Annotated in this window: 52 protein-coding genes, 1 tRNA gene and 3 pseudogenes; 25 read left to right on the top strand and 31 right to left on the bottom strand. The window is 36.1% G+C overall.

Annotated features, from left to right (window positions below; all coding sequences use genetic code 11):
- Nucleotides 1-299 precede the first annotated feature (299 nt).
- From LQV35_RS08095 to LQV35_RS08080, 4 genes are all read left to right on the top strand, one after another.
- Nucleotides 300-2105, top strand: a complete 1806-nt coding sequence (locus LQV35_RS08095) for an aryl-sulfate sulfotransferase (protein ID WP_230057374.1) — start codon at nt 300-302, stop codon at nt 2103-2105.
- Between the two features lie 369 nt (nt 2106-2474).
- Entirely contained in the window at nt 2475-4022 is a 1548-nt protein-coding gene (locus tag LQV35_RS08090) for a TonB-dependent receptor domain-containing protein (RefSeq protein ID WP_230057373.1), read from the top strand.
- 123 nt (nt 4023-4145) lie between these two features.
- Entirely contained in the window at nt 4146-4391 is a 246-nt protein-coding gene (locus LQV35_RS08085; protein ID WP_230057372.1) for a hypothetical protein, read from the top strand.
- Complete coding sequence (locus tag LQV35_RS08080; RefSeq protein ID WP_230057371.1) at nt 4388-4669, top strand: type II toxin-antitoxin system RelE/ParE family toxin; 282 nt, start codon at nt 4388-4390, stop codon at nt 4667-4669. Before LQV35_RS08085 ends, LQV35_RS08080 begins: the two co-directional genes overlap by 4 nt.
- 411 nt (nt 4670-5080) lie before the next feature.
- Here LQV35_RS08080 and LQV35_RS08075 read toward each other — a convergent pair whose 3' ends face one another.
- Complete coding sequence (locus LQV35_RS08075) at nt 5081-5359, bottom strand: type II toxin-antitoxin system RelE/ParE family toxin (protein WP_230057370.1); 279 nt, start codon at nt 5357-5359, stop codon at nt 5081-5083.
- Nucleotides 5356-5571, bottom strand: a complete 216-nt coding sequence (locus tag LQV35_RS08070) for a hypothetical protein (RefSeq protein WP_230057369.1) — start codon at nt 5569-5571, stop codon at nt 5356-5358. The genes LQV35_RS08075 and LQV35_RS08070 overlap by 4 nt, the downstream gene beginning before the upstream one ends.
- A gap of 688 nt (nt 5572-6259) precedes the next feature.
- Here LQV35_RS08070 and LQV35_RS08065 point away from each other — a divergent pair.
- Nucleotides 6260-6889 (top strand): DUF417 family protein, encoded by a 630-nt coding sequence (locus LQV35_RS08065; protein WP_230057368.1) that lies wholly within the window; start codon nt 6260-6262, stop codon nt 6887-6889.
- A gap of 185 nt (nt 6890-7074) precedes the next feature.
- Here the strand turns inward: LQV35_RS08065 and LQV35_RS08060 are convergent, their stop codons facing one another.
- Nucleotides 7075-10314 (bottom strand): DEAD/DEAH box helicase, encoded by a 3240-nt coding sequence (locus LQV35_RS08060; protein WP_230057367.1) that lies wholly within the window; start codon nt 10312-10314, stop codon nt 7075-7077.
- A 110-nt stretch (nt 10315-10424) separates the two neighbouring features.
- Between LQV35_RS08060 and LQV35_RS08055 the strand changes: the two genes are divergently transcribed.
- From LQV35_RS08055 to LQV35_RS08045, 3 genes are read left to right on the top strand one after another with little or no spacing between them, the layout of a single operon-like run.
- Entirely contained in the window at nt 10425-10649 is a 225-nt protein-coding gene (locus LQV35_RS08055; protein WP_230057366.1) for a type II toxin-antitoxin system Phd/YefM family antitoxin, read from the top strand.
- A gap of 6 nt (nt 10650-10655) precedes the next feature.
- Nucleotides 10656-11312: a metallophosphoesterase gene (locus tag LQV35_RS08050; protein WP_230057365.1), complete on the top strand. Its 657-nt coding sequence runs from the start codon at nt 10656-10658 to the stop codon at nt 11310-11312.
- Nucleotides 11313-11337: 25 nt separating this feature from the next.
- Nucleotides 11338-11580: a hypothetical protein gene (locus LQV35_RS08045; protein WP_230057364.1), complete on the top strand. Its 243-nt coding sequence runs from the start codon at nt 11338-11340 to the stop codon at nt 11578-11580.
- A 64-nt stretch (nt 11581-11644) separates the two neighbouring features.
- Here LQV35_RS08045 and LQV35_RS08040 read toward each other — a convergent pair whose 3' ends face one another.
- The 8 genes and pseudogenes from LQV35_RS08040 to nhaA all read right to left on the bottom strand — a co-directional run bounded on the left by LQV35_RS08040 (nt 11645) and on the right by nhaA (nt 21127).
- Nucleotides 11645-12241 carry a metallophosphoesterase family protein gene (locus tag LQV35_RS08040; protein ID WP_230057363.1) on the bottom strand — a complete coding sequence of 199 codons (597 nt, stop codon included), beginning with the start codon at nt 12239-12241 and terminating at the stop codon, nt 11645-11647.
- A gap of 95 nt (nt 12242-12336) precedes the next feature.
- The gene (locus LQV35_RS08035) at nt 12337-13851 is read right to left on the bottom strand and encodes a type IV secretory system conjugative DNA transfer family protein (protein WP_230057362.1); all 1515 of its coding nucleotides are present in this window, start codon (nt 13849-13851) and stop codon (nt 12337-12339) included.
- A 3-nt stretch (nt 13852-13854) separates the two neighbouring features.
- Nucleotides 13855-14406, bottom strand: coding sequence for a ClpP family protease (locus LQV35_RS08030; RefSeq protein WP_230057361.1), 552 nt, complete (start codon nt 14404-14406; stop codon nt 13855-13857).
- 131 nt (nt 14407-14537) lie between these two features.
- The gene (locus LQV35_RS08025; protein ID WP_230057360.1) at nt 14538-15875 is read right to left on the bottom strand and encodes a hypothetical protein; all 1338 of its coding nucleotides are present in this window, start codon (nt 15873-15875) and stop codon (nt 14538-14540) included.
- A gap of 2 nt (nt 15876-15877) precedes the next feature.
- Entirely contained in the window at nt 15878-17404 is a 1527-nt protein-coding gene (locus LQV35_RS08020) for a hypothetical protein (RefSeq protein WP_230057359.1), read from the bottom strand.
- Between the two features lie 609 nt (nt 17405-18013).
- Nucleotides 18014-19345, bottom strand: coding sequence for an ANL family adenylate-forming protein (locus LQV35_RS08015; protein WP_230057358.1), 1332 nt, complete (start codon nt 19343-19345; stop codon nt 18014-18016).
- A gap of 1 nt (nt 19346) precedes the next feature.
- Nucleotides 19347-19544 (bottom strand): annotated as a pseudogene (locus LQV35_RS08010) (SDR family oxidoreductase); the annotation flags it as partial.
- A 401-nt stretch (nt 19545-19945) separates the two neighbouring features.
- A complete protein-coding gene (nhaA, locus tag LQV35_RS08005; RefSeq protein ID WP_230057357.1) occupies nt 19946-21127 on the bottom strand; it encodes a Na+/H+ antiporter NhaA in 1182 nt (393 codons plus the stop codon).
- A gap of 96 nt (nt 21128-21223) precedes the next feature.
- Between nhaA and proB the strand changes: the two genes are divergently transcribed.
- Genes proB through proC form a run of 4 tightly spaced genes read left to right on the top strand, consistent with a single transcriptional unit; the run spans nt 21224 to nt 25313 of the window.
- The gene (proB, locus tag LQV35_RS08000; protein ID WP_230057356.1) at nt 21224-22348 is read left to right on the top strand and encodes a glutamate 5-kinase; all 1125 of its coding nucleotides are present in this window, start codon (nt 21224-21226) and stop codon (nt 22346-22348) included.
- Nucleotides 22349-22363: 15 nt separating this feature from the next.
- Complete coding sequence (locus tag LQV35_RS07995; protein WP_230057355.1) at nt 22364-23611, top strand: glutamate-5-semialdehyde dehydrogenase; 1248 nt, start codon at nt 22364-22366, stop codon at nt 23609-23611.
- A 4-nt stretch (nt 23612-23615) separates the two neighbouring features.
- Entirely contained in the window at nt 23616-24524 is a 909-nt protein-coding gene (locus tag LQV35_RS07990; protein ID WP_230057354.1) for a restriction endonuclease, read from the top strand.
- Between the two features lie 9 nt (nt 24525-24533).
- Nucleotides 24534-25313 carry a pyrroline-5-carboxylate reductase gene (proC, locus tag LQV35_RS07985; protein ID WP_230057353.1) on the top strand — a complete coding sequence of 260 codons (780 nt, stop codon included), beginning with the start codon at nt 24534-24536 and terminating at the stop codon, nt 25311-25313.
- Nucleotides 25314-25389: 76 nt separating this feature from the next.
- Here proC and LQV35_RS07980 read toward each other — a convergent pair whose 3' ends face one another.
- The 7 genes from LQV35_RS07980 to glmM all read right to left on the bottom strand — a co-directional run bounded on the left by LQV35_RS07980 (nt 25390) and on the right by glmM (nt 29875).
- Complete coding sequence (locus LQV35_RS07980; protein ID WP_230057352.1) at nt 25390-26058, bottom strand: DUF799 domain-containing protein; 669 nt, start codon at nt 26056-26058, stop codon at nt 25390-25392.
- Nucleotides 26055-26423: a DUF4810 domain-containing protein gene (locus LQV35_RS07975; RefSeq protein WP_230057351.1), complete on the bottom strand. Its 369-nt coding sequence runs from the start codon at nt 26421-26423 to the stop codon at nt 26055-26057. The genes LQV35_RS07980 and LQV35_RS07975 overlap by 4 nt, the downstream gene beginning before the upstream one ends.
- Nucleotides 26420-27091, bottom strand: coding sequence for a CsgG/HfaB family protein (locus LQV35_RS07970; protein ID WP_230057350.1), 672 nt, complete (start codon nt 27089-27091; stop codon nt 26420-26422). The genes LQV35_RS07975 and LQV35_RS07970 overlap by 4 nt, the downstream gene beginning before the upstream one ends.
- A gap of 61 nt (nt 27092-27152) precedes the next feature.
- Complete coding sequence (locus tag LQV35_RS07965) at nt 27153-27599, bottom strand: CopD family protein (protein ID WP_230057349.1); 447 nt, start codon at nt 27597-27599, stop codon at nt 27153-27155.
- 10 nt (nt 27600-27609) lie between these two features.
- The gene (locus LQV35_RS07960) at nt 27610-27975 is read right to left on the bottom strand and encodes an NINE protein (RefSeq protein WP_230057348.1); all 366 of its coding nucleotides are present in this window, start codon (nt 27973-27975) and stop codon (nt 27610-27612) included.
- 111 nt (nt 27976-28086) lie between these two features.
- Entirely contained in the window at nt 28087-28542 is a 456-nt protein-coding gene (lspA, locus tag LQV35_RS07955) for a signal peptidase II (RefSeq protein WP_230057347.1), read from the bottom strand.
- Entirely contained in the window at nt 28535-29875 is a 1341-nt protein-coding gene (gene glmM, locus LQV35_RS07950; protein ID WP_230057346.1) for a phosphoglucosamine mutase, read from the bottom strand. Before glmM ends, lspA begins: the two co-directional genes overlap by 8 nt.
- A 208-nt stretch (nt 29876-30083) precedes the next feature.
- Between glmM and rpsT the strand changes: the two genes are divergently transcribed.
- Together rpsT and prfA are read left to right on the top strand one after the other, a co-directional pair.
- On the top strand, nt 30084-30353 hold the full coding sequence (gene rpsT, locus LQV35_RS07945) for a 30S ribosomal protein S20 (protein WP_230057345.1): 270 nt from the start codon (nt 30084-30086) through the stop codon (nt 30351-30353).
- A 9-nt stretch (nt 30354-30362) separates the two neighbouring features.
- Nucleotides 30363-31430, top strand: coding sequence for a peptide chain release factor 1 (gene prfA, locus LQV35_RS07940; protein ID WP_230057344.1), 1068 nt, complete (start codon nt 30363-30365; stop codon nt 31428-31430).
- Between the two features lie 184 nt (nt 31431-31614).
- On the opposite strand, the pseudogene LQV35_RS07935 reads toward prfA, so the two are convergent.
- The 3 genes and pseudogenes from LQV35_RS07935 to LQV35_RS07925 all read right to left on the bottom strand — a co-directional run.
- Nucleotides 31615-33225: pseudogene (locus tag LQV35_RS07935) on the bottom strand (cation:proton antiporter); the annotation flags it as partial.
- Nucleotides 33226-33314: 89 nt separating this feature from the next.
- Complete coding sequence (locus tag LQV35_RS07930; RefSeq protein WP_230057342.1) at nt 33315-33548, bottom strand: replication/maintenance protein RepL; 234 nt, start codon at nt 33546-33548, stop codon at nt 33315-33317.
- Nucleotides 33545-33913, bottom strand: coding sequence for a diacylglycerol kinase (locus LQV35_RS07925; RefSeq protein ID WP_230057341.1), 369 nt, complete (start codon nt 33911-33913; stop codon nt 33545-33547). Before LQV35_RS07925 ends, LQV35_RS07930 begins: the two co-directional genes overlap by 4 nt.
- A 59-nt stretch (nt 33914-33972) precedes the next feature.
- On the opposite strand from LQV35_RS07925, the gene LQV35_RS07920 reads away from it, so the two are divergent.
- The gene (locus LQV35_RS07920; RefSeq protein ID WP_230057340.1) at nt 33973-34731 is read left to right on the top strand and encodes an exodeoxyribonuclease III; all 759 of its coding nucleotides are present in this window, start codon (nt 33973-33975) and stop codon (nt 34729-34731) included.
- Here LQV35_RS07920 and LQV35_RS07915 read toward each other — a convergent pair.
- Nucleotides 34728-35291: a manganese efflux pump MntP gene (locus LQV35_RS07915; protein ID WP_230057339.1), complete on the bottom strand. Its 564-nt coding sequence runs from the start codon at nt 35289-35291 to the stop codon at nt 34728-34730. The two genes, LQV35_RS07920 and LQV35_RS07915, sit on opposite strands and share 4 nt — an antisense overlap.
- Nucleotides 35292-35390: 99 nt before the next feature.
- Here LQV35_RS07915 and LQV35_RS07910 point away from each other — a divergent pair, with 99 nt between their 5' ends.
- Together LQV35_RS07910 and LQV35_RS07905 are read left to right on the top strand one after the other, a co-directional pair.
- Nucleotides 35391-36140 carry a DUF4197 family protein gene (locus LQV35_RS07910; RefSeq protein WP_230057338.1) on the top strand — a complete coding sequence of 250 codons (750 nt, stop codon included), beginning with the start codon at nt 35391-35393 and terminating at the stop codon, nt 36138-36140.
- Nucleotides 36141-37040 (top strand): DMT family transporter, encoded by a 900-nt coding sequence (locus LQV35_RS07905; protein ID WP_230057337.1) that lies wholly within the window; start codon nt 36141-36143, stop codon nt 37038-37040. It abuts the gene before it with no gap.
- On the opposite strand, the gene LQV35_RS07900 is transcribed toward LQV35_RS07905, so the two are convergent.
- Genes LQV35_RS07900 through LQV35_RS07885 form a run of 4 tightly spaced genes read right to left on the bottom strand, consistent with a single transcriptional unit; the run spans nt 36993 to nt 40877 of the window.
- Nucleotides 36993-37787, bottom strand: coding sequence for a metal ABC transporter permease (locus tag LQV35_RS07900; RefSeq protein ID WP_230057336.1), 795 nt, complete (start codon nt 37785-37787; stop codon nt 36993-36995). The two genes, LQV35_RS07905 and LQV35_RS07900, sit on opposite strands and share 48 nt — an antisense overlap.
- 23 nt (nt 37788-37810) lie before the next feature.
- Entirely contained in the window at nt 37811-38563 is a 753-nt protein-coding gene (locus LQV35_RS07895; protein WP_230057335.1) for a metal ABC transporter ATP-binding protein, read from the bottom strand.
- On the bottom strand, nt 38560-40008 hold the full coding sequence (locus tag LQV35_RS07890; RefSeq protein WP_230057334.1) for a HoxN/HupN/NixA family nickel/cobalt transporter: 1449 nt from the start codon (nt 40006-40008) through the stop codon (nt 38560-38562). Before LQV35_RS07890 ends, LQV35_RS07895 begins: the two co-directional genes overlap by 4 nt.
- Nucleotides 40009-40010: 2 nt before the next feature.
- On the bottom strand, nt 40011-40877 hold the full coding sequence (locus LQV35_RS07885) for a metal ABC transporter solute-binding protein, Zn/Mn family (RefSeq protein ID WP_230057333.1): 867 nt from the start codon (nt 40875-40877) through the stop codon (nt 40011-40013).
- A 126-nt stretch (nt 40878-41003) separates the two neighbouring features.
- Between LQV35_RS07885 and LQV35_RS07880 the strand changes: the two genes are divergently transcribed.
- From LQV35_RS07880 to LQV35_RS07865, 4 genes are read left to right on the top strand one after another with little or no spacing between them, the layout of a single operon-like run.
- On the top strand, nt 41004-41357 hold the full coding sequence (locus tag LQV35_RS07880; protein WP_230057332.1) for a Fur family transcriptional regulator: 354 nt from the start codon (nt 41004-41006) through the stop codon (nt 41355-41357).
- Nucleotides 41344-42078, top strand: a complete 735-nt coding sequence (locus tag LQV35_RS07875; protein ID WP_230057331.1) for a class I SAM-dependent methyltransferase — start codon at nt 41344-41346, stop codon at nt 42076-42078. Before LQV35_RS07880 ends, LQV35_RS07875 begins: the two co-directional genes overlap by 14 nt.
- Nucleotides 42079-42106: 28 nt before the next feature.
- A complete protein-coding gene (locus LQV35_RS07870) occupies nt 42107-42982 on the top strand; it encodes a cytochrome-c peroxidase (RefSeq protein ID WP_230057330.1) in 876 nt (291 codons plus the stop codon).
- Nucleotides 42979-45387 (top strand): EAL domain-containing protein, encoded by a 2409-nt coding sequence (locus LQV35_RS07865; protein ID WP_230057329.1) that lies wholly within the window; start codon nt 42979-42981, stop codon nt 45385-45387. Before LQV35_RS07870 ends, LQV35_RS07865 begins: the two co-directional genes overlap by 4 nt.
- A 114-nt stretch (nt 45388-45501) precedes the next feature.
- On the opposite strand, the gene LQV35_RS07860 is transcribed toward LQV35_RS07865, so the two are convergent.
- The 5 genes and pseudogenes from LQV35_RS07860 to LQV35_RS07840 all read right to left on the bottom strand — a co-directional run bounded on the left by LQV35_RS07860 (nt 45502) and on the right by LQV35_RS07840 (nt 51522).
- Nucleotides 45502-47217: an ATP-binding protein gene (locus LQV35_RS07860; protein WP_230057328.1), complete on the bottom strand. Its 1716-nt coding sequence runs from the start codon at nt 47215-47217 to the stop codon at nt 45502-45504.
- A complete protein-coding gene (locus LQV35_RS07855; protein ID WP_230057327.1) occupies nt 47201-48835 on the bottom strand; it encodes a long-chain-fatty-acid--CoA ligase in 1635 nt (544 codons plus the stop codon). The genes LQV35_RS07860 and LQV35_RS07855 overlap by 17 nt, the downstream gene beginning before the upstream one ends.
- A gap of 14 nt (nt 48836-48849) precedes the next feature.
- Nucleotides 48850-50076 (bottom strand): OmpP1/FadL family transporter, encoded by a 1227-nt coding sequence (locus tag LQV35_RS07850; protein WP_230057326.1) that lies wholly within the window; start codon nt 50074-50076, stop codon nt 48850-48852.
- Nucleotides 50077-50215: 139 nt separating this feature from the next.
- Nucleotides 50216-51058 (bottom strand): annotated as a pseudogene (gene nfo / locus LQV35_RS07845) (deoxyribonuclease IV).
- A complete protein-coding gene (locus LQV35_RS07840; RefSeq protein ID WP_230057325.1) occupies nt 51055-51522 on the bottom strand; it encodes a hypothetical protein in 468 nt (155 codons plus the stop codon). Before LQV35_RS07840 ends, nfo begins: the two are co-directional and overlap by 4 nt.
- Nucleotides 51523-51631: 109 nt before the next feature.
- Between LQV35_RS07840 and LQV35_RS07835 the strand changes: the two genes are divergently transcribed.
- From LQV35_RS07835 to LQV35_RS07820, 4 genes are all read left to right on the top strand, one after another.
- Nucleotides 51632-51706: transfer RNA gene (locus tag LQV35_RS07835), tRNA-Glu, on the top strand.
- Between the two features lie 225 nt (nt 51707-51931).
- Nucleotides 51932-56173: a retention module-containing protein gene (locus tag LQV35_RS07830; protein ID WP_230057324.1), complete on the top strand. Its 4242-nt coding sequence runs from the start codon at nt 51932-51934 to the stop codon at nt 56171-56173.
- Between the two features lie 89 nt (nt 56174-56262).
- On the top strand, nt 56263-56766 hold the full coding sequence (locus LQV35_RS07825; RefSeq protein WP_230057323.1) for a pyridoxamine 5'-phosphate oxidase family protein: 504 nt from the start codon (nt 56263-56265) through the stop codon (nt 56764-56766).
- 10 nt (nt 56767-56776) lie between these two features.
- Nucleotides 56777-57247, top strand: coding sequence for a GNAT family N-acetyltransferase (locus LQV35_RS07820; protein WP_230057322.1), 471 nt, complete (start codon nt 56777-56779; stop codon nt 57245-57247).
- Nucleotides 57248-57403 lie beyond the last annotated feature (156 nt).

The following is a 57403-nucleotide window of genomic DNA, read 5'->3' as shown; positions in this document are numbered from 1 at the left end:
CTATATAATCCTCTCCTTCGCTAAAAGCATTAGCACTTAAAGCACCAAATAGTGCAACAGCTGATAAAACCTTTAATGTCTTTGAAAACATTGTCTTCATGTTTGCTCCTTATATAAATTTGGAAGAATTATAAACTATTAAATACTTATATAGGTATCGCTAAACTTACAAATAAATAAATTTTAGATATAAATTTATTTATTTTATATTTAAGCTAAATTTAATCTCTATGTTACCGTTAAAGGGACACACTATAAGATAATTGCAAAGTAACAAATTTCTTAATAGGAGAAAAACAATGAAAAATGGTTTAATTTCAGTAGCAGTTGCTTCTGCTTTGTTGCTTGGTATGGGTACTACAAATGCCTTGGCTGTCGGCGGTGCAAGTGGTCCTGTAAGCTATAAATCAGTCGGTAAGCTTGGCGCGGTAGTTGTAAATCCTTATAAACTAGCCCCATTAACAGCGGTTATAAAAAATGGCGGATATGATATAACCGATGCAAAAATTACCGTAAAAGCAAAAGGCGATAAAGGACTTGATATAAAATATGATGTTAGTGATAAGCAAATTCTGACACATGGTGGCATCCCTGTATGGGGACTTTATCCTGATCATGTAAATAAGGTAGAGGTTAGCTATAAAAGAAATGGCGAAGCTATTAGCGAAACATATGATATATATGCGGCACCTGTTTTTATGAATAGTACAGGAACTTCACAAAAATCACTACTTCCAAAAGCAAATATCGTAAAAATGGATGCAAAATTTAAAGATAGATTATATTTTATAAATCACCTTATTAGGGCTAGTTTGCCAGACTCAGGACAAGCCGTTTGGAATCACCCAGTAGGCGGTGCTATGGAGTGGGATTTAGAGCCATTTAACTATATAGTTGATACAAACGGTGATGTTAGATGGTATATGAAAATGGATGTCGTGCGAAACCCAGATGACATTTACCGCAAGGGCAATACAATGGGCTTTCAGCAGACAAAAGATGGACATCTCATAGTTGGTATGGGACAAAGATATATGAAATTTGACATGATGGGCAAAATGGTATTTGATAGACGCTTGCCGCATGGATATATAGATTTTTCACATCATATCGAAGAAACACCAAAAGGCTACTTGATGCGTGTTGCAAGTGCTGATCAAAAGCGAACAGATGGCAAAAATGTCCGAACTGTTCGCGATGTGCTTCTTGAGGTTGATCATAATGGAAACGTGATAGATGAGTGGAAGCTATATAACATACTTGATCCATATAGAGATGTAAATTTGCTAGCTCTTGATCAGGGTGCGGTTTGTTTAAATGTCGATTCTAGTAAAGCAGGACAAACGGCAAATAAAGAAGATCTAGAAGATGCAAATGCACCTTTTGGAGATGTGGCAGGAGTTGGCATAGGTAGAAACTGGGCTCACGTAAATTCAGTTAATTACGATCCAAGCGATGATAGTATAGTTGTTTCAGTGCGCCATCAAAGTGCCGTTGTAAAGATAGGCCGTGATAAGCAAGTAAAATGGATACTTGCGGCTAGGGCTGGCTGGAATGAGAATTTAGCCAAAAAGCTACTAACGCCGGTTGATAAAAACGGCAAAAAGCTAGACTGCAATGAAAACGGTATATGTGAGAATACAGACTTTGACTTTACTTGGACACAGCATACTGCATATAAGATAGATGAAAAAAGTAGTAAAGGAAAATATGCGCTTAGTGTATTTGATAATGGCGATGCAAGACACAACGAGCAGCCAGCTATTGCTAGCATGAAATACAGCCGTGGTGTTGAGTATCTAATCGATGAGAAAAATATGACTGTTCAGCAAGTTTGGGAGTATGGAAAAGAGCGTGGTTTTGACTGGTATAGCCCTATCACTTCAGTTGTTGAGTATCAGCCTGATCACGATAGTATGTTTATCTACTCAGCAACAGCTGGTCTTGGCAAACAGCTAACTAAAGCTGGCTTAGAAGAGCCTATACTAAATGAGATCGCATACGGAACTAAAGATGTTAAAGTAGAAATAAAATTTACCGACATGGGAGGAACTATCGGATACCGCGCACTTCCTATCAGACTAGACCAAGCATTTAGTAAATAATCATACATTTTCACCCAAGTATTTAAGCGATACTTGGGTGCATTAAATTTATTACAAAGAGGTGATTTTATGAAAATGATAAATTTTAGCCTACTTGCACTTTGTGCGACAAGTTTGTTTGCAAATGGTGCAAACCCTGACATAATAACCTAGATAAAAAGTTTTGGACCACACAAACCAATACATTATAAACAGCATACAAAGTAGATTTCCTCTGCATTTGTATGATCTAACGCCAAGAAATGACTATTTTTTCGTTACAAATAAAATAGACAATTCAAGCAAGTCGTTTCATATATCCAGTGGTTTTTACGGCAAGGATTTTTTGGCTCGGGTTTATTTAAATATAAGACAGATAAATTTTACACTATGATTAATGCCCATATCTCAAAAGGAAATACCTATAAAGATGGGGACGGCGAGAGGATAAATTTTGGCTATAAGCGTAATGGTCAGAATTTAGTTCTTGGTTTTACCCCTGATGAGTTAAGTGAGTATAAATTTAGTTACATACATGATCTAATGCGTGATAATAAAGCCCCGCAACATGTGGCAGATGATATAGAAACTGAGTTTAATATAGCCAAATTTGATGTAAGACTAGGTGAAAAAGATCTATCAAATACCTTAAATTTAGAGTTTAAATATACACAGGTTGACAGAATTAGCAGTAGTGGCAAGCTAAGAAATTCTCCAATCGATACTCGCTTGTATGCAAATCGAAAAATTTTTGATATAAATGCTAAATATGATGTGGATTTGGATAAGTTTCACAATACTTTTGGCATAGGTTATATCCATGATAATCAGGACGCAAAAAGATATGTTAATAGAAATGGTATAGTAACTCAGACTGGATATAGATTCGCAGATATCTTAAACCACAGATATAGAGTTTTTGATACATTAAGCTATAAATTTGATGAGTTTCATAAACTTAGCCTTGGGCTAAATTATGACTGGCTAAGGACAGAACTAAAGGGCATAGATGAGACCTACTCTGGTGCGGCTAATATAAATAGCGTAAGAAGGCTGTTAAAATCTATTTATGGATATGATTTTGATGGTAGATCAAATAAGAGTGGGCTAAGCGGTAGTCTTAGATATGATTTTACTCCAAACTCAAACAGTAAATACTACGCGGCTTTTGAGAGTTTATATAGGATAGGCGGTAATGCCGATAGATTTGACACACTTTATGGCTCAGCTGCTAATGCTAATGCTGGACTTATAGCAAATGCTCTTTTAAAACCTGAAAGACATAACCGCATAAATTTGGGATTTGATCACAAAAGCGATGGATATACAAGGTATTTAAGCTCAAACGGCTATGCCTTTGGAGGGCAGTTTATAGCTGATAGAGTAGATGATCTTAATATATACGATCGTTTGCATAAAGGAAATGCCGGCATAAATCAAAATGCAACCATTACAAGAAATGTGGATGCTAAAATTTATACAGCTAAGTTTTATTCAAACTATACTTTTGCTAATAATTTTGGTCTAAAAGGGGTATTTTACTACGCATACGGACAAAATACTACCGATGATAGACCGCTTTATCAAATCAGGCCTTTTGAGGTAAATGTAAATTTTGACTATACAGATAATGCTTCATTTGGTAGTTATAATATCGGCACAGCGCTTCGATATGTAGCAAAACAAACTCGTGGCGATTGGGATAAAATGACTAGTTTTGGTATAGATAAAAAAGAGGCAGCAAAGGGCTTTACGACTTTGGATATTTATAGCGGGATAGAGTTTAAGAAAAATTTTGGTGTAAGACTTGGTATCAACAATCTCTTTGATAAAAAATATACCGAATTTCTTAGCGCCAGCAATGTGGGAGCACTTGATCCTTTTATCGTAAATGCACCAGGCAGGACATTTTGGCTAAGCTTTCATGCTAATTTTTAATATGCAATAAGCTTTAACTAAAGCCAGATATTTATGATGTCTGGCTTTTAGATATATTATTCTTTGCCCCTTCAACCCCATTTTCAAAACTATGCTATAATACCAAATAAAAAAGGATATAAAATGGCAACCATTAGCATACAAACTACAAATAAAAGCCTGATTGAAGCCATAAGGCATATACTGTCACTAGATCCTAAAGCAACCATGACTTATGAAGATGACATTAGCACCATAAGCAAAGCCGATGCTATGCTACTACAAGATATATCAGACGCTGATGATAAGGGAGAGCTTGAGTATATAAGCCTTAAAGAGCTTAAAGAAAGCACTAATAATATCCTTAGAAAATATGGCGCTAATATATGATTATAAAACCCAATAAAATCTTCTTAAAACAACTTAATGACATAGTAGAATATATAGCAAAAGATAGTGTTAATAATGCACTTAAATTTTCAAATGAACTTTTTAATAAGATAGAACAAATACCATATATGCCATACAGCTATCATAAAAATAAAAAGCTAAATAGAGAAGATACAAGAGAGCTAATATTTAAAGGATATGTTGTAGTTTTTCGTATCAAGCAAGATAATATTGCACTTCTTTCAATTTTTAAGCATAACATTACTCCTTTTAATTAAAATGTAAAATTTCTTTTGCTACTTTTTGATTTAAATATATAGCATACATAGGTCTGCCTAAAAAGATAATTTAGCATAGAAGCTTAGATTTTTGTATAAGCAAATTTACACTGCAAGCAAAAAATATCAACCTGTTTTTTAATAAAAATCCCCCAATTTGACTAGACAAGTTCAAAGGTGATTTTTATCATAGCCGCTAGGCTATTTTGCCCGTCTGGCCAAGACCTTACAGCAAGCTCGTTTCGAGTTTGCTAAGTAAGTATTATCAATGTTTGAATAAATATACTTAAATTTGATTATATTTATGCTTGAAGTAAATATAGATTTTGTATGCCTGTTATCAAAAACACAACTTGCTTAATAAAATTATTTAACATGAAAGATTAGACAAATGGAAGATTTAGCAGATATCTAAATTCCACTCCATTCATTATTCTTATAAATATCTAACACATAATAATCCCCATCTTTTATCAAAAATGGCATAACATAGCCCTTAAATATCAAATCTCTTATATCATCGCGGTTTATTTGTAGGTTTTTGCGAAAGCTTAAAGGCATATATTCTATCTTTGCTATCTTATCAAATAGCTCAGTGCAAAATTTATCTGCTCTGCTTGGACTATCAAGTGATATATAGTTATATATCTTGTTTAGATTATCATCAAATTTGGGTAGAAAATATATCATTTGACGCTAAATTTTTGCTTCATTTCATCAAATGTGTATAGTTTTGCAGTACCATTTTCTATACTTTGCACACCCTCTTCTATCCTAGTTTTTATCTCATCATCACTATACACGCAAGGCTCTTTGATGATTTGTAGGTTTGGAGCAAGGGTTTTTAGATTTTCAAGTATAGATAACATGGTATTATCAACATTATTTAGAACTACTTGCATGTCCATCCTTGTATTTTTTATGTATTATATCATAAACTGAGTTTTAGGTGGGCTCAAATAAAACCACCCAAGCAATTAAAGCATCTTTTTATATTTCCTGACTTAAAAGGTAAAGTCTGATTTTGAGAATTTGTGGCCTTATATTGCTCTTAAAAAAGTCATTATGGTATAAAATTATGCTATAATATCTGACTGTCTAGATTAAGACTCATTATATAAAAAGATGATTCTAAATTGTATCACTTTTTGTATCACTATATAATCTTATGCCTAAAATATGGGATTTTAAATATATTTTTAAATCCCTCTCTATCCGCCACTAACTTTTTCCTTAATTTTCTTTTTAAAAATACGATTTTTAATTTTCAATATAACTTTAAAAATTTTAACCTACTAAAAAATGTCGGTCATGATGATATTGATAACAAAAGCACCAAATCAAAATAAATAGTCCAATGCTTAAATTTTTCAAAAATTTATATCAAAATTTTTTATTTTTACAGAAAAAGTAAAAATGCAAATTTAGCATAATAGTCCCAAAAATAGGCGTTTTCAAAACATAATACTCTAAAATTTAATATTTTGTAATATTTTCAAAATTTTTAGTAACATTTAAGTTGCAATATGTATAATTCGCGAATTAATTTAATATCAATTATTAAATTAAAAAAAATTATTAAGGAAAAATATGCAAAAATATTTAGAATTTCTAGCAAATTCTCAAAAATGTTTTGTAAATTACATTAGTGTTGCCATTTTTATCGTAATGGCTTGGATAGGCGGACTAAAAGTCGTTCAGTACGAAGCCGACGGTATAGTGCCTTTTGTTACCAATAGTCCGTTTTTTAGCTATATGTTAAACAATAAAGATATAGTTGATAATGGCAAAGGTAAAATGGTCGCAGAATATAACTTGCATAAAAATCCTGAAGGCTTAGTCGTACCTAAAAATATCGAATGGCACAAGAGCAACGGCACATACACAGCTTCATACTTTATAGGCTTTATGATATGCACTATCGGCACTCTTGTTTTGCTTGGTATTTGGTTCCCAAAAGCTGGGCTTGTTGGAGGTTTGCTCACCTTTGGTATGTCTATCGTTACTCTATCATTTTTGATAACAACTCCCGAAACTTGGGTTCCAAATCTAGGCAACCCAGCTCTAGGAATAACCGAAAGTCCAAATCATGGTTTTCCTTATCTATCTGGCGCAGGTCGCCTTGTCATAAAAGACATTATAATGTCTGCGGGCGGTTTAATAGTCGCTTCAAATGCTGCACGCCGCATACTTGAAAAATGCAAAGGCGCATGCGCTTAGTGAATTTAGCAAGCATTTTGCTTGCTAAATTTTAACTCTTTTTGTATTTTTATGAGCTGACAAAATTTAGTTCAAGTCAGCTTTTTAGCTAGCATTTTTTGTCTTAAATAAAGCTAGCTGATTTTATGATATGGCTTTTTACGATAAAACATATGCAATTATATCTGATAAAAAATGATACAAATTTAAATCCTACTCGCTGCTACGCTAAAGTATTTAAGCTCGCTCCAAGCTGCTTTATCGCCGATGATATAGATGTAGTGCTTAGCCCTTGTTAGCGCGACATTTAATAAATTTGGTTTTGCGCTAGCCCAAGCCCTAGCACCAGCAGACCCTCCACCTAGGATAAATATAATAATGCTTGCCTCTTGTCCCTGCATAGTGTGTATCGTGTTTGCGTGACATTTATGCGACCTACTAGCACGCACGATATCGGTAAATGGCGTAATGACTTGTATATCTTTTTTAGCATCAAGTAACGCCATCTTGTGCTGGTGGGTTTGATTGTGCAAATCTGCCTTTTTGTTATACTCATCTATTTTTATCTTTAGCTCTTCATAAAGCTTATCGGCAGCTTCTAGCTCCTCTTTGCAGCTATTTCCCACAAAGCTTCCACGAACATCTATCCAAGAACTTTTTACGCCAAAATCACCCAAAAATCCAGCATTGCTCTTTCTACCCCATATCATGGCGCCATCATATGTCGTATCATTTGCCACGCCAAACATAGGCTCATCGCACCTACGATGAACTATCAAGGGCGAACCAACCCAAGTATCGCCTATGTAGGCACCTAAATTTTGAACCTTATCCGCCCTTGCTTGAAGTGAAGTCGTGGCGACATTAAACTCATTTTTTGTATCATTTTGGCGCAAAAGCACCTCGTTTAAGCTACTAGGTAGCGTAACGACTGGCTCTAGTTGCAGCGGGTCGCCTACTATTACAGCATTTTTTGCACGCCATAAAGCACCCACTGCGTTTGAGATATTTGCCTGACCTGACTCATCAACAAGCATCATCGCGATATCATTTTTGCCAACACCGTATTTATCAAAAAATCTAGACATAGATGCAAAAGTCGTGCTGATAACTGGCACTATCATAAACAAGCTTTGTAAAATATTTAGCCTTTGCTGTTTATCAAGAGTGGTTAAATCCTTTGACTCAAACATTTTAAGATTTGCAACAAATTTTGATTTATTTTGCAAAATGCAAGAGCGATGAAGCATTAAAGCTTTTATAAAAACATTGATCCTAGCCTTTGCAAGGTCTGTTTTCTTGCCGTTTATCGCCATAAATGGTGAGCTATTTTCGCGGATATGTCTATCATCTAGGTTTATGTATTGGTTTAGCTTTTCTTTTATGTTATTAAGATTATTTAGATTTTGCTGTATTGTTTTAAGCTCATTTAGCTTTAAATTTGCTTCATTTATCTGAAGCGGCAAATCATTTTTTAGTTTATTAAAATGCTTCAAATCATCATCGTATTTGCTTAAAATTTTGCTATTTTGGGCTGAAATTTGAGCGTTTGTGGCGTTTATTAGCTCATTTGTTTTGGCTATATTTTCGCACTCTATTATATAGTTTTTATAAGCTTGTGTTTTTAAAATTTTTGCAAAAATTCCAGGTTCTTGAGGCATAGTTTTTGTATCTTGTAGCTCTTGAAGGACAACTTTAGTAGGCTCTAAGAGAGTGTTTAGCTTATCACTTAAATTTATGAGTAAATCATCTTGAGCTTTTATCTTAGCACCTATATTAAGATTTTCAAACTTTACTAAATTTTCATACTCATTTTTTAGCTTTTCAAACTCTGCAAATGCTTTTTCATTTTCGTGCTTGGCTTGTTTGATAGCGTCTAAAAACTCGGCTTTTGCTTGCTTAAAATCAGTCGTAATAGGCTCATGCAGATAGCTTATTAGCCCTTTAATGTAGTATTTATCATTAAACTCATCAACAAAATCCATCTCCTTAAGCTTAGCAAAATCGCTATCTGTCTTGTCAATCTCTGCTTTAAGCAGGCAGTTTGATTTAAATTTATTGACATTTGATGATTTGCCAAGAGACGCGCTTATAAGCCCCCACGCAGGGTTTGCAATGCTGGATTTAGCATTTGATGAGAGCAATCTAGTGGCAAAATTTCTAAAATACTCAAGCTCATCTAGATACTCTTTGGCTACGCTATCAAGGCGTGGCAGCTCTTGTGATATGTTTTCAACTGCTTTGTTGTTGCTTGAAGTAACGACTATCTCAAAGCCTTTTAGGCTCTGTTTTAACGGATAAAAGTCGGGATATTTGCTGTCTTGACTTAGCTTTATCCCTTTTTCAAATATATCTGCGTCTGTATCGGCTATTTGTATCGCACGCTCTACTATAACGGCTGCGATAATGTCTTTTAAAAGAGTCGTTTTTCCAGTGCCTGGAGGACCGTTTACGCTATAAATTCCACCACTATCCTTGCTAAAGAGTTTCATTATCTCATTTACTGCGATTTGTTGAGAAAATATAAGCATATACTCGCTTGCAAATGCACCAAGTGTAAAGCTGTTTTTACCAAGTTTCTCTATCAAAAAAGGTAAATTTTCATATTCTCTTGTATCTATGCGTTTAAAGCTATCTGGGTCATTTTCATCTAAAATTTGCTCCAAGCTTTTGTTTATATCATTTGTGCTTAAAATTTTGCTTATATCTTCTATATAAAAGCTGTTTAAAAGCACCGTATCTGGGCTTTCTAAGCTTAAGGCTATGTGGAGCTTATCGGTTATGATTTTACTTTTTAGCCTGTTTTTTATGAGTTCATGTAAAGAAGCTATTAGTTGCGCTATGCTTATTTCGTGTGGCAAAAACGCACTTATGTCGTTTTGTAGGCTTTGTTTTATCTCTTTAAAATTTTCATAGTTTAAATTTTTTGCATTTGTAAAATTTTCACAAGCCCACGGCACGGTCGATAAAAATAGCTCGCCTATATTATACCCAGTTTCGCCACAACACACGGGCTTTAAGCTCTTATCATTTAGTTCTAAATTGTCTTTTAAAACATAGTATCGCTCGCTATCTTTAAAGGTAAAATCGCCATCAAGCATATAATAATAAGACGCGGCATAAGCAAGGCTTGACTGTTTAAACTCATCGTTTTTTAGCTCTGGATATTTTTGGCAAATGACATCTTGTATCAAGCTTGTTTCATAGACGCCGCCATAAATTTCTACCTTTAGTGTAGGGCATTTACCGCTTCTATCTGCTTTGTTTAGTCTATAAATTTCATCTTTTAACAGCGCAAAAAACTGCCAAAATTTTTCATCAAATTCATGAACATTCATCTCAAAAACAACTTTTGTTTTGGTTTGTGATTTTTGTATATCTTTTAGCGTGTTTGGATTTAGATACTCGGTAAGCAGAAGATAGTTAAGAGTATTTTGTATTGCCATTTTTTATATCCTTTGAAATTTTATTATACAATAATTTTGTATCATTTTGGACATTCAGTGTTATTTTATACTTTATTTAGTATAATTTTTAAAATTATAAAGGATACTAAATGCAAGAGATAAAGGCAAATTTGACAGCAAGCATAAGCGAGCTTAAAAAATCACCCGCGCAAATCATCAGCGAAGCAGGCAATGAAGTGGTAGCTATACTAAATCACAACATAGTAAGCTCTTACCTAGTGCCAAGTGGCGTGTTTGAAAGCATGGCTAAAAAAGTGGAACTATATGACGCTTTGAATGTGGCTAAAAAAACAACGCATAGTTTTGAAATGTAGGGTGAGATGATATATTTTACAAGCGACTTGCATTTTGGGCATAGTAGCGTTATGGGCTTTCACCCGTGTTTTAGGCGATTTAGTAGTGTTGATGAGATGGATAAAAGGCTGATTAATATATGGAATGACAGGGTAAGTCCTGCCGATACCGTGTATAATCTTGGTGACATTAGCTTTCATAAGGATATGGAGAAAAATATCTCGATATTTAAAAAACTAAACGGCAAGCATGTGCTTATTTTGGGTAATCACGACCTAGCCATAAAGGCCAAACAAGATGAACTACTATCCATAAAAAAGCTTGATGGTAATGCGCTGTTTGAAGAAATTTGCGAGTATAAGGACACGGTGATAGAGCATGCGGGGCATAAGCACCGCCTTGTGATGTTTCACTACCCGATAGTTGAGTGGAATAGCGGACATAGATCAAGCATCCATCTATACGGGCATTTGCACGCAAATATGGCTCCTATAAAGGGTCGCGCGATGAATGTCGGGTATGATCTACATGGCAAAATTTTAGACTTTAATGAAATATATGAGTATATAAAGGTTGTGGAGCCGTTTAAACATAGCGAGCATAGAATGTTTAGCGAAGATGATGATATAGACACTAGATCGCTTAGCATAATGCAGATGATAGAAGAGATAAATAAAGCATAAAAATAAATATTTAAAAAGGTATATTATGAGAGAAGATATGGTAGGCAAAAAGACATACTTTGGACTAAAGGTGATAAATCACCAAGGTGTTATAGGGGTGCTAAAAAGCGATATAAAAAAGCTTCCTTTTTATGAGTTTTGGTGTGAAAAAAGCATTGGTTCTACACACGGTGGCATAGAGGATGAAAATGGCAATCTTATTGAGAGTATCATATATCTGCATGACTGGGAAAAATTTTGTAGGATTTTTATAAACAGTGGTCGCTAAGGCTAAAATCACCTATATTGCTTTTAAACATTTACAAGTTTTAAAAATTTAGCGTAAAACAAGCTCACACCACCACTTCGCAAATTTTTGGTGTACTTTTGCCAAACTCACAGCCGGGGTTGTAAATCGTGGTATTTTTTAGCTTGCAAACATTTGCTTTTGGCTCATGGATATGTCCGCAAAGTAGCACTTTAGGATTTATCGCACCTTCATCAACTGCGCTAAAAAGGCTTTTATCTCCATAGTCTCTCCCGCTTTTTATATCCCTTGAAACGGGCGTTTTATACGGCGGAACATGAGCTAAAAGTACATCGCACTCGCTAAATTTATCAAGACTTGCCCCCACGTAAGGCACACAGCCAAAGCAAACGCCATTTAGCGTGATGATACTATCATCGCCATAAACATTTGCCATCTCATTTATCCAGCCCTCTTCATAAAGCAAGCTTATATCGTGGTTGCCACTACAGACAAATACGGGTTTTGAAAACTTGCCAAGCCACGCCTTAATGTCTAAAATTTGATCATATAAACTCACATCACTGCACTCATCTAGCAAGTCGCCACTTATACAAATGGCCTCAAAGCAAGCCTCCACGCTCTTAAGATACTCAAACCAAACAGCGTTATAGTGAAGATCTGTCGCGTGTAGTATTTTCACTCTCCACCCCCCCCCTTGTTTTGCTGAAATTTTAACTTGACCGAAATGATTTAAAATGAAAGTTTATGGTAGATTATACCATAAACTTCGTGGGTCTAGGCTACCGAAAGTAGGCGGTTAAGCCTATGTTTGCTTTGATTGCTTAGATGTACGCAAAAACGCGCTTGTCCGCCTCTTATGTTTTTTACGATAAGTTGGCGGTAGTTTTTATATATTGCTTCATTATAGACTAAAATGTCGCGTGATTTTAGCCTCTTATCACCATAATCACGCTGTACGCGATTTAAAATTTGATAAATATATTCAGCTTTTAACTGCTCATTAACGCTGATAAATAGTGGCTCTGTTTTAAAGGTCTCGCCACCATAATAGCACTCAAATTTCTCAAGGTTGCTAAAGCTTTTATACTCGCCACCGGCATATTGTTTTTGTGAATTTTTGAAAAAATACTGATGGCTTAGGTTGCCGACGAGTTGTTTGTATTTCGTGTCGCTTCCTAGGCTGTTTTTTAGCACATCTTCATTTTGAAAGGCTAGTATAAGCTCGGCTTGTGCCTCCCTTAGCACATCGGCGTGAAGGTCGCTCTCCTCGCTTATGACACGCTGAGCCTCATCGATAAATATACTAATTGGCTTTTTCTCATCTTGGCCTATGCGTTTTATCATAGATGAAAGGACTGAGTTTAGCATAAGCTCAAGCACATGGTTTGAGAGATTTTGCGAGTTGATGATGACTATCTTACCATCATTTAAAAGCTGACTTATGTGTGTATCACTGCTGTTTAAAAGCTCTGAGTCTGCTATCTCTGTTAAGGCAAGAAGCATGAATGAGTAGTTGCCATAAAATTTCTCTTTTTGTTCGAGATTTGGGTTATTTATGTCGTTGTACTCCTCAAAAGTATCAAGATAGTCTTTTGCTATTTTCTCAAGACATTCTAGCACGCATATGGCTTCGGGCGTTGATGAAAGTAGGCTTTTTTTCTCTTGTGTGCTTAAATTTGGGTGAAATTTTGACATCGTATCTTTTGGATCGCTTAGCAGATCTTGATACTTTTGCACTTTGTTATAGAGCTTTTTAAACTGCGTTATATTTTGAGTGTAATTAAAAAGATTTGCCATGCTAGGCTCAAATTCCTTCTTTAAGGCACTGCTTGTTGCGCTATAAAAACCGCTAAAACCCATATGGTGAAATTCCTTTATGACTTTTAGTATAGTGAGATTTTTAGTAGCAAGAGATGTTGCCATATTTGCCCAAAAGGGGTCTGATTTGGCACCAAAAATTTTTGAGAAAAATTTTATAAGTATAGATTCATCTGCCTCGCTTGCGATATTTACATTTTTACCCCAAGGCACATTTATCATTACGACATCTTTCATCCTTTTGTGCCTTCTGGCAAGGGCTTTTATCTTTAAGTGCTCACTACCCTTGTAATCAAAAGCTAAAATTCCATGCCCCGCCTTGATACGCTCATCAAGGATAGGTAGTATCGCGGATGTGGTCTTGCCACTGCCCGTTTGACCTGTGATCATTGCGTGTGTAAAGTCCTTGTCTAGGCTTATGACTTGATTTTGCGTATTGCTGTTTGTGCTAAGTAAAGAAAATTTTGGCATTTTTTATCCTTTGTTTGAAGTTAATTCATCTGTTAAACCGTATTTTATAGCCATATTTGCGTCGATATAGCAGTCCCTATCCGTTAAAATTTCAACCTTTTTTAGCTCAAGTTTGCTTTTGCTTACTATCATTTCGTTGATTTTTGATTTGATTTTTATGATTTGCTTTGCGACAAGCTCGATATCGCTTGCCTGACCTTGTGCTCCGCCTAGTGGCTGATGAAGCATGAGTTGTGAATTTGGTAACATGTAGCGTTTGTCGCCGTGTAAAAATATCAGAGCCGACATCGAGGCCGCAAGTCCCACGCAGATGGTGTTAATGGGTGCTTTTATCGTCTGCATAAAGTCAATCAGCCCAAAGCCATCATATATTGAGCCGCCGGGCCCACTTATGTATATGTTTATCTCACTCGTATCATCGATGCCGTTTAGATATAAAAGCTGTTTTTGAACGCTTAAGCACACCTCCATATCGATCTGCCCGTATAAAAAGATATTTCTATCGGCTAGTAGCATTGATGGTATATCAGCTATGTTTAGCTTTTCATCGCTCATTTTGTCTCCTTTGTGTTAATTTATGAGTGAAATTATGACGTGTAATGAAAAGCGGTGTGTTCCACCTATTGGCTAAGATGGCCTAAAAATCGGCGTGAGTGATGATTATTATAGGTTTGGGTTTTTGTGATTTAAGATGATTTTTTGCTTTTTATAAACTCTTCAAGGCTTTGGTTGAGTAAATTTTCAAAGTATAGTTTGGCTGCCTTTTCGCAGTCGTTTTTGTGTGAAATTTCACCGCTTTCAAGGTGGGTGCATTTATATAGGTGATATATGTCGCCAATAAGCCATCTTTTATGTAGGCATGATGGGTCTTGCTTGTATCTTTTATAAGATAGGTTGTTTTTTATAAGCCCTATCTCTTTGCAAAACTCTTGAGATAAAAGGGCGTTATTTTGTATGAGAATTTTAACTACCTCATCAAGATTTAGTGGGTCTAAATCACGATGATTTAGCAGATCCCAAATGCGCCCTAACGCAAGTCGCTCTAAGCACTCGCCCCTTTTTATCTTTAAAATTTTCTCATAAAGCCCATCATGAGAGCGTATGCGAAAGTAGTGCGGAGAAAATATCACAAGAGCCTCGCCCTGCCTAAAACTTATCCACTTTTGCTTAAAAATTTCAAGCTCAAAAATGGCTGAGCCTACAAAACCAAGACTATGCCCCAAGCCGTCATTATCGACTAGCGTTACGCCATCACTATCAACGATCACTGCGTTTGCACCCCTTAAAAACCTTGATGCGTTACGCATATCAGTATCTGTGCTAAAATCGCCGTTGATGATATAAGACATCGCTATATCGGTATCTAGTGGCTTTTTTATGTGCGGGAGTTTTATAAATTTATTGCTCACATTTATCATTTCATCCCATGCAAACTCGCCGTGATACAAGTCAATCATAATAAACGCACAATCTTGCAAAAAGCCAAATACCTCATCGCTAGTTGCCGAAAAATTTTTAACGATTTTAACTTGCTTTTGCAAAAAGCTATTTGGACTTAAAATGTAGCTATTTTTATCATTTATGCTTTGCGGGGTTTTTGATCTGTTTTGTGGCAATTTTAGTAAAAAATAACGCTCATTTAGCTTTTCAAGGCGTCCTTTTATGTGTTTGTTTTTATTTCTGTCATCTGCATAAAAGTCTTTTATAAAACATCTTAAATTTGTTAAGTTTGTGATGTATGTTTGACTTTTTTTACCGCACTCTTCGCATAGCTCATCTACGGCTTTTTCATATTTTTTGAAATTTTTACCCACACAAAAAATCTTCTCAAAGGCATCTTTTGGGATCTTGTCATACTCAATTGGATAAAATTCATTTGCAAAAAGCGCAAGCGCATAAGTGTTAATAACCGAATCAACTACATACTCACTCTTAACGAGCTTGCTCTTATTGGCATTTTTTGTGTAAATACGCTTATCGCGACTGCTAAAAAGCTTGTAGTCTAGACTTAGTATTTGACCCATGATTATTTAAAAGCTCCTATCAAATGTTTAAAAAACGTAAGCACATAACCATCTTGTCTTTGCGGTTCGCCAAAAAACTGCTTAACTTCATACTCAACATACCCAGTAAGTGCCAAAGCAGAGATGATGATGGCAAGAACGGCAAAGATGATCGAGCGTTTGTTGCTATTGTAATGATATGTTTTTTCTTTTAGGTTAAAATACTCATCTACGATATTGTTTAATTTTTGATTTTCTTTATTTGTTATGGAGTTTTCTTGAATTATTTTATGTAATGATTTTAAATCACTGCTTATTACCTTATAACCGAAATTTTTTGTTTTAAATATTAACTCTCTTTTTTTAAAAATTTTTTCTTCATAAGATAGTGGAAAAAGATATGTGAAATAAATAATAGCAAGAATAGCAAATACAACAGCGATCTTATCCATAAAAACTACATTTGGCAAAAGAAAAATCAAATATATCAATACAGACCAAATAGCAACCTTATAAAGACATTTTATATTAAAGCTGAAAAATTTAAACTTACTTTTTCCATGTATAAAATCATCAAAAAGATATCTAAAACTATCTTTTTTATACTCAAAAATATTATTAATATTTTCTTTATATAAAAGCATATTGGCATTATCAAGTAGCTTGAATAAAACCGCTTTTAGCCCATATCCAGAAGAGGCAAATAGATTTTTATACCACTCTTCTTTTATATATAAATTATCTTTATAGGATATAATATTTACGTTTTTGTTCTTTCCTGGATATATGTATGATACCCTTTGTATCTCACTAAAATTATCAAATTCGCCTTCTTGCTGAAACTTGTACAAAGACTGCATAAAATCATCACGATTTTCATCCATAAAACCACTATCTCTATAAAATCCAAAATGTATATTTTCAATATCATAAACTTTATCCGTTGGTCTTATGGCGTATAACACATTATTGCCTTCGATATTAAACATTATAAAGTGAATGCTGTCTATTAAACTTAGCCATATAGGTGAAATTTTTACTGTTTTTCTTATTTTATTTTGAATCTTTTTTAATTCATCCAATATATTTTTATCTATATTATCACTACTAATAATATTTTGTGGTATTTTATCTTCATTATCTATATATCCATCAGATGCATTTAAGGATATGATTTTTGTATTCTCTCCTAAATCAAATGCATTGTGCTCTTCTTTTTTGTATTTATTATTTAAATAAAAATTAAGCAAATCAATATCTTGTATCTTATAGGTTTTATTGTCATAGTGTAGATAATGTTTGTTGTTATCTGTTAGTATATAAATATGTTCTTCTTTTAAATCAATATCTTTTAAATATAAATCTTGTGCAATATCTTTTTTATCACAAATTTTAATTAATTCATTGAATAAATATTCTCTATCCGAATCTTTACAACTAATGCTTTTACCACTAAAATTTTTATCTGCTAATTGCTTAAAAAGATTAGTATTTTTAGGGATTGTTCTATATTTTATTTTTTCTTTATTTTTTAATACAAAAGATGCCAAGTTATCAACTTTTGAAATTTTATCACCATCTACGATAAAATACTCTTCATTAAATTCTATAAAATAAGCAATATCATAACGCCTAGTTTTGTCTTTTATAGGTTTTAATTCTTTTTTGTGTAAGATTTCTTTAACAAGCTCATTTTCAACACTTGCATCCTTTTGAGCTATGGCTTTATCTAGTATACTTAATTTTTCATAGTCCTTATTTAATTCTAAAGAATAGTAATTTTCATCAGTATATCTTATCGAAAAAATTTTAAACCTAACATCTTGGTCTTTATCTAAAATATTTTTATAGTTTTTATTTATCTCAAAATTTTCAAAAATAAATTTTTTACACTCTTCGTTTATGTCATCGCTATTATTTTTTACATTATATTTATCAAAATGTAAAAAAATTCCTTTACTTCGCTATCATTAATCAAGATAGCCTCATAGCCTACAAAACCCGAAAAAGAATCACTTGCCATATAGTACCTCCGATTAAAATTTATTTAAAATTATCGCTTATAAAACCTTTAAAAAGTGTTAATGTTTTAAGTTATTCGTAAATTTTGTATGACTTAAAAACGTATAGAGAAGAGTTTGTATTAAGTGGGTTGTAAATCAGCCCAAAATACGCTTTTTCTTAAATCTCTCGCCAAAATTTGTGCGCTCTACGGCTGTTACCTTTGTTGGGATCTTGTAGTTTGCTAGCTTGTCTTTGCAAAATTTTCGCACTTTTATCTTGATATTTTGACTATCTATGCCTTGTTTTAGCACCACATCGCACGATACGCTTTGCCCTGTTATGGCATTTTTCTCACCATAAACCAAGCAGTCATCGACCTCATCCATCGAAAGTATCACAGACTCGACCTCGTTTGGTAGCACCTTTTCACCGCCGATATTTATGATCTCTTTGTTTCTGCCTATGATCTTTATATAGCCATCTTCTGTGGTCTCTACCAAGTCGCCTGTCTTAAACCAACCATCATCACTAAAGCTTTGCATAGATGAGTTTAGATAGCCTAGAATTTGAGCCTTGCTTTTTAGCCACAGCTCACCATCTACTATCTTATACTCTAAATTCATATCATCTATCTTCATAAAAGTTGAGTTTGATGACATTGATGATGTGTTTGCTATGCCCGTCTCGCTAGTGCCAAAAGTCTGCAAAAATTTCACCCTTGGAAACTCCGCCTTTAGCCTTTGTAAAAGGCTATCTGGCATAGGCTCTGTGCCGTAAGTTATCATCCTTAGCGAGCTTAGGTCATATTTTTTATTTGCATTGCTCATAAGGATAAGGTTTAAAAATGTCGGGCTGGATGGCAAGACCATGATCTTATACTCAGCTAAAAGCTTGCAGACATCATCAGCGTTGCGGTTTTGAGGGATGATGGCGGTAGCGTCGATGGATAGGATGTTAAATAGCGTGTTAAGACCGCCGATGCGATCAAACATCAAAAAGATTATCATATTTATCGACTTCTCTTTTTTGTCGTTATAGTGCGATATGAGCGTGTCTAGGTCGTGTATCATTGCCTTTGGCTTGCCCGTGCTGCCGCTTGAAAATAGTATAAGGCCCGCGCGATTTGCCTGCCTTAGGCTTTTAAGCATTTCGTGAGTTTTGGTTTGATTTAGCGAGTGGATGGATAGGCTTTCATCGGCTATGTTTATAAATTTTGTTGCGAAGGATTCTTCAAGCTTTAGATCGATCTCAGCTTGCTTTTGCGAGATGATGGGAACTATGATGTTTTTATTTTGATAAAGTGCAAAAAACAAGGCTATACTTTCAAATGAATAATCAGACAAGATAGCCACCACTTCGCCACTTTTTATATCTTTTATACTCTGTTTTAGTTTGGTGATTTTCTCATAAAGCTCGCTGTATGAGTGCTTAGCGTCCTTATGTACTATGGCTGTTTTGTCGCCAAAAGTTTTAAAAATTTCTATCATTTTAGTTAGATACTCCGCCTAGATAAATTATCTGACCTGTGATAAAATCACTTTTTTTATCCATAAAAAAGTCGATCACATTTTTTACATCGTCAAATTCGCCAAATCTCTTAATCGCTTGCTTTTGAAGTAGCTCATCTATCTTGTTTTTAGGGACTGCTTTGATGAGGTCTGTTTGTATGGGCGTAGGGCCTATGGCTTTTTCATATTTTTTGAAATTTTTACCCACACAAAAAATCCTCTCAAAGGCATCCTTTGGTATCTGTTTATAGTTAATTGGATAAAATTCATTTGCAAAAAGTGCAAGCGCATAAGCATTGATAACCGAATCATTAACATACTCTTTTGGAATAAGCTTACTTTCATCTTTACGATTTTTATATATACTTGTGCTTTTGTTGCTAAAATACCTTTGATACTCAAGTTGTAGCATTTTTATCCCTAGCGAAAATGGGCAAAGTGAAATTTGCCTTTGCTTTTAAATTTTAGCAAATTATCTTTAAAATTAAAGATCTATTTTTTAAGTTTTGTTGTTTGTTTTGTGTGTTTTTATGGATTAGAAAAATGCAAAATAGGGCAGATAAAACTGCCCTGCAACTTTTAAATTTGCCCTGAAGGCTCGTTTGTTCTTTTTGATATACGCAAGATTATATAACCAACTACGCCAGAAACAAGGGAGCCGATTAATATCGCTAGTTTATCAGTATAGGCAAACGCATCAGTGTCTGCATATGCCAAGCCATTTACAAATAAACTCATCGTAAAGCCAACCCCACACAACAACGCAATCCCATAAAGCTGACCCCAGCTTGCACCTTCTGGAAGCTTTGCCAGACCAAATTTTATCGCCAAAAAGCTAAACCCAAATACTCCGATTTGTTTACCGACAAAAAGTCCAAGCATCGTGCCTAAAGCAACAGGCTGAGCAAGCTCGCTCATGCTTACACCAGAAAGAGCGATGCCAGCATTTACAAAAGCAAATATCGGGAGCACGCCAAACGCTACCCAGCTATGCAAGTCATGCTCGATACTTTTTAGCATAGAATTTTGTGGTTCATTTTTAAAACTTAGTGGTATGAAAAATGCCGCCACTACGCCAGCAAGTGTTGCGTGAACCCCTGATTTTAGCACAGCTACCCACATTATGATGCCAATTAGTAGATATGCCGCTTTACTTTTTACGCCCATTCGGTTTATCACGAAAAGAGCGACGATACAAATAGCTCCGATGCCAAGTGAAAGCACGCTAAGCTCACTTGTGTAAAATAAAGCGATGATGATGATGGCACATAAGTCGTCAATAATAGCCAAGGTCATTAGAAAAATTTTAAGTGTTGTCGGCACTCTTGAGCCAAGCAAGCTTAGTATCCCTAGTGCAAAAGCGATGTCTGTTGCTGTTGGTATAGCCCAGCCAGAAGCAGCAAAGCTGTCATGTTTTGTAAATATATAAAAAATCGCTGCTGGTATAACTACCCCACCTAGTGCACCGATGGCTGGAAGTGCGATTTGAGAAGGGTTTCTTAGCTCTCCCTCGCAAACTTCTCGCTTTAGTTCAAGTCCAACTAAAAAGAAAAATATCGCCATCAGTCCGTCATTTACCCATAAAATAAGTGGCTTTGATAGTCCAAAATCCCCAAAACTAATGGTAAATTTTGTCTTTAAAAATTCGTTATAAAAGTCGCTTAGAAAGGTATTTTGGCAAACTAGGGCGATGATAGTTGCTATCATCAGCAAGATCCCCCCGCTTGCTTCATGCTTTAAAAACTCCCTTATGTTTGTCATTATTTCTCCTTTTTTGCTTTATTTTAGCTAAATTTTATAAACAAGCCAAATTCCTGCCATTTTTTAGTATAATTAAGAAAATTTTGAAGGTTTATAATGAGAAAAGAGCTTGGTAAAAATGTAAAAAGAGTGGTCGTAAAGATCGGCACTTCAACCCTTACAAATGCCGATGGATCGCTAAATGAACCAAAGATAAAGCAAATTGTGGCAAATTTAAGCAAGTTAAACGATGAGCTTGATGTTGTGTTTGTTACTTCTGGTGCGGTTGGAGCTGGTATGGGCGAGCTAAAACTAACGCAAAAACCAAAATCAATCACCGAAAAACAAGCACTAGCCGCGATCGGGCAGGTTTCGCTCATACATCTTTATCAAATTTTATTTTGGGCTTATGGTAAAAATATAGCCCAACTTTTGCTTACAAAAGATGATTTTAGCGACCGAAAGCGATATTTAAATATCAGAATTGTTTGCAACTCGCTACTTTCAAAAAAAATAATCCCTATCATAAACGAAAACGACCCGGTCGTAGGCGATGGCATAAGGGGTGTTAAAGTCGGCGATAACGATACGCTTTCAGCCCTTGTCGCAGGGCTTGTGGAGGCGGATTTACTCATCATTTTAAGCGATATAGACGGACTGTATGATAAAAATCCAAGTGAGTTTAAGGATGCAAAATTTATAAATATCGTAGAAAAAATTGATCAAAATATCAAAAATATGGCAGGTAGCGAGGGGAGTAAATTTGGCACTGGTGGCATGAAAACAAAGATAATCGCTGCTGATATGGCGACAAAGGGCGGGACAAATTTAATCATAGCAAGTGGTTCAAATCCCCAAAATATCGTGAATATAGTCCGCGGAGATGATATAGGAACGCTTTTTTTACGCCAAGATAAAAAGCTAAACTCTAAGAAGTATTGGCTTGGTTATGGCTCTGTAAAAAGTGGAGCTATCATCATAGATGGCGGGGCAGAAAATGCCCTAAAAAACGGCAAAAGCTTGCTAAGTGTTGGGATAAAAGATGTCAAGATGGAGTTTGAAAGAGGGACTGTGGTAGAAATTTTAAACAGCAAAAACGAGCTTTTGGCACGGGGGATTAGCAATTACTCATCACAAGAAATTTCACAGATAATTGGCAAAAAAAGCGATGAGATAGAGGAAATTTTGGGTTATAAATACGATGAAGAGATAGTTCATATAGACAATCTGGCACTAGTTTAGGTAAAAAGGAATAAAATGAGTGAGATACTAAACCTAGCAAAGCAGGCAAATTTAGCAAAACAAGAGCTAAAAAGTCTAAAAACGACTTGCAAAAATGAAATTTTAAACGCCGTAGCAAACGAGCTTATGGCAAAAAAAGAGTGGATAATTAAGCAAAACTCAAAAGACATTAAGGCAGGCCTTGACTCTGGGCTAAGTGAGGCGTTGCTTGATAGGCTAAGATTAAATGACGCCAGGATTGCTACTATGGCACAAGGCGTAGCACAAGTGGCAAGCCTAGGCGATCCCATAGGCGAGATGCTAGGCGGCTGGAAACACCAAAATGGACTTAGCATACAAAAGGTGCGAGTGCCGCTTGGGGTTATCGGCGTGATATATGAGAGCCGCCCAAATGTCAGCATAGATGTCGCAACCCTTGCTCTAAAAAGCCAAAATGCCGTGATCCTTAGAGGATCAGCCAGCGCCTTGCACTCAAACATCGCTTTGTGCGAGCTGTTTAACGAAACGGGGGCAAAATTTGGACTGCCAAAAGGTGCGGTCGCTTTGCTAAAAGATAGTGAGCGAGCAAGCGTGAATGAGATGATAAGGCTAAACGGGCTTATAGATGTGCTTATACCGCGCGGCGGCAAGGGACTAAAAGAGTTTATCGTGCAAAACGCCACCATCCCAGTCATCGAAACGGGGGCTGGTGTGTGTCATATCTTTATCGATGAGAGTGCGAGTGTAAGCGAGGCAGTAAAGATAATCAAAAACGCCAAAACTCAGCGACCAAGCGTTTGCAATGCCGTAGAGTGCGTGCTAATGCACGAAAAAATCGCAGATAAGATGATGAGCGAGCTAGTAGGTGAACTTAGCGATGTAGAGCTTAGGCTGGATGAAAAAATTTATGATAATTTTAGCGGGCATAAAAATGTCAAAAAGGCTGAGAGCTCGGACTTTGGGGCAGAGTTTTTAGATATGATTTTAGCGGTTAAAGTGGTGAGTGGCTTAGATGAGGCGATAAATCACATAAACGCTCACTCTAGCGGACACTCTGACGCGATTTTAAGTAAAAACTATGAGAATGTGGAGAAATTTTTAAATGCAGTCGATAGCGCGGTGGTCTATGCAAATGCTTCGACTAGGTTTAGCGATGGCGGTGAGTTTGGATTTGGCGGGGAGATAGGCATAAGCACGCAAAAACTTCACGCCAGAGGTCCGATGGGACTAAGAGAGCTAACGACTTATAAATACATCGTGCGTGGCGAAGGACAGGTGAGGTGATTTTATGATACCAAATTTCAAAGAGATGATGTTTCCTATTTTAGAGTTTTTGGGTAAAAAAGGGAGTGCAAATAGACAAGAGATCATAGGATTTGTTGCTGATTTTTTTAAATTTAGCGAAGAAGATAAAAAAGAAAAAACATCAAATGGCACAGTAACTTATGTAAATCGTGCCGATTGGGCTGTGGCTTATTTGGCAAATAATAAGCGAATTTTAGAGTTACCTAAGTCAAAAATATTGGCTAAAAAAACAGATGGTATGCGTGGAAGATATGAGATAACCGAGTCTGGCAAAAAGCTATTAAGCCAAAAAAATGCTGAGCAGAAATTTCAAAACTGGTATCAAGATGTTTATGGTGCAAAAATTTCTCTTAGTAAAAATACAGCAAATCAAGATGATGAAAAAACTCCGATAGAAAATATTTTGTCTATATCAAACGAGCTTACTCAAAATTTAAAATCACAAATTTTAAATGAAATTTCATCTAAAAATCCAAGATTTTTTGAATTTTTTGTTTTATTGCTACTTGAAAAAATTGGCTATGGTGTCGGCAAGCTAACCAAAAATGGCTCTGATGGTGGGATAGATGGTATTATCGATGAAGATGAGCTGGGGCTTTCTAAGGTCTATATACAGGCTAAAAATTGGCAAGGCAGTGTTTCTAGGCCAGAAATACAAAAATTTGTTGGAGCAATATCTGACAAAGCAACCAAAAAGGGCATTTTTATCACAACTTCAAATTTTACAAAAGAGGCAATTTCTTATGCAAATGGGATACAAAGCCACACTATAAGTTTGATAGACGGAGATAGGCTGTCTGAATTAGCTATCAAATACAAAATTGGCATACAAATTCGTCAAAATATTGAAATTTGCGATATAGATACAGACTTTTTTGATAATATTGTTTAAGGATTTAAAATGAAAATAGGCTTTATAGGTGCTGGAAATATGGGCTCTGCGATGATCTCAGCTCTTTTTGCAAAAAATAATGCAGAAAAAGTGGTAGTTTTTGCTCGTAGTAAAACAGATGAGATGGTGCAGAAATTTGGCGTTATGGCTGTTAATGATGAGATAGAAGTTGTCAAAAACTCAGATATGATTTTTTTAGCAACCAAGCCAAATATATATGAAAAATTTTTAAATCTGATAAAAAATGAGCTAAAAGATAAAATTTTAATCACACTCGCACCAAATTTTACTATCTCACAAAGTTTAGAAATTTTGGGCAAAACTGCCAAAGTAGTAAGAGCCATGCCAAACACGCCAACAGCCATAGCACAAGGCGTAAGTGCTATAAGCTTTAGTACAAATTTATCAAAAACCGAGCAAGATAAGATAATGGAAATTTTTCAAAACTTTGGCAGAGTTTATGAGCTAGATGAGGCTAAATTTGGAGCATTTACGGCGATCGCTGGAAGTTTGCCCGCCTACGTTTTTATGTTTATCGAAGCGGTGGCTGATGCTGGGGTAAAAAACGCCATTTCAAGAGAGCAGGCTTACGAGATAATCGCTGCAAGCGTGGCAGGATCTGCAAATTTAATGCTAGAAAGCAAAAAGCATCCAGCCGTGCTAAAAGATGAGGTTTGCTCACCAGGCGGCACGACGATAGAAGCTGTTTCTGTGCTTGAAAAAATGGGTTTTCGCTCAGCTTTGATCGAAGCTGTTCAAGCTTGTTCTAAAAAAGCAAATGGTAGATAGGTTTTATTTAAAAATGGTCAGAATTTTAGGTTAAAATTTAAAAAATTGTCGGAGGCTAAGTAGGCTTAGTCGCCGACTAATACTGTTTTATTATTTGCAAATCTTGTCTGTATTTTGGCGAGTAGCTCCCACGCAACAAGCAGTCATAGCAGTCCCTGGCAAATAGCATAGATGCCGCTTGTGCCGACATTTCGTATCCTTTGTCTGATATTGTATTTGCTATTTGCGTTATCATCGCAGAGATCACCATCCCAAGTAGGCTAGAGTTGCCACTGCTTGAGTCTTGCTGTGCGGTTATACTCTTTTCCCAAAGCGTGTTTGCGGTATTTGCATCAATTAGCTTTGCGTAAAGAGAGACAGCTGTTTTGCTGTTTATAAGCTGGTAAGATGTGCCGTATTGCGTTACATTTATATATAAAACGGCATCTGGATTAAAAATTTTCTTTAGTTTTGATATCGGAACTTGGGCTATTTCGCTTGGCTCACTTATGCCATTTGCTTTAAATGTTTCATAAACTAAAGCCATAGGAAACACATAGTATCCGGCTTCCGCAAGAGGCGCTAGTGAGTTTGAGATAACTGCTGATGACGCCCTTATCTCGGTAGTTTCGTTTGTTGGCATTAAAACTAGGATTGAGCGAGGGTTACTTTGCATAAAATTTGAATAATCATAACTCTTTGGCGAAGCGCAAGCAACGAAAAATAGCGAGATAAATGATAAAAATATAGCTTGCAAAATTTTCATTTTTCTGCCTTTTTCGTCTTGTTTTGTGTTAGCAAAAACTCAATGTAATTTTTAGCCTCTGGATACAGCTCAACCTCTTTTGCAAAGTAGCCTTGCATCTGTTTTGTATTTCCTAAATTTGAGTACAAAAGCCCAAGATGTGCGTAAAGCCCAGGTGGGACTTTTGCATTTTTTGTATATGCATCTTGCACGGATTTTTCTAGTATAGAAATTTGCTCTTGTGGACTGTATTCGTCATTTATATAGCTGTAAAGTGACGATGAATATGAGCCGTCCCAGTGATAAAGTGGCGGAGTTGATGAAGCGCCACAACCCGCAAAAACAATCACTGTAGCGGCTGCTAGCAAGGCTTTTTTGTATATCATTTTACTGACCAAGCACCACTTTCAAGACCATTTACTAGATTATCAACAGCTTCTCTTATAGCAAGGCTTAAAACTTTGCCATTTAGCGTAGAGTCATAACCTGCTGTGCCACCAAAGCCAATTATCTCACGGTTGCTTAGTTCATATTCACCAGCTCCCTGAGCAGAATAAACAACTTCCGCAGTAGCTGCGCTCACTACATTTAGATTGACCTTTGCATATGCTACTTGTGTTTTACCTTTGCCTAGTATGCCCCAAAGTTGCATGTCTCCGACAGTTTTTCTGCCAAATTCTGTCACATCACCAGTGATAACATACTTTGCACCTTTAAAATTTGCATTGGTTTTGCTTAGTGCATTTTCCTCTTTTAGGATTTTCATATTTGTGCGCTCTAAGACATTAAATCTACCACTATCTCGCAAATTTGTTATGAGTATCGTGCTGGCTTGGTTGCCAAGCCTATCCTCTCCATCGCTAAAAATTCCATTTTGATAAGATGATTGGTTGTTAAACCTTCCTACTGAAACAGTGTGTTTCTCGCCATGATATACAGTTTGGGCTGATTTTAGTTTTGGAGTTTCAACAGCTCTTGACTTTTCAGACGCACAACCAGAAAAAAGAACTAAAGATGCAAGAAGTGCGACTTTGGCATAGGTTTTTATACTCATTTTATATCCTTTGTTTTAGTAATCTTTCTCAAAATGATAGCAAAATTTATTTAAAATTTTGTTAAAATGGCTTAAAGACTATCATCCATATAATGACTATCATCGCGACCGTTGGCACTTCGTTGTAAGCACGGAAAAACATTCCATCTTTTGTACAGCGCTTTTCTTTTAAAAGACGCATATATCTGCCAAGATCAAGATGGTATATCGCCATCACAATAACGGTTGTAAGCTTAACATGCACATATCCTGACTTTAAAAGATCTGGTATAGCAAGGATGATAAGCGCACCTGTTACAAATGAGCCAATCAGCGCTATCCAGCCGATGTAGTGATACATCTTGTACTCCATCACTTCAACTACTTTAACAAACTCTGGCTTATCCATATTTTCGGCGTGATAGACATAAAGTCTTGGCTGATAAAAGAGCATCGCCATCCACGAAACGAAAAAAATGTAGTGCGCAAATCGAAAATAACTGTAGTATTCGACAAGAATTTCTGACATAACTTCCCCCTTACCTAAATAAAATTTCTTTTCTAGCTTCAAACTCAGCCTTTGTGATTTCCCCGCGCTCAAACATCTCGTAAAGTAGGCGTAGGTCATCAGCCAAAGACTTATTTTTTAGCTCATTTTTCATATTTTGTTTTAGTAAATTTTCATCAACTATCTTGCCTGTTAAAAAGACATCGCAAAGCCACCATATCCCCCAAATCACCCACGGTATAAATCCAATGAAAAAAAACCAATAGGTTGCAGAGCCTAAGAAAAATAGTGCCATTTGCATAAAACCACTAATAAATCTGCCAAGATAAAGCCTATGCGCCCCTAACCATCCAAGAAAAAACCAAAGCCCATAAGCAACGAACACATTATTCAACATCAAGTCCTTTTGCGGCTAAATTTGTCTATTTTTTCAAATCTGCCAAAATTTAAAGCTGTGAAGCTTTATTTTTATATTGCTAAATTTAACATAAAATTTTTAAATTTATAGTTAAAATTTAGCAACTTTTTTTGCACGCCAACTTTGCCAAAGTATCAAAACTACGCCGATATCTATCATCACATCAGCAAAGTTAAATACCGCAAACTCAAACCATTTGTGCCAAAAAACATAGTCTACAACACCGCCATGTATAAAGCGGTCAAGAACATTTGAGCTTCCGGCGCCAAATATCATACCAATCGCAACTGCATGGGAGCTTAAAATTTCTCGCTCATATATAAGGTAAGCAAATGCAAACAATAGCAAAGATAGCTGGATAAATTTTAGATTTTCACCCAAAAAAGCAAACATCGAAAATGCCACACCCTTGTTGTATGTCAAAATAAGCGAAAAATACTCTCCATCATAGCGCCCATAACCTTGCACATATGCCCACTTTATCGCTTGGTCGATGATAAAAACGACTATAAAAGTAAGTGCAAAAACAGCTAAAATTTTACGCATTTAAGGCTTTTGTAAAAAATTTCTCAACTTCATCCATGCGTTTTTCAACCAGAGCTTGGTTTTTGCCTTCTAAAAGTAGGCGGATTAAATTTTCTGTACCAGAGTAGCGAAAAAGCGAGCGTATGTTATCTTTTTTTAGGCTCTCTTCAAACTCTTTAAGTCCAGTTATGCTTTCAAGTGGCTTTTTCTCAGTTATCTTTAAATTTAGTAAAATTTGTGGATATGGTGTGAGAGCAGAGAAAATTTCGCTAGCTTTTTTATCTTTTTTAAGCAACATTGCAACTACTTGCATGGCTGTTACCAGTCCGTCGCCAGTTTTAGCAAAGTCGCTAAATATCACATGCCCACTTTGCTCTCCACCAAAATTTATCCCCTCTTTTTTCATAAGCTCAAGGACATATTTATCCCCGACATTTGCCCTAAATAGCTTTATTTTATGCTTTGTTAAATGATCTTCAAGTGCGGCATTACTCATTATCGTTGCCACTACACCACCACCTTTTAACATCTTTTGTTCGTGTAAAAATACCCCAAGTGTCCCAAGCAAGGCATCTCCATGCACGATAGCGCCATTATCATCAATAACAACCAGCCTATCAGCATCTCCATCAAAAGCAAAGCCTATGTCAGCGCGTAAACGCTTTACTTCATCGGCTAGCTCTTCTGGGTGTAAGGCTCCGCAGTTTTGGTTAATATTTGAGCCATTTGGCTGCCTGTTTAAGACTATAACATCAGCCCCAAGCTCGCTAAATACAGTAGGAGCTACCTTGTATGCAGCCCCGTTTGCCACATCAAGAACAACACGCAATTTTTTAAGATTTAACTCTTTTGGAAAAGAGTTTTTTATCTGCACTATGTATCTTCCGATAACATCGTCTATACGCTTGTTTGCGCCTATTGCTTCCATAGTTTTTTGAGCATTTTTGATAGCCTCATCATCAAAGTAAATTTTTTCTATCTCACGCTCGATATCCTCTTCTAGTTTATCGCCATTGTGATTAAAAAATTTAATGCCATTATCGTAATAAGGATTATGACTTGCGCTTATCATTATACCAGCATCACAGCGCATATCTTCAGTCAAAAATGCAACCGCTGGTGTAGGCATAGGACCTATCTGTAAGACATTATATCCGACCGCTGTAAGACCAGCCACGATAGCCGTTTCTATCATATATCCGCTTTTTCTTGTATCTTTACCGACTAAGATTGTATTTGTTGAGCTATCTTTGCGAAAGTAAATTCCAGCTGCCATAGCAAGCCTCATAGCGGTTTGAGCAGAGAGTTTTTCTCCAGCTTTGCCACGAACGCCATCAGTGCCAAATAGTTTCATTTGTTACCTTTCATAAAGCACAGTTTTTAGAAAATTTTAGTTTGTTTATGACCAAAAAACCACCACTTTGCTTATATTTTTAAAATTTTGTTATAATTGTAGCAAAAATTTTCAAATTTTACTTCATTTTTAAATTTCACTTAAATTAAGCACAATTTAAAGCTAAATTTTATATAATCACGGACTAATTTTATAAAAAGGTAATTTAATGGCAAATCACAAATCTGCTGAAAAAAGAGCTAGACAGACTATTAAGAGAACTGAGAGAAACAGATTTTACCGCACAAGACTTAAAAATATAACAAAAGCTGTAGTGGTAGCTGTTGATGCAAAAGACCTAAATGCTGCAACTGAAGCACTAAAAGTAGCAAACAAGAGTCTTCATAGCTTTGTAAGCAAAGGCTTTTTGAAAAAGCAAACAGCTTCACGCCGTGTAGGTCGTTTAGCTAAACTCGTAAATACTCTAAAAATCGCATAAATTATTTTAATGCTAGCCAGCAAACTCCAGCCGTTTTTGGATCGCTATAATGAAATCTCTACGCTTTTAAGCGATCCAGGTATTATTACAGATATAGAAAAGATGACCAAGCTCTCAAAAGAGCAGTCATCGCTTGAGGCGATAAAGGATGCGGCTAGCGAATATCTTCAAATTTTAAACGATATAGAAGAGAATAAAAATCTACTCGATGATGCCGAACTTGGCGAGCTTGCAAAAGAGGAGCTTAAAAATGCTCAACTACGCAAAGAGGAGCTTGAAGGCGAGATAAAAATTTTACTTCTTCCAAAAGATCCAAATGATGATAAAAATATATTTCTAGAGATTCGCGCTGGTACTGGTGGAGATGAGGCTGCTCTTTTTGTGGGCGACTTGTTTAACGCATATATACGATATGCCGAGCTTCGCGGATGGAAATTTGAGATAGTAAGTCAAAGCGAAGGTAGTGTGGGGGGGTTTAAAGAGATTATCTTGCTCGTTAAGGGTGCTGGCGCATACTCTCGTATGAAATTTGAAGGCGGAACACATAGGGTTCAGCGTGTTCCAGAGACTGAAAGTCAAGGTAGGGTACATACTTCCGCTGTTACTGTGGCTATTATGCCAGAGGTTGAAGATAGTGAGGTTCAGATTGCTGAGAAAGATCTTCGTATAGATGTTATGCGTAGTTCAGGTCATGGCGGACAGTCTGTAAATACTACCGATAGTGCTGTTCGTATCACGCATATACCGACTGGTATTGTTGTAACAAACCAAGATGGAAAAAGTCAGCATAAAAATAAAGAGGCTGCGATGAAAGTTCTAAAAGCTAGGCTTTATGAGATGCAAGAGCAAGAGCGCCTTGAAAAAGAGATGAGTGAGCGAAAAAGTCAGGTAGGTACTGGAGATAGAAGTGGTCGTATTCGTACATACAACTTCCCACAAAACCGCATAAGCGACCACCGCATAAACTTAACACTTTACCGTCTTGACGCCATAATGGCAGCTGGGCTGTTTGATGAGATTATTGAGCCACTTATCGCACATCATCAAAGTGAAGCTTTACTGGCAGCTGGTCTTTAATCAAACTTACACAATAAAACATCTATTTAAGCGCTATAAAATTTAAAAATAAAGTTTTTATAAAATTTACTAGCTACCTAAAATTTCTACAAAAATATGCAAAACTCTAATCAAACGACCTTAAGAAATTTGCTTTTACCACTTCATCATCGGTGACTTTAGTAAAGTGGTGCTTTGTTGTGCCTATTTGACACTCAAGTGCTCGCCTTACCATTATTTCGCCAAGCGCCTTTTCTTGCTTAACAAAGTAGAAATTTTGCCCCAAATCATCAAACATTTTCTCGCGACGCTCTTGTTCGCTTATCATCATGACGGTTTGAATTCTCTCTGTATATCCTGAAACAGTTTTTGTGATAAGCTCAAGTTTTTGTTCGTTTGAAACAGCTATTATTACGGCAGCTGCACTTCTTACGCAGGCGTATTCAAAAGTATGATCTTGAAAGGCATTTCCTAAAAATACATTTTCGCCGCGACTTCTGCCAAGCTCAACTAGCCCCAAATCGCTCTCTATAACAAGGTACGGCAGGTGTCTAGCCTTAACTTGCAAGACTATTTCTTGTCCTAGGTTTCCATAGCCAAAGATAACGATATGGTTTGAAATTTTTTGCTGTTTTATTGTTTGTTCTGGCTCGATGATTATCTCTTTTTCTATTTTATCGGCTACAAAATTTAACTTTTTAAGTATAAAAGGGGTTAAAAACATAGATATAACACATGAGGCGATTAGAATTTGTGATGTTTTAGGGTCTAGTAAACCACGAGTTGTCATAAGCCCAAAGACAGCTAACGCAAATTCTCCTATCTGTGCTATAGTAACAGCTGTTTTAAATGAGACCCTTAGAGTCTGATATGTACGAAGTATGCAAAATATAACAATCGCCTTGGTAAGCATCGCACAAATGCCGATGAAAAGTATGATAAAGATGTTTGATGCAATGACTGGTATATTAATTTGCATGCCGATACTGATAAAAAATATGCCAAGTAAAATGTCGCGAAATGGGATGAGGTCGGCTTCTATTTTATGTTTATGTTCGGTTTCTGCTATCATCATTCCTGCCAAAAATGCACCTAGTGAGAATGAAAACCCAAGGGCATTTGCAAGTGCGCTTGAGCCAACAACCATAAAAAAGACTGTGGCGATAAAAATTTCTTGCGAGTTTGTTTGGATAACTTTATTAAAAAGCCAGTTTACTAGGTATTTTCCAACTATATAAAGCATGATGATAAGCAAGAGCGCACCAAGGAAAGTGCGTAAAAGCAGTTCGTTTAACGAAGTTTGAGATGAGCTTAGCATATCAACCATGATAAGTATAGGGATTACCGCAATATCTTGAAATATCAAAATTCCAAGCGACTTCCTACCGTATCTTTGCGTGATGTCGCCGCTATCATTTAAAATTTTAAGCACTATTGCTGTTGATGAAAGAGCGAGTGCAAGCCCTACTATAACGGCATTATCTGTCTCTAAGTTAAGCGTATAGTAGACAAAAACAGCAAGCAAAGCACCTGAGATAAAAACTTGCAAGCTTCCATTTACAAAGACCTCATTTTTCATCTTTAAAAGATGTTTGAAACTAAACTCAAGACCTATCGTAAACATCAAAAATACTATACCAAATTCTGCGATATGTACGAGTGAGTCGCTACTTTTTAGATTAAAAAATTCAGAGATTACAGTTCCTGTTATGATGTAGCCGATGATGGTTGGGATCTCATATTTTTTAAGAATAACATTTAAAATAATGCTTAAAAAAACAGTTAGCAAGAAGGCGGGCAGGAAGTGCTCGAACATTTTTTCCTCAAATTTGTGAAGTTTGAGTAACATTTTAACATATTTTATTTTAAATTTATTTAAAGTTTTTTCAGCTTTTTACCTAAATTTTACATTCGGAAACGATAAATTCCGTTTTTTACTCTTTCAAAAATTTTCTTACTTTCAAGAAGCTTTAGTGTGTTTATAGTGGTTGGCTTGCTGACATTTAGCTTTGTGCAAATTTCATTTACGGTAGTGCTTACAAAGCCATTTTCATCACTATTTTGTAGCAAAAACTCCAAAATTTCAAGCTTTTTTTCGCCAAGAAGAGCAGCAAAAATCAGCCTTTCTCTCTCACTCATAACGCACCAAATTTTACAAGTATAGCATATATCCAAAGTGTTGCGCAGAGGATATTGCAAAACATTACACCAGTACTTGCTGCATCTTTTACCGCACCAGCTAAAGGGTGTAAGTCTGGGCTTGCTAGATCGACTACTCGCTCTATAGCTGAGTTTATACACTCGCAAACTAAAACTAAAATCATAGAAAAAATCAAAAATAAATTTATTAACAACCCAAAATTTAAGACAAAAAGCAAGCAAAAACCAAGTAAAAAAGTATATAGCTCAATCCTAAAACTACTCTCGTTTTTAAAAATATCCCTAAATCCAGCCATCGCATAGCCCCAGTTTTTAAAGAATTTATATCTTGGTTGATTTCTCACGCTTTGCCTTTTTAAAATTTATACGCTATTATAGCAGACAAAAATAAAAAGGATAAAATTTGAAACTAATTAGCTGGAATGTAAATGGACTTCGAGCCGTGGTTGCAAAGGATGGATTTGCTTGGCTTGAAAATTTTGGTGCGGATTTTGTTTGTTTGCAAGAGATAAAGGTTAAAGATGCTGATGTGCCAAATCAGATGTATAAGCTCGGTTTTGCTGATATTAGCGTAAATTCAGGCGAGAGAGCTGGGTATTCTGGTGTGATGAGTTTGAGTAAAATTGATATGCATACGCAAAAATCTGTCTTTTTTGACGATAATGAAGGGCGAGTTTTAGAGCATAGATTTGGCAATGTGGTACTTTTTAATATCTATTTTCCAAATGGGCAAAAGGATGATGAGCGGTTAGAATATAAGATGAAGTTTTATGAAAATTTTTTAAAATACATAAATGAGCTTACTGCAAGTGGCAAGGATGTGATATTTTGCGGCGATGTTAATACTGCCCACAAAGAGATAGATTTAAAAAACCCAAAGGCAAATTCTAAAACTTCTGGCTTTTTACCTATCGAGCGTGAGTGGATAGATAGAGTCATACAAAGTGGTTTTATAGACACATTTCGCTACATTAATGGCGATAAGAGTGATGCTTACTCGTGGTGGAGCTACCGCTTTAATGCAAGGGCAAAAAATGTTGGCTGGAGGATTGATTATTTTTTCATATCAGCTAGCTTAAAAGAGCATCTAAAAGATGCCTTTATTTTGCCTGATATAATGGGAAGTGATCACTGCCCTGTTGGTATCGAGATAGAAATTTAGCTACTAAAACCATGATCGCTAAGGTGTTGGGCTAAAATTTTAACCCCAAGCAAGATAAGTATAACTCCACCCAAAACCAGGGCTTTGTTTTGTAAAAATTTCCCCGCAAATTTGCCAAGATAAAAGCCCAAAATACAAAGAATAAAACAAACTACCCCGATAATAAAACAGGCATTTAAAATAGCTATATCATCAAAGGCAAAAGTAACGCCAACCGCCAAAGCATCGATACTTGTAGCAAATGCTCCAGCTATTAAAACTGAAATTTTAAGACTATCAAAAAGGCACGATTCATCTTGGCTTGCACGGCTGTCTTTTATCATTTTTAAGCCCAAAAATACCAAGATGATAAAAGCTATAAAGTGATCAACTTGCTTGATAAAATCGACAAAACTAAGTCCCAAAATATAACCTAAAAATGGCATAACTGCTTGAAAAAACGCAAATATAAAAGCCATCTTAGCAACGCTTTTAAAGGCTAAATTTTGGCAGTTTGCGCCGTTTGCAAGACTTAAAGCTACGCTATCCATGGCAAGGGCAAGGGCTATTAAAAGTAGCATTTTTCTCCTTTAAAAGTGTGTATTTTAACAAAATTTTCCGCATTAAGCACTTATTAATTGCTTTTGGCTAAAATTTGAACTTTTTAAAAAGGATAAAAAATGAAAAAAACTCTTATATTTTGTGCTGTTTTAGCGGCTTTAAATTCACAAGCATTTGATCTAAATAGTGCCATAAATACGGCAAAAGATGTCTCTAATGGGGTAAGTCCTGGAGATTATAAAAGTATCGTTACGAAGGCGCTTGAGGCCTCTGTAAATGAGCTTAGCAAAAATGGTTTTTTAAATAACTCAGTCGCTAAAATTGAGCTTCCACCAGCACTAAAAACAGCAGCAGCACTTGCCAAAAGCGTGGGTGGTGAAAAGTATGCAAATGAGATGGCAAAAGCTATCAACCAAAGTGCCACAAAAGCAGTTAGTGGAGCTAGTGTGGTTATTGCTGATGTGGTAAAAAATATGCGAGAAGATGAGCTAAAAAGTTTATTTCAAGACTCTAAGGGCTCTGTTACGCAGTATATGCAAAAAAATGCTAGCTCTAGGCTAGATGCTGTTTTTAAGCCAATCATCTCAGATATGATGAGTAAAAATAGCTTTGCAAATGCCTATAATACGCTAAATTCCTATGTCAAAGATAGTGAGATTTTAAAAGGCGAAATGGCAAAAAATATAAAAAATGTAGCTGCAAATTTTGGTGTAAAAGATGTCTTGCCAAACGATGACGAGGATTTAAATGGTTACATTTCACGAAAGACATTAGAGGGTCTTTTTGAGGTTATGAGGCAAAAAGAGCAGGCGCTTCGTGATGGTGTGATGGGTAAAGGTGCTGATATATTAAAGGGTATTTTGCAGTAAATGACCCTACAAACCAAAGCAGATCTTGCCCTTATCGTTGTCGCGCTTGTTTGGGGTATTACATTTTTGCCTATGGGGGAGGCGCTAAAAACAAATGGCGTTTTTGTCATGTTGTTTTGGCGTTTCTTTCTAAGTGGAATTTTTATGAGTTTAGTCGCACTAAAGCTGGCTAAAAAATTTGATATAAACTCAGTTAAATACGGCGTTGTTTTAGGCGTCGTGCTATTTAGTTCGTTTGCTTTTCAAACTTTTGCACTAAAGCTTACTTATAGCTCGACTGTAGCCTTTATAACTGGGCTTGAGTGTGTTATGGTCCCATTTATAGCGGCAGCATGCTTTAGGCAAGGCGTGAGTGTTTTTGCGATAGTTGGAGCATTTGTTGCCATATTTGGGTTATGGTTTTTAAGTGACGCTAAGCTTGGGCTTGGATTTGGCGAGCTTTTTGCTCTACTTTGTGCCGTGTTTTACGCGCTTTATACAGTCTTAAATGGACATTTTGTTGTCAAATGTGAGCTTTATACGCTTGTTTGCACTGTATTTTTTGTCATTGCTATTATCTCATTTGGGTGTGCATTTGTATTTGAAAATGGTGTCATTCCAGTACTTGATGAGCCGTTTTTTAGGGCGATAGTTATCACTGTTGTTTTTGGAACGATATTTTGCTATTTTTTACAAACGGCTATGCAGCGATACACTACGGCTACAAAAGCAGCACTATTTTTCTCGCTTGAGCCCGTATCTGCTGGGTTTGTTGGGTATTATTTTGGTGCAGAGATATTAACTTTATGGCAAATTTTTGGTGCAGCGATGATTATATGTGGAGTTTTAATAAGTGAGCTTGGGGCGTATTTATTATCGTCCTTTAAAACAAAAAGCAAAGAAGCAAATAGAAGCTACTAAGATGATGCTAGCGCCACTTGTTAAGTTAAAGTAGTAGCTAAGCACAAGCCCGCACATGCAAAATATCGTTGAAAGTAGTGCAGACAGCGCCATCATAGCTCCAAGTGAGCCTGAGAAGCGACTGGCGATTATGGGCGGTAAATTTAGTAGTGCGATAACCATAATAAGCCCTACAACTCGTATCGTGGCAACCACACAAAGCGCCATCATACAAACAAGTAAGTAGTAAAAAATTTCAGTCTTTACCCCACGAAGTTTTGCAAATTCCATATCAAAACTTATGGCTACAAGTTGTCTGTAAAAAAGTGAGATGATGATTATAAAGCCTAAATTTAGGGCTATCATAAAATTTATATCACTTTTGCTTACCGTTAGAATGGAGCCAAAAAGATAGCTCATAAGATCAACATTATATCCTGGTGTAAGGTCTATTAAGATGATGCCTATTGCCATACCAAATGCCCAGATCGCGCCTATAACCGCATCTGATTTTGCTCTATCTTTTAGCGTAATAAATGCGATAAGCAAGGCAAGGAGTAGTGAAAAAACACTAGCCCCAAGCAAAGGCTCAAGTGAGAAAAAAAAGGCTATACCGATACCACCATAAGCTCCGTGTGCGATACCGCCAGCGATAAAGCCCATGCGATTTACAACTACAAGCGAGCCGATAACTCCGCACGCTATGCTTATCAAAATCCCTGATATAACAGCATTTTGCATAAACTCTAGTCTTAAAATCTCAAGCATTTTTGCCCTTTTTACAAAATTTCTTACGCACAGCCACACTCTTTTAAAGCAAGCTCAACATCGCAAAAGTGGTTATGATTAGTTGCTAGATGGTAGATAAAGTCTTGTCTATTCTGATCAGCTTTTAGCTCATGCAGGTGTAAATTTGTACTTACATAGGCGACTTTATTGGCAAAGCTTAGTGCGATATTTGCGTCGTGACTTACTAAAACTATGGCAACTCCGCTGTCATTTATGCGCTTTAGTAAAGTGTAAATTTCAGCTTGCGTTTTTGTATCTATGCTAGCTGTTGGCTCGTCAAGCATAAGCACTTTTGCCTGGCTTACCAATGCCCTTGCGATGTACACTCTTTGCCTTTGACCGCCGCTAAGTTCGGTTATTTTGGCATTTTTAAAATTTTGCATATCGACTTTTTTAAGAGCGTTTATAGCTTGCTCTTTTTGTTTGTTTGTATAAAAACCAAAAATTTTCTTTTCTATAAGACCCATTAAGACGACATCTAAAACCCGTAATGGAAAGCTTGGATTTAGCGTGAAACTTTGTGGGACATAGCCGATTTGTGCACTCATTTGACTTGGCTCTTTTCCAAAAATTTCAACACTTCCACTAGTTGGAGTTAAAAGTCCGAGCATGAGTTTTAAAAGTGTACTTTTGCCTCCACCATTTGGTCCTATGATAGCTAAAAAATCGCTCGTACTAAAGCTTAAGTTTATATCTTTTAAAACAACTTGACTGTCATAGCCAAAGCTTAAATTTTGTATCTTAATTTCGCTCACAGCACACCGCCCTTTGCATTTAGTATCATCATGACTCCAAGTGCGCACATGAAGGCTAGGGCTATGATCTGAAGCGTTTTAAAAATTTGTTTATTGAGTAGTTTTTGATTTATTTTTGCGCCAATTATTGCGGCGGTAAATATCACAACACTCATACCAAGCGCCATAAAGATAGCACTAATAGCCGCACTTACATAGCCCTTTAGCTCAAAAGCCAGCAAAAAAACCATAATCACACCAGGACATGGTATAAGACTTGCAGCTAGTGTCACTCCAAGCTCACTTTTGCCATTTTTGCTAATTTCTAAAGCCTTGCACGCCGAGCAAGAACAGCCACTTTCGTGTGTGCTCCATTTTATATTTTGCGTCTTTTTTTGTGGTTTTAAATTTTTATAAAGTAAAAAAAGTGATATAAAAACGATTAAAACACCACAAGCTATACTTGTTATTTGGCTTGCTTGTTTTGTTGTTTCGCTGATGTTGCTAAGTGCAAAAAAACTAACGCAAACGAGTATAAATGAGCCAAAAACATGCAAAAAGCCAACTTTCATAGCAAAATTTAAAGCATCCATCGCATTTCCACCATTTACGGCAAAAAACGAGCCAGTAAGACTTTTGGCATGCCCTGGACCAGCTGCGTGCGTAAAGCCATATATAAATGAGAAAAATGCTATGAAAAACAGTGTTTTTACCGAGTTTTTATCACTTTTCATAAGCTCTTTTATGCGGTCTAAAAAGCCTAGACTTGCCTTTGTGATAGCATCAAATTTTTGCGTATCAAGCGCGTCTATTTGCGCGTAAGTATCAGCCTTGCTTATTTGATCTGGTGTTTTTAATAGATCTTTTAAGGCTGGCTTTTTATCAAATTCTATTGCCACATCTTTTGTTGAAAGCTCTAAAAATGCTATATTTGCGTTTGAGTTTTGAGTAAAGTATATATCATCTCCAAGATCGTGTGCTTTTGAATTTTCAAACATAAAGTTAAAAAAGCCGCCTTTATCAAAGCTCTCCATGCTAAGAACGAGCGAATTTTTTAACTCTATATCAAGTGCAAAAATGATTTTAAATTTTAGTCTGTTATCTTGGATAAATAGCTCATAATCCTTACTTTTTAAATTTATCTTTTGCTCTTGCTCTTTGTCGTAGTAGTAGGCTAAATTTGTAAGATATTCGTTTGGTACAAGATAGTCAAGCAGGTTGCTTCGTACGACTTTTAGCTCATTTTCATCAAGCTCATTGTTGGCATTTACATCATAGCTTTGCAACATAAGCTGAGTAAAATTTTCAGAAAAAACCCATATAAAAGTAATGCTATCAAGCCTATTTTGGTTTTTACTAAGGCTTACACTAACATGTGCTGTTGGTGAGTAAAGTGCGCAAAGTGCACATGAAAATGCACTTTGAGCGAGTAAAAATACAAAGACTAAGACTCTAAAAATTCTCAAATTTAGTTACTTTTTGCCAAAATTTCCGTCATTTGTCTCATGCTCTCTTCCCATTTTAATGGAAGTTGATCGACTTCAACGACTTGTGCACCAGCTTGAGCGGCGATGGTTTGTGCTGCTTTTTTGCTAAAATTTGGAGCTACGAAAACAACTTTTATATCATGCTCTTTTGCTTCATCTATAAGCTCAGCAAGTTGTGCTGGCTTTGGCTCTTTTCCACCAGCCTCGATGGCTATTTGCTCTAAATTATAGCGTTTTGCAAAATAGCCCCAAGATGGATGATATACCATAAATTTTCTATTTTTCATACCGCTAAGTTTTTGTGCTATCTCTTTATCAAGCGCGTCAAGATTTGCCTCAAATTTAGCTAAATTTTTTGCATAAAGCTCTTTGTTTGCTGGGTATTTTTCAGACAGTGCTTTTGCTATATTTGCAGCTTGAGTTTTTACTATCACTGGATCTAGCCAAATATGCGGGTCAAATTCGCCATGATGATGGTCGCAGTGTGGACCGTGAGCATGACCATCGTGTGAGTGTCCGTGCTCAACCATTTTTATAAGCTCAACACCCTCTTGTGTAGGCACAACTCGCATTTTTGGATAGTTTTGTTTAAATTTTTCTAGCCAAACATCTTCAAATTCTATACCAACAGCAAAGTAAATTTCGCTTTTTTCTAGCTCTGTCATCTGTTTTGGTTTTGGCTCATAAGTGTGCGGATCGGCACCCGCTCCTACCATGACATTTACATCAACTGTATCTGCAGCTATTTGCTCAACAAAGTATTTTGTCGGGATTATAGATACGCTAACTTGCGGCTTAGCAAAGATTGCAACTGCGCTAATGCATAGCAACATAAAGATTTTTTTCATCATTTCTCCTTAAAAAATTTTGAGAAAGTTTAGCAAAATGCAACTAAGTTGCAACTTAAATCAAAAAGATAAAAAATAATGCAAATTTTAGTATTTTCAAGATATTATATACAAAAAGGTTAAATGATGGACATAGAAAATTTTTTAAAAGAACATCAAATACAAGCGACTCCACTTCGTGTAAAGATTATTGAGATACTAAGCAAAACAAATGTGCCGCTTGCGTATGATGAAATTTTAAGTCAATTAGATGCGAACAAGACGACATTTTATCGTAATATGGAGCTTTTTGAGCAGCACGCAATAGTCGTAAAAACTGAGAATAATCATAAAAATTTCTACGAGCTTGGAAGTGGTGCGAAAGCGTATTTTGTCTGTGATGTTTGCCATAAGGTAACAAGTATCGAAGTGCCAAAACTAAAAAATGTAAAAAATATAAAAAGTGTCGTTGTAAAGGGGGTTTGTGGTGAGTGCGAGTAGGGCGCATCTTTGGGATAAGAAGTCAAATAAATATCCAAGATTTGATGGCTTTTTGACAGAATTTGGTGGTAGGGTGTTTGAGATTTTAGACAGCTGGGATGTTAGTTTTAGTGAAAAAAGCGTTGTCGATGTGGGTTGTGGCACCGGTGTTTATACGCTTTATATCGCAAAAACGTGCACTGAAATTTTAGGCATAGATAGCTCTTTTGGCATGCTTGAGATTTTAAAAGAGGATGCACAAAAATTTAATGTAAAAAACCTAAGCACAAGCTGTGCTACATTTGATGAAGCAAATTTAGAAAAATACTACGACATAGCCCTTTGTACGATGAGTCCAGCGATAAAAAGTAAAGAAAATTTTATCAAATTTAACTCCTGTGCAAAACAAAAAATTTATCTAAATTTTGCTGCAACAAGACGCTCAAGCTTGCTTGAGCCGTTTTTTACACACTTTGGAGTAACGCCACAAAGTGGAAGCAGTGCAAGTTCGCTAGAAGAGTGGCTAAAAGCAAATGATATAAGCTACAAAAAACAAAATTTAAGCGAAAAAAGAGTTGCTATTCGCACAAAAGATGAGGCTTTGGAAAATGTCTGTTGGCATCTTGAGATAAATGGCTTAAAACCCGATAAAAACGAGATAAAAAAGCTGTTTATGAAGATGGAATTTGGCGAGCAGATAGAAGAAGAGATAAATTCTTTAATGAGCCTTTTTGTCTTTTAGGGTATAATATCCTTTTTTTGGAGAGTAGATGCGTAAGATAATCTTGATACTTTTTTTTGCGGTGTTTGCGCTTAGTGATGAGCTATTTGTGCCTTCGCTTGGGTTAAAATATGATGAGAGTAAGGCTCAGCTTGGTAAGAGAATTTTCTTTGACAAGCGCATTAGCCCAAATGGCACTGTTTCGTGCGAGAGCTGCCATAATCTTTATTGGGATTTTAGCGGAACGGTAAGAACAAAGGTTCATGAAAATGCGATAAATCCACCATCTATTATCAACGCTGCACATAACTATCTTTACACTATAAGCGGAAACATCAGAAGCTTAAAAGATCAGATACAAATAGCCCTACTATCTTATAAACAGCTAGGCTCAAGCGAAGATCTGATAATAAGTGCTTTAAATAAAACCAGTGATTATCGTGCGGCTTTTAAAGAAATTTATGATGATAGTATAAATACCAATAACATAGTTGATGTGCTTGAGCACTTTATAAAGGCTGTATATACTGCTGACTCGCCTTTTGATAGATATTTACTGGGCAATAAAAATGCACTGAGCGATGAGCAAAAAGAGGGGTTTGAAATTTTTAATAAAATAGGCTGCTCTGCTTGCCATAATGGTGTTAATCTAGGAGCAAATTTAAGACATCAAACAGACTTTCATAGACACATGACATCAGATGAGGGTCAAGATATAAAAAGTGAGCTTTTTAGAGTTCCACCTCTTAGAAATATCGGCAGAACAGCCCCATACTTGCACGATGGAAGCATAGTTTTGCTAAAAGATGTGATAGAAAGGGTTGCAAAGATACAGCTAGCAAGGTCGCTAAGCCAAGATGAGCTTGATAAGCTTTATAAATTTCTAATGAGCCTAAGTGGTGAGCGCCCAAGGATACTAAAATGAAAAGCAAAAATATCAAATTTCTCATATTCTTGTGTGTTTTAGTGCTATTTTTTATGGTGACTAGAATGCTTTATCTAAATGAGCAGATGAAAAACAACCAATACATAGAGGATACGATAGTAAATCTACAGCTTAAAAATCAGGATATAGATGAGTATTTTTTAAATAAACTTGTGCTTAAAAACTACGATAATATCAACAATGTTTTAGAGGAACTAGAGTTTGGCTTGTTTAGTATAAGCGGTAAAATTTTTGATGAAAATTTGATGAAAGAGCTCATTAAGGCATTTAATGAAAAGGCTCTTTTAATCGAGCGTTTTAACTACATAAACGCGGGCGCTATAACCATACTAAGGCAAAGTGAGATTGAGCTTGAGAGTGTTAGCGAGTATCAAAAAGAGATAAGATCGATAATGATGCGTATCAAAAACTCAAAATTTGCCACGCTTGAAGACATAAACGATATGGAAAATGAGATACAAATGCTTAGCATAAAGCTTTTTGAGCAAAATAATGTTATCTCAAGCGAGTTGCTCGCAAAGCTAAATTTCGTACTTAGTTCAATTATCAAGATGACTGATATAGCCGAGCAAAACACTAGGATAAATCTAAAATCTAAATTTAAAGAGCTAAATGAAATTTATACAAAACATTATGCTCAAGAGATAAATAAGCTTAAAATTTATGGTCTTATCTCTTTAGTATTATTATTCATTTTGGCAGCTCTTGTATCTTGGCTTTTGGTTGCTTCAAGAAAGATGCAAATAGACCTTGAGCTTTATAAAACAGCCGTAAATGAGGGCTTTAGCTCCATCATGTTTACGGATAAGCAAAATTTAATCTCATACACAAATAAGACATTTGAAAGAGTTAGTGGGTATGATAGAGATGAGCTTATAGGTAAAAATCCTGGAATTTTAAAGTCAAACCTACATAGCGAAGGCTTTTACAAAAAGATACAAGATGCTGTGAAATATGCAAAAGAATTTAGCAGCGACGAGCTTATAAGCCGTAGCAAAAGTGGCAAATATATATATGAGAGTGTGCGTTTTGTACCTTTTGTGTTTGAACAAAAACATCTTGGTTTTATAGGCATTAAAATGGACAAAACCAAAGAGACAAATATCGTTAGAGAGCTTGAGCTAAAAAACGAGCAGTTAAAGGCACAGTCTAGTATAGACAAACTTACTGGTTTTGGCAACTACTTTGCGATGGGTGAGACGCTAGAAGAGCAAAAAGATGGGGTTATAATTAGTATAGGTATTAAAAATTTTGATAATTTGCGATTTTTTTACCAGACAAGGGTTGTTGATGCGATGCTTTTGGCATTTGCAAATACCCTAAAGTTATGCGTGCAAACATCTGAGATAAATGCTGAGCTTTATCGCTTTCAAGATGATGAGTTTTATCTTTGGTATAACGGTGATCGTTTAGGTGAGGATATAGGCTATATACAAGATTATTTTGGTTTTTCACAGATGCAAATCGAAGTTGATGGAAAGAGTGAAACACTACCTGGCTTAAAGACTATCATCGGTGTTAGTTTGTCTTTTGATACTCCACAAACTAACCGTCTTGTTCAAGCCATACTTGCCAAAGAGCATGCAAAAAGCCTTGGTAACGAGCTTTATGAGTATCAAGAAAATGATGCTATTGAGCTAAGGTATCACAAAAACCAGTCCATTACACATCTTATTGAGTATGCGATAGAAAACAACACCGTTATAGTCGAATGTCAGGGTATCTTTGATGTTGCTAAGCCAGGAGAAAAAGCGACTTATTATGAAATTTTAGTGCGTATCATCGATCAAAGTGGCAAGATACGGTATCCTGGGGAGTTTTTGGATGTTGCCCTGCAAGCACAGCTTTATACGCAAATAACTAAAAAAGTCATAGAGCATGCATTTGCCTTGGTTGAGCGCTATCCAGACTACACTTTCTCTGTCAATCTTTCTGGTATTGATATCATAGATCAGTCTGTGCGCGAGTTTTTGGATGAAAAACTACAACTTTGCTCAGACGCAAGTCGTATTTGTTTTGAAATTTTAGAGAGCGAGGAGATAGGGGACTATGATGTTATCGCTTCGTTTATTAAGCATATTAAGGGGTATGGAAGCAAAATTTCTATCGATGATTTTGGCTCTGGATACTCAAACTACTACCGAATTTTAGAACTTGATATAGATAATATCAAAATAGACGGCTCTATCATTAAAAAGCTTCCAACAGATCAAAACGCAAGATATTTGGTCGAGACGATAGTGACTTTTGCCTCAAAGCAAAACTATAAAATCGTTGCTGAGTTTGTTGGTTCCCCTGAAATTTTAGAGCAAGTAAGAAACTTTAATATCCACTATGCACAAGGCTTCTTGCTAGGCAAACCAACTCCAGCAGATAGCTTATAGTCTAAAGCCGTTTTTAGGAGCGGTTTTAGATCTTTTTGGGGTTGGTAAAATGACAAATTTTAAGATTTAAATTTTTAAAAACCAAAAATGATACGAAAAAGCTCTAAAGCTTGCCTATCTTAAAAGCCCAACTCTTTTTTCTTCGCCAAATGCCGAGCTTAGCTCACGCTCAATGGCTGCCTTAAAGTCTTCAAAGCAAAAAATTCCATCATCTTTTGTTGCAACTTTTAGTGCGGTATTTTTTAATACCAACACAATCTGTGCGCCACTTAAGCTATATTCTGCTAGTTTTGCAACATCAAAACCATCTTCAAAACTGGCATTTTCTGGTAAAATTTTTCTCCAGATAGCAAGTCTGGCTTTAAAGTCTGGCTTTTTAAATTCGATCTTATAATCAAACCTGCGCGAAAAAGCACTATCAAGGCTTTCTAGGAAGTTTGTAGTAGCGATTAATACACCTTCAAAACGCTCAATCTGCTCTAAGAATATATTTTGCATTTGATTGTGCATTTTGTCAATATTATTTCCACCGCTAACTCTTGTGCTTAAAAACTGATCTGCTTCATTTAAAAGTAAAACTGGTTCAGACTTCGTCTTTTTGCAAATTTCTTTATAGCTGTCAAAAATTTTCCTAACATTTTGTTCACTCTCGCCCACATATTTGCTTAAAATTTTTGAGCAGTCAAAGCTAAGAACCTGCTTTTTTAGGCTTTTTGCTAGGCTTACAGCACTCATGGTTTTTCCAGTCCCAGCCTCACCATAAAATATAATCTTTGCATCAATTCCTTTGCGAGACTTAACTCCCCAACTATTTAGTCGCGCTAAAACCTTTTTATCAACCTGCTTTAATATAGACTCTAACAGCTCTTTTGTCTGTTCGTTTAACACAACATCATTTATGTTTGTAGTCGGCTCTATAAGTTCAAAAATTTCTTGCTCTTTTACGATATTTTCTAGCTTTAGTTTCTTGTCGGTTTTGGTGCTTTGTGGGTGCATTATCTCTTGCAAAATTTCATCTTGTATAAAAAAACTTTGAGTTATATTGCCAAATGCATTTAATATCTCATCATATTCTATAAGCCCGTTTTCAACGAGCTTTGAGCTCTCATCAAGCAAATTTTTAGCACTTGCCCTTTCAAATTCATCGTCTCCTATCAATGCAAGCAGGCTTGATAGCTCAGCACCCATTTGCTCGCCGACGATATATTCTTGCTTTAAAAGCGCTAGAAAGAGTATCTGCTCTTTTTCATTTAGACCATTTTCTTTAAAAATTTGCTCTATTTTTAGATTTATTTTACTTAATTCAAGACATTTTTTAATATGAGTTTCGCATTCTAAAATTTGTTCATTTATATGTTTTTTTGCTTTTGATGAGCCTGAAAAAAGTGACCTTTTTTCATAAAGTTCTATGCGTAAAAATTGATCTTTTAAGTAGCCAAGATGGTCGCTATAGGCTGAAATTTCAGGCAGTTCAAGGCTTAGCGAGCCAACTTCAAGCAGTTTTAAAAAACTATTGCTTAATGAAATTTCAGAGTGCAAAAGTGAAAGTAGGGCAAAATTTGCTTTTTGCTCTTTGAAAAAACCAAAACTTTGAGTTATCCAACCCTTATCATATAGTGATTTTATATCATCTAAGTGGCTTAAATGCTCATTTTTGCTTGTATCATAAAGTTGAGCAAAAAGCTCATAAACAACCACACTAGAACTACCTTGTATGTAGTTTTTGGTAAGCGTTTTTAAAATTTCACGCTCATTTTTGGTGCAACTTATAAGAGTATCTACTTTGCTAGCCGATGTCTCTGTGTTTAAAAACTCAAACAGATGTTTCACTGACAGCTATTTCCTCTTTTGAAATTTGCTCTTTTAAAACGCGTTTTAAGACCTTGCCAGTCGCATTTCTAGGAAGCTCTGTGACTATATGTATAGTTTTTGGAAGCTTATAGTTTGCAAGGTGTGACTTTAGGTAGGTTCTTACGCTCTTTTCGTTTAGCTCAACATCATCTTTTGGCTGTATAAACGCCACAACTTCCTCATCAGCATGCTCATCTCTTACACCTATAACAGCACATGCTTCAACGCTTTCTAGTTTGTAAATAACCTCTTCTATCTCGCGAGGATATATATTTATACCTTTTGAAATTATAAGATCTTTTTTTCTATCTACTATAAATATAAAACCATCTTCATCAACTTTTGCCAAGTCTCCAGTCCTTAGCCAGCCATTTATAATCGTCGTATCATCTTTTATACCAAGGTATCCTTGCATAACGCAGTCGCCTTTGACGATTATCTCGCCTATCTCGCCAGTTTCAACTTCCACCATTTCATCATCAACTATCTTTACCTCATATCCATCAAGAGGAAGTCCTACACTTAAAAGTTTTTGCTTTTCAAATAAATTTGCTGAGACTATCGGAGAGCATTCGCTAAGCCCATATCCTTCTATGAGCTTTGCTCGTGGGAATTTTACCTTAAAGTCATCAATAGTTTGTTGTGCAAGTGGCGCGGCACCGCTAACAAAAATTCTAATCTTATTAAACCAGCGAAAATACCAAGGAATTTTTGCCTTTGCTATAGCCGTATAAATAGATGGGATCCCTAAAAATACAGTTGCTCTTTTTAACAAAGCTTGTTTTAAAACATTTGAAAATGGAAAAACAGATTTTATTAAAATACTAGAAGCGCCATTATAAAGAGGCAAAAGAACCATCGCAGTTAGTGTAAAGCTATGAAACATCGGTAAAAATACCAAAAATCTATCACTCTTTCTTACGCAAAATCTACTTGTAGTTCCGTGCAAATTTGATATTATATTTTTATATGTTATCATGGCACCTTTTGGCTTGCCTGTTGTACCAGAGGTGTATATGATGTGCACAAGATCGTTTAGTGTTGGTTGTTTTAAAATTTCAACCGATCTTTGACACGCTAAAGCGTCATCAAAGCTAACATCTTTTTCGCAAGACATATTTGCCGCACCATCAAGATATAAGCTTTCTCCGTACTCATCTTGCTCATTTTGTGTTTGTTTTGGTTTAACGCGTTGATTTTTACCGATCCATATAATGCGCTCCAGAGCTAGCTCATCAACCTTTTTTAGCTCCTTTGACAAAGGGCTTGATGCGATGAGAATTTTTGCTTTACAGTCGCTTAGTATGTAGGCAAGCTCTTCAAATTTTAAAAAGGTATTTATAGGTACAGCTACGCCGCCTAATGTAGTGATGGCTAGGTAGCTGATGATAAACTCACTTGAGTTTTGCACAAACATCGCAACTTTATCGCCAAAATGCACACCACAACCTTGCAGATAGCCAGCCACTGCATCTACTTTTTGTTTTAGCTCTATATAAGTTGTCTTTGAACTCTCCTCATAAAGTGCTACCGACTTTGGTCTAGTTATAGCTACATCAGCTAAATTTTGATATAAGTTTTGATATTTGTATCCCATTTTTTCACCTAAAATTAAAATTTATACTTTAAGCCTACGCCTACGATTTGTATATTTGTGCTTTTAAATTCGCCTGAAACAGTTTTTCCAATCTCGACAGGTATACCCTCGGCTCTTTTTGAGCTCCTATCTTGATAAACATAGCCAAGTCCTAGCTCAAGGTCATCTGTAACATTATAGTTTAAGCCAAGCGAGTATGCGCGAGATGTTGTGTTTGGTAGCTCAAAGCCAGTATTTTTAGAATCTGAAACATCTTCATCATATGTAAAACCAGCCATGAGTCTTAGCTTTTGAGTTGCTTTATATGCTAAGCCTAGGCGATATGTGTTGTTGTCTTTGTATTTTCTCTCACTTGGATTGTCCATTAAACCAATAAAGAGTTGATTTGACTTGTATTTTCCATCTGGATATTCAAAGTCATAGCCTTTAAATTTTGACCAATATGTTCGCTCATAAGCTAGCAAAAGTGTAAAGTCTTGGTAGTTGTATGCTGCTGCTAAGACAAGTTGCGCAGGTAGCGGTATCTCTACTCTAACTTTGCCGTTGTAATTTGCTCGTTTGTCTATAAAATTTGACTTAGCATCACCCTTAACAGTCAGATCTACCTTTGAGCGATATGTAGCTGAAAATGATAAATTTTCTATCGGTCTATAAGTTAGTGCAACATTATAACCAAAGTCTATGCTGTCTCCAGTTAGGTCGCGCTGACCTCTTGGGCCAAAGTCACTTGCTACTCTACCTTTACTATAAACACCCCTAACACCAGCCGCAACAGCCAAACCGTCAGTGATACGGTATGCTAGTGTTGGGTTGAGCTCAACAACTTGAAGCTTAAAGCGCTTAGCCGTAAAAGCTGCTTTTAGGTCATCCCAAGCCATACCAAGCGCAGCAGGCACAGCAAGAGCTAGACCAAAACGCCAGTTAGCATAGTACTCTGGTGATACAAAGTTAAATGTTGTTGCTAGAGAGTCAAAGTTATTTGAAGTGTATGTTTTGCCATCATCGGCTTTAAAGTCAACTTCACTTATATGAAACCAACCCACATTTTGTTCAAAGTGGTGGCGAGGATCTAAAAACATCATATTTGCGGGGTTAAAATATGCCGCATCGGCACCAAAGCTCCACGCCACATTGCTTGCTAAAAGCCCTAACGAATCAGAGCTTTGCTCTGGAATTTTATATCCCGCGCCATAAACTAGCGTACTTGCTAAAACTAAGCTCAGTCCAAGCTTTTTAACCATATTTTTATCCTTTTTGTATAAATTTAGGTGTTTTGCGTTAAAAATTCGCAAAACTAAGAGCTTTAAGTTTAGCTAATTTTAGCTTTTAAATACTTTTAAGGCTGTAAAATTTTTCAAAAATATCCCAAAATGATAAAATTCAGCTTTCAAATGAGTGTAAAAGCTCTATCTCTTTAACCCATATACTCTCATCTATAGTTTCAAGAATGAGCGGTATATCGCCTATGCGCCTATCTTTTATAATGCATTCAAAGCCCTTGATCCCAATGTATCCTTTTCCTATACTTTCATGCCGATCTTTTTTTGAGCCAACGCCAAATTTGGCATCATTTAGGTGCATTGCACAAAGATAGTTAAAGCCTACGATCTCATCAAATTCATCCATCGTTTTTTCATAGGATTTTTGAGTTGATATATCATATCCCGCGGCAAACATATGGCAGGTATCAAGGCAAACGCCGATTCTGGATTTATCGTATGTTTTTTCGATTAAGTATGCTAAATGCTCAAATTTATAGCCTAAATTTGAGCCTTACCCTGCGGTATTTTCTATTATTAATTTAATATTTTTACTGTTTTTAAGGGCTATATTTATGCACTCTGCGATATTATCAAGGCACTGAGTTTCGCTTATCTCTTTTAAATGTGAACCTGGGTGAAAATTTAAAAGCCTTAATCCAAGAGCCTTAACTCGCTCTATCTCGTCCATAAAGGCATTTAGGCTTTGTTCGCGTTTTTGAGTGTCAAAATGACCTAAATTTATAAGATAGCTATCGTGAGGCAAAATGTGCTCTGGCTTTATGTTTGCTATTTCACAGTTTTTCTTAAAAGCGTTTATCTCGATTTGTTCTAGTGGTTTTGCATTCCATTGACGCTGGTTTTTTACAAAAAGTGCAAAGGCATTTGCTCCGATATTTTTGGCATTTATGGGGGCATTTGAAACACCGCCAGCTGCGCTTACATGTGCACCAATATATCTCATTTAAGCTCCCTTATGATAATCTTAACATTATTTTTCGTATCTTGAAATTTCGTTTCGTTAGAGCAAATTTCATATTTTAGTGAGCCGTTATTTAAAATTTGGCTAAAACCACACTCTGTTTTTTTCAAATTTTTACCTTCATAAATTGGCTTTTTTGTGATAATATCGGCAAAAATTTCATCATAATGTACATTTTTGAAAAATTTCTCATTAAACTCTTTTTTGCTAAAACATACCTTGTTTACGCAAATTTTATCACTTACTTTTATATTTGCACTGTTGATGCCAGAGCTGTAAATTTGCAGGTTTATACTATTTTTATACTCATGCAAAAAGCCAACATCATTTATCTTAATCATCGCAGATACAATGGTAACTTGATAGCTTTTAGAGCTTTGCGGAGCTGTGTTTGCTACACAGCCAGCAAATAATATGGCGGCTAGTAAAAATAGATATTTTTTCAAAATATTTCCTTTTAAATTTTGATGATTATAGCAAAAGTATTTTAACATTGTCTTTTTAAACAAAATTTAAGTAAGTATTTTGTATAATCCCATTTCAACTTTCAATGTTGGCCCATTCGTCTAGCGGTTAGGACATCGCCCTTTCACGGCGGTAACACGAGTTCGAGTCTCGTATGGGTCACCACTTTTTCTTTGCTTTATTAATTTTATTTTATATATTTTCAGTTTTTTCGTTGTATCAGCTAGTCTTATTTTTTGTTCATAAAGTATTTAAATATCTTATCAATTTTCGTATAAAATTTTAAGAAAATCCCAAAAATACGAAGTTTTTATATTGTACCCAAGTACAATAGACAGTCCTTTTTTGTTTTGATATAACCCTTGCATAATTTAAAAACAAGGATGAAATATGGCACCACAAGTAGGTATAGTAAAAGAGGTGACAGGAGGCGTTATAGCCATAGACTCTACAGGGAAGCAAAGAGTTTTAATGGCTGGAGATGCATTGTTTTTAGGCGAAGTTGTAAAAACGCATTCGGGTGCAAAGGCTATATTATCAATGGATAATGGCGAAAGCATAGCATTGGATCAAAACGATATTATGACGATAGATCAAAGCAGCTCAAGCAATGTTAGCTTTGGTGATGATAGCATTACTTCAGAGCTGGCAGAACTTCAAAAGGCGATCTTGGCAGGAGAGGATTTAACCCAACTAGAAGAGACAGCGGCAGGCGGTGTTGCAACTGCTGGTGGCGGCGAAGGTACTGCTATGTTAAATGAGAGCTACTTTGCGCAAGGTGGCAGTGAATCAAATGTATATGCAGATGGTAGAGATTTGGGCAATAATGGCTTTGTGTCCGCAACACCTATACAACCTATAGGAACTGGTAGTGACACTGAAAGTGGCACTGGTGAAACAGATGTTTCACCTCAACCAGATCCTGAAACAATAGAAGAGGGTATAAGTCAAGATTGGATAAATGAGAACGAACCAGAAGTAATCGAAGAAGGTATAGAAGAAGATTGGGTTGAAGAAAATAATCCTGAAACAATAGAAGGTTTTGTAAATAAATTTGAAAGCCTGCAACCAACGCTAAATTTTGCTGCCGATATAAATAACGATGGCACGATAAACAAAACTGAGCATGAAGATGCGACAAATAGCAGGCTTTTAGTTGTTTCGGTGCCTAAAGAGATTGAAAATGGCGATAAGTTGTTTATTGATGTTAGTGTCACTGATGGCTTACAAACACAAATCGAACTAACATATGAAAATGCAAGCTTTACCGATAAAGAAGGTAACAAATATAGAGTCTATAACGAAACTCAAAATGAAATTACCACAGATAAAAAATTTGTTCCTATTGAAAATTTAAAAATAGCCGATGAACAAACCGCAAAAGCGACTGCTTATTATCAAGATAAGGTTGGTAATGAAAGTCAAAAAGGAACCGATACAGCTACATTTGATACAACTGCTCCAACAGTTGATGTAGAGTCAAATCGCGATGGTAGCGTAGATGTAAAACTCCCAAGTGACACAGATGCAAAGACATTAAAAATTTCATATACAGACGAGAGTGGAAAAATTCATGAAGCAACATATACTAACAATAACGGTATCTGGGTAAAAGATAGATCAAATACCGATAAAAATTTACCAAAAGAGTCATCAAAAAATTCTGATGGCGAACAGGTTATAAAGCTTGGTGATGCCGCTACAAAAGCTGGCACAGAAGTTAGCGCAACTGCCACTGATACAGCTGGAAATGTTGGTTCAGATAAAGACACAGCCCTTGCTTTATTGACAGCTCCAACCATCACTTATGAAGAGGGAGGAAATAAAGATAACATACTAACAAGGCAGGAGTCTTCGGCTGATGGTGTGCAGACAAAAGAGCATATAGGGCGGATAACGCTTGAAAAGCTGGATAAAATTTCTGTTTCTATCTTTGAAGGAGAGCATGAGATCACTAGCCGTGACTGGCAAAATGGCGGCGCCACAAAAGAACAAGCTGCAAGTGATGGCGATATAAATAACGCAACAGCCAGGATAAAACTACCACAAAATATGGTAACTGGTGATGTGATTAAAATTTTAATAGATGATAACTTTAAAGGTGTAAAAATTCCTGTTGAAGTTAAGGTTGTAAAAAATGCAGATAATACATTTAGTTTTACAGAAACGACAGATACTGGTAAAGTTGGCATTGTAGAAAATGTAGCTGTGAAAGATGGCTTTGTGTCGCTAGATGTAAAAGAAATTCCTACACACTCTCGCGATGACTCAGCGCCTGTTGTTGGTGGCGGATACACTACGCAGGTTAAGGTTGAATTAATCGGGCTTGGCGGAGATGAAAAAAGAGAAGCCAAGGTCGAACACCAGATAATGAAAGATATCGTTGAAGTTCATGTGGCTTACAACAATGCTGATGATAATGGAGTATTGAGCATAGCTAAAAATTTATCTGATGGTAGTGACCTAAGAACGACAAAGGCGACTATTACTTTACCAGTAGTAGCAAATGTAGGCGATAAAGTAGATGTTTCATTTAAGATAGATGGCGATGAGATTCAAACCGCAAGCATAAGCATAAAAGGTGGCGATACCAAAGAAACGGCTTTACAAATTTCATTTGCAGAAATTTCATATGAAAAAGATGGCATTGTAAAAACACAAATCGTTCCTGCTATACCTGGTGGAAGAGGAAAACCATTTTTCTTTGAGATAGATGCGCCAGTTGAGCCAGGTAAGTCCGCTACGACAGATATTACATATACTGGCTCAAACCAGTTTATAAAACACGATATAGATACGGCAAGTATCGATGTGCAAGGGCTATCTGCGCCGATCATCACAGAAGTTAGCGATGATGTTGCTGGAGGCGTTGAAAACAGCCAGGTGCTAAGAGATGGCGGTCTAACAAACGACAATACTCCTAGTATAAAAGGCACAGCGGATGCAAATTCTGTGGTTAATATCTATGATAACGGCACTATTATCGGCTCTACACAGGCTAGTAGTGATGGCAAATTTGTATTTACCCCAAGTAGCGCTTTAAGTGATGGCTTGCATAAATTTACGGCTACCGCTTTTGTTGGTGGAGTTATGAGTGAAATTTCTAATGCATATAGCGTAAATGTAGATACAAAAGTTGATTTTGAGCTTGAAGCAGAGCAGTCTAGCAAAGATATAAACGGCAACTATACAAAAGTCGTAACCATAAATCCGCAAGAAAAAGAAGCTTTATCTATCGTGCTTAAAGATGAGGCAAACCCAAATGCCATCATCTCAAAACCGATAATGCAAACTGATGGCTCATATAAGATCACTATTGACTATGGTAAAACAGCACCAAATGCAGGTAAAATTTCAGCCACAGCAACTGATATGGCTGGAAATACAAATAGCACGGAAGTGATTACTCAAAAAACTACCAAAACCATAAAAGTAGAGCCTTCACAGCTTGGCTTTAGTAGCTCATCTTATGTGTATAAGCTTTCAGGCGAGCATTTGGCTAATATTAGTGGCATTAATATAGATGCAGAATACGGCGAATATGTTGATAAAGGCGGGATTAGAGCGATACAAAGAGTTATAGATTCTAAACATATAAGCCCATCATCTGATTTAAGTGGTAATAAATTTAGTGACGCAAGGGTAGTTTATGACCAAGATGTTAAAAACGCCGGAGAATCTGAAGGCTTAATAGTAGATAAAGCTTTTGTTATGAAGGGACATATAAATGTAGAAAATGGTAGCAACACTTTATATGTAAAAGCCTCTGTCACGGACTCAGTTATAGTTGTAAAAATAGATGACACATATGTTACAAACTATGCATCAAAGCCATTTGGGTCAGACACCTACACTGTCGATCTAACAAAATTTGGCATAGATATGTCAAGCGGACTACATAGTGTTGAAATTTTAATAGGCGTTCCAAGCGCTCAATATGATAGGCTTACGGGCGATAAAGAGATAAGCGTAGGGCTTATTGATAGCGATGGAAGCAAAGTTACATTTGGACAAAAATCTTCTGCTATGAATCTGAGCAATGTATTTGATGAAACATTAGATGTATCTAGTATACCTGAAAATGCTACATTTGATGATAAAACAAAGTCATTTGTATACGAATCTTCTGACACCTCAGCACAAAGTGCAAAAACCACAGACCCGTTAGCAGCTGATGATAATGCAAATACGATAAATGGTAGCGAAAAAGATGAGTATATCGATGCCAAAGCTGGCATAGATCGCTTATTTGGTGGAGATGGTGATGATAGCATACTTTATGATGAAAATGATGAGCTTATTGATGGTGGAAGTGGTCATGATAAGCTTATGGCTTCAGATAAGGGCACGATAAATCTTGATAAAGTAGCCGAGCACTCTAAGAATATCGAAGAAGTAGATGTATCAGGTGGCAACTCTACAACGATAAATATAAACTTAACCGATGTCGTAGCTCTAACCGATGAGAATAACAAGTTAAAAATCACAGGAGATGAGGGCGATAAGGTTGATTTTAAAGATAGTGGCTGGAAAAAAGGGCAAAGCACGGCTGATGGCTATGATATATACACAAATTCTAATGACACTAGCATAATTATTGAGATAAAACAAGGCGTAGATGTCGATTTATAAGCAAAAAGGGGAACTCTCCCCTTTTTAAATTTTTTTAACCCAACAAAAGCTACAATACATCAAACATTTACACTCCTAAAAGGATTAAAATGCGTAGAAAAGATAGAGAGCTTAGTCAAGATGAAGCTTTGCATATCATAGATAGCGCACAGTATGCCGTGGTTTCATGCATAGATGGAGGTGAAATTTTTTCTGTGCCGATTTCTATCGTAAGAGACAAGGATAGCATTTTTTTGCACGGTGCAAAAGGCGGTAGCAAAGCTAGTCTATTTCAGGATGGTAAAGATGTTGAATTGGTTTGCGTCATAGATATTAAGGTGCCAAAGTTTAGCAAAGAGCAAATCGATAGCATCTTAGAACAAGGCAAAGTATCAAGTATCTTTACGACAGAGTACAAAAGCGCCATTGCAAAGACAAAAGCGTATGAAGTGAGCGATGATGAGCGAAAAATTTATGCACTTAAAATCTTAAGCCAAAAATATACACCACAATACATGAAACATTTTGACGACGCTATAAAAGAAAGCTTAAAGATAACAAAAATTTATGAACTTAAAATCCAAACCCTAAGCGCCAAAGCAAAAATCATATAAAAGGACAAAAATGATAATACGACAAGCAGTAAAATCAGACACACATGCGATCATCTCGCTTATAAACGAGCTTGCAGAGTATGAAAAAATGGCAAACGAGGTTTGTATAGATGAGGTAGTTTTTAGTGAGCATTTGTTTGAAAAAAGGCTTGCACAAGCCCTTGTAGCATGTGATGAAAAGGGCGAAGTAGTGGGGTATGCTATCTATTTTCACTCATTTTCCACATTTTTAGGAAGGGCTGGAATTTATCTTGAAGATCTATATATAAAGCCTGAATTTCGCGGTCGTGGCACAGGGCTAGCACTTATAAAAGAGCTTGCTAAAATTTGCGAAAAAGAGGGTTTTGGGAGACTTGAGTGGGAGTGTCTTGACTGGAATGAGCCTAGTATTAAATTTTACGAAAGTCTTGGAGCAAAACGCCAAAGTGGCTGGCTAAAATTTCGTATGATAGAAGATGAAATTTCTAAACTATCAAAGTAGTTTTGCTTTTAAAAAGTGGCTAGCAAGCTAGCCACTAATAACTTTAAAACCTCTTCTTCCTTACATCCTCAACTATCTCTTTAGCCATAGCATCAACCTCAGCAGTTACTTGATTAGTTGTTCTAGCTATTTGAACATTTTGTTTAGTTAAGTGAT

The sequence above is a fragment of the Campylobacter suis genome (assembly GCF_905120475.1).
Taxonomy (GTDB): domain Bacteria; phylum Campylobacterota; class Campylobacteria; order Campylobacterales; family Campylobacteraceae; genus Campylobacter_A; species Campylobacter_A suis.
Note: the sequence above shows the minus strand (reverse complement) of the source record. Positions and strands in the feature narration are given on the sequence as shown.

What these genes read in the sequence shown, in the direction of transcription:
- LQV35_RS08095 (WP_230057374.1), top strand. Translation starts at nt 300, where the DNA reads ATGAAAAATGGTTTAATTTCAGTAGCAGTTGCTTCTGCTTTGTTGCTT.
- LQV35_RS08090 (WP_230057373.1), top strand. Translation starts at nt 2,475, where the DNA reads ATGATTAATGCCCATATCTCAAAAGGAAATACCTATAAAGATGGGGAC.
- LQV35_RS08085 (WP_230057372.1), top strand. Translation starts at nt 4,146, where the DNA reads ATGGCAACCATTAGCATACAAACTACAAATAAAAGCCTGATTGAAGCC.
- LQV35_RS08080 (WP_230057371.1), top strand. Translation starts at nt 4,388, where the DNA reads ATGATTATAAAACCCAATAAAATCTTCTTAAAACAACTTAATGACATA.
- LQV35_RS08075 (WP_230057370.1), bottom strand. Translation starts at nt 5,359, where the DNA reads ATGATATATTTTCTACCCAAATTTGATGATAATCTAAACAAGATATAT.
- LQV35_RS08070 (WP_230057369.1), bottom strand. Translation starts at nt 5,571, where the DNA reads ATGCAAGTAGTTCTAAATAATGTTGATAATACCATGTTATCTATACTT.
- LQV35_RS08065 (WP_230057368.1), top strand. Translation starts at nt 6,260, where the DNA reads ATGCAAAAATATTTAGAATTTCTAGCAAATTCTCAAAAATGTTTTGTA.
- LQV35_RS08060 (WP_230057367.1), bottom strand. Translation starts at nt 10,314, where the DNA reads ATGGCAATACAAAATACTCTTAACTATCTTCTGCTTACCGAGTATCTA.
- LQV35_RS08055 (WP_230057366.1), top strand. Translation starts at nt 10,425, where the DNA reads ATGCAAGAGATAAAGGCAAATTTGACAGCAAGCATAAGCGAGCTTAAA.
- LQV35_RS08050 (WP_230057365.1), top strand. Translation starts at nt 10,656, where the DNA reads ATGATATATTTTACAAGCGACTTGCATTTTGGGCATAGTAGCGTTATG.
- LQV35_RS08045 (WP_230057364.1), top strand. Translation starts at nt 11,338, where the DNA reads ATGAGAGAAGATATGGTAGGCAAAAAGACATACTTTGGACTAAAGGTG.
- LQV35_RS08035 (WP_230057362.1), bottom strand. Translation starts at nt 13,851, where the DNA reads ATGCCAAAATTTTCTTTACTTAGCACAAACAGCAATACGCAAAATCAA.
- LQV35_RS08030 (WP_230057361.1), bottom strand. Translation starts at nt 14,406, where the DNA reads ATGAGCGATGAAAAGCTAAACATAGCTGATATACCATCAATGCTACTA.
- LQV35_RS08025 (WP_230057360.1), bottom strand. Translation starts at nt 15,875, where the DNA reads ATGGGTCAAATACTAAGTCTAGACTACAAGCTTTTTAGCAGTCGCGAT.
- LQV35_RS08015 (WP_230057358.1), bottom strand. Translation starts at nt 19,345, where the DNA reads ATGATAGAAATTTTTAAAACTTTTGGCGACAAAACAGCCATAGTACAT.
- nhaA (WP_230057357.1), bottom strand. Translation starts at nt 21,127, where the DNA reads ATGACAAACATAAGGGAGTTTTTAAAGCATGAAGCAAGCGGGGGGATC.
- proB (WP_230057356.1), top strand. Translation starts at nt 21,224, where the DNA reads ATGAGAAAAGAGCTTGGTAAAAATGTAAAAAGAGTGGTCGTAAAGATC.
- LQV35_RS07995 (WP_230057355.1), top strand. Translation starts at nt 22,364, where the DNA reads ATGAGTGAGATACTAAACCTAGCAAAGCAGGCAAATTTAGCAAAACAA.
- LQV35_RS07990 (WP_230057354.1), top strand. Translation starts at nt 23,616, where the DNA reads ATGATACCAAATTTCAAAGAGATGATGTTTCCTATTTTAGAGTTTTTG.
- proC (WP_230057353.1), top strand. Translation starts at nt 24,534, where the DNA reads ATGAAAATAGGCTTTATAGGTGCTGGAAATATGGGCTCTGCGATGATC.
- LQV35_RS07980 (WP_230057352.1), bottom strand. Translation starts at nt 26,058, where the DNA reads ATGAAAATTTTGCAAGCTATATTTTTATCATTTATCTCGCTATTTTTC.
- LQV35_RS07975 (WP_230057351.1), bottom strand. Translation starts at nt 26,423, where the DNA reads ATGATATACAAAAAAGCCTTGCTAGCAGCCGCTACAGTGATTGTTTTT.
- LQV35_RS07970 (WP_230057350.1), bottom strand. Translation starts at nt 27,091, where the DNA reads ATGAGTATAAAAACCTATGCCAAAGTCGCACTTCTTGCATCTTTAGTT.
- LQV35_RS07965 (WP_230057349.1), bottom strand. Translation starts at nt 27,599, where the DNA reads ATGTCAGAAATTCTTGTCGAATACTACAGTTATTTTCGATTTGCGCAC.
- LQV35_RS07960 (WP_230057348.1), bottom strand. Translation starts at nt 27,975, where the DNA reads ATGTTGAATAATGTGTTCGTTGCTTATGGGCTTTGGTTTTTTCTTGGA.
- lspA (WP_230057347.1), bottom strand. Translation starts at nt 28,542, where the DNA reads ATGCGTAAAATTTTAGCTGTTTTTGCACTTACTTTTATAGTCGTTTTT.
- glmM (WP_230057346.1), bottom strand. Translation starts at nt 29,875, where the DNA reads ATGAAACTATTTGGCACTGATGGCGTTCGTGGCAAAGCTGGAGAAAAA.
- rpsT (WP_230057345.1), top strand. Translation starts at nt 30,084, where the DNA reads ATGGCAAATCACAAATCTGCTGAAAAAAGAGCTAGACAGACTATTAAG.
- prfA (WP_230057344.1), top strand. Translation starts at nt 30,363, where the DNA reads ATGCTAGCCAGCAAACTCCAGCCGTTTTTGGATCGCTATAATGAAATC.
- LQV35_RS07930 (WP_230057342.1), bottom strand. Translation starts at nt 33,548, where the DNA reads ATGAGTGAGAGAGAAAGGCTGATTTTTGCTGCTCTTCTTGGCGAAAAA.
- LQV35_RS07915 (WP_230057339.1), bottom strand. Translation starts at nt 35,291, where the DNA reads ATGCTACTTTTAATAGCCCTTGCCCTTGCCATGGATAGCGTAGCTTTA.
- LQV35_RS07910 (WP_230057338.1), top strand. Translation starts at nt 35,391, where the DNA reads ATGAAAAAAACTCTTATATTTTGTGCTGTTTTAGCGGCTTTAAATTCA.
- LQV35_RS07905 (WP_230057337.1), top strand. Translation starts at nt 36,141, where the DNA reads ATGACCCTACAAACCAAAGCAGATCTTGCCCTTATCGTTGTCGCGCTT.
- LQV35_RS07900 (WP_230057336.1), bottom strand. Translation starts at nt 37,787, where the DNA reads ATGCTTGAGATTTTAAGACTAGAGTTTATGCAAAATGCTGTTATATCA.
- LQV35_RS07885 (WP_230057333.1), bottom strand. Translation starts at nt 40,877, where the DNA reads ATGAAAAAAATCTTTATGTTGCTATGCATTAGCGCAGTTGCAATCTTT.
- LQV35_RS07880 (WP_230057332.1), top strand. Translation starts at nt 41,004, where the DNA reads ATGGACATAGAAAATTTTTTAAAAGAACATCAAATACAAGCGACTCCA.
- LQV35_RS07870 (WP_230057330.1), top strand. Translation starts at nt 42,107, where the DNA reads ATGCGTAAGATAATCTTGATACTTTTTTTTGCGGTGTTTGCGCTTAGT.
- LQV35_RS07865 (WP_230057329.1), top strand. Translation starts at nt 42,979, where the DNA reads ATGAAAAGCAAAAATATCAAATTTCTCATATTCTTGTGTGTTTTAGTG.
- LQV35_RS07855 (WP_230057327.1), bottom strand. Translation starts at nt 48,835, where the DNA reads ATGGGATACAAATATCAAAACTTATATCAAAATTTAGCTGATGTAGCT.
- LQV35_RS07850 (WP_230057326.1), bottom strand. Translation starts at nt 50,076, where the DNA reads ATGGTTAAAAAGCTTGGACTGAGCTTAGTTTTAGCAAGTACGCTAGTT.
- LQV35_RS07830 (WP_230057324.1), top strand. Translation starts at nt 51,932, where the DNA reads ATGGCACCACAAGTAGGTATAGTAAAAGAGGTGACAGGAGGCGTTATA.
- LQV35_RS07825 (WP_230057323.1), top strand. Translation starts at nt 56,263, where the DNA reads ATGCGTAGAAAAGATAGAGAGCTTAGTCAAGATGAAGCTTTGCATATC.
- LQV35_RS07820 (WP_230057322.1), top strand. Translation starts at nt 56,777, where the DNA reads ATGATAATACGACAAGCAGTAAAATCAGACACACATGCGATCATCTCG.